This is a genomic window from Terriglobia bacterium, from assembly GCA_020073085.1.
Lineage (GTDB): Bacteria > Acidobacteriota > Terriglobia > JAIQFV01 > JAIQFV01 > JAIQFV01.
Genome location: JAIQFV010000022.1, coordinates 1 through 55,476, shown reverse-complemented (window position 1 = coordinate 55,476; position 55,476 = coordinate 1). Strand labels below are relative to the sequence as shown.

The window sequence follows — 55,476 nt, the reverse complement described above, 5'->3', positions numbered from 1 at the left end:
AAATCTCGCGCAGCGATTGCGCTCGTCCCAACTGGCAAAAGAGCATGGCCACGAACTGGCCCCAACAGGTAAATCCCCGAGCATGCCGCTCGGCCCGGCTTTCTTGTACCCGGCGTTGAAACTCCCAACGCGGAAAAAGTTCGCCGTGGCGAATTGACTGAAAATGCTGCAAAATGTGTTCACGGTTGAGCCTCCGAATGTGAATTTGCAATCTTCCGGACTGCGAATCCATCACACGTGATGGCTCAACCCCTTTCATTTTAAAAAGCTAATTTGGACAAGAGTGAGTCGAAGGCAAAGCGCCCCACAACCCTCAGGTCCACAAACCATGATCGGAAAACCGCTCCCTGAGGCGCACTTGGTCGACTTGCAGGGAGTCAGACTTGAGAATCGAGCATTCCGAAGCGGAAAGGTGATTCTCGTCTTTGTCACTCCAAACTGCAACGCATGCAAAACAGAAGCACGGTTCCTAAACCCTCTTGTTAAGAAGCGTAACAACATTGATTTCATCGGAGTCATCTCCTTTGGAGACAAGAAGTCTTCGCTTGAAGCCGCCCAAGCGCTGTTTCCTTTCAAAGTCTTTTATGATGATGATTTTCGCCTGGCCTTGAAACTTGGAATCACAAGAGTTCCAATCAAAATCTTCCTGGAAGATGGCATCATGAAGAAAGCATGGGGAGGTGCGACTACCGAGGAAGGTTCAAAGGAGGAGTTCCTTCGATGGTTGGACGCAATATAGATAAGGATCGTCGCAAGGCGCTGTAAATTTTTTTACCGCCCATTCGATGCTTGTCTGCACCGCGAATGTTGTTTACTGGATCTGTGAGAGTAATGGCATGGGGGGGCTCTAACCTCTTCTTTTGCCAGGGTCTGAATCTCTCCCTCCAATGAAATATGGCGATCCTTGTGATATAGGCTCACTGTCAGTTATCGGACGTGCTGTGGCCCGGGAAGAGGTCTTTGACCGCAATTGCTTTCTCGCTTCTAGCCAGTCCGTCTCAAATCACGCGATAGCAGTCAGAGATGGTTCGTGGTTCAGGTTCCATTCTCATATTGGAATGAAGGAGGCAGTAATGAAACAAGTCGCTCCATCGGTTCTCATCTCGGCTCTCCTTCTCCTGCCTGCGGGAGCAACCAATACTGGAGCCCAAATCAGACCTAATCCGCAATGCAAACTTGCCGAATCCCGGCTGGACGCCCAAACGAAGGCGCCGCCTCAACCCGCCGAAAACACAATGACCGAGGAGATACGACAGGAGGTAATAGCAAGAATCATTGGTATCCTGCGGGTGACCGCTGACGGCTCGAAGGACTGGCAAGACACCCTTGCCGCAGTGCGTGTTCAGGCTCAGACTGCCGACCTCTCTTGGGAATCTGATACGGAAGGTGCTCGCAGGTATTTGGTGCAAGCATGGCAAACTGCTAACACAGTAAGAGACTCGCAGACTTCTGCAAAGATCAGAAATGAGTCACCAAAAAACGAAGCCCGGCGTGAGGTGCTGCTTGTGGCCAGAAGAAGAGCCCCTGAACTGGCAAAGAGGTGGTTGGAAGAAATGTCTCAAGAGGCTGATTCCGACGAGAAAGACCGAAAACGGGGCGCGTTCGACGACAGGACGCGGCGCAGTGCGGTCCTTCTCGACATGGCCGCGGCCAGCGTCACTAACAATCCACAGGTCACAGCAGAATTGGCCATCGACAGCCTTCAAGATGGTATTTCTTTCGGATTGCAGTATGTGCTCCTGAATCTTCATGAGAAGGACTTCGACCTGGCCCAAGGCGTCTTCCGGGCAGCTCTCCGTCGTCTGCGAAGCTCGGGCCTGCTCGATCCGAACGAACTCCTTGTCCTTTACTCCTATGTTTTCACCCCTGGCCGCGTCTTTGCGGCAAACACGGAAGATGATCCGGGACGCAGGCAGCTGGGGGTAACCCGGAACCCCATTCGGATCACCGCCGCGGGGGATCTGAACCCGGCACTGGGGATTGATTTCCTGAACTTGGCGGCTGATCTGCTCATTAATGCGCCATTGCCAGCTAAGGGGGAAGACCTCCAATTGGCTGCGCGACAACAAATCAGCACCATTGGCGTGCTATCTCCTCGAATGTCTGAGATCCTTCCGGCGCGAGCTGCCGAACTCGATACGCGTGCCCAGAAGCTCGAAGCCATAGCCAATTTTTCAACGTCGCCCGCACCACCTCTTTCCGATATTCCAACTGTCTATCCACATAAGGGAGAGAGCAAGGAGGACCTTGCCGCGCGGCAAGTCGATGCACTGGTGGAGAAGGCCGAAAAGGAGACGGATGTCCTGGCGCAGAACATCCTTTACGCCCGAGCCGCTATTGCCACAATGCCTGGCACATACTCGCGGGGGTGGGCCTTGGCGGGGAAGATCAGTGACAAAAGGCTGAAGGAGGATGTAACAAACTATCTTAGCTACCGCGCGGCTGTCCATTTTGCTATCGCCGGACAGTTCGCGAAGGCCCACGAGTTGTGCCTTACGAACAACGATCCGGCGCAGCGAGCTGTCTCCTTGATCGTCACCGCCCAAATACTGACAAAGGCGAAAAACACTGCGTTGGCGAGCCAGTACTTGCAGGAGGCTCGATCACTTGTGACTGGCGCTGAACCCAACGAGGAGTGGACTCACATTGCCTTGGGACTTGTGTCAAGCTACGCGGAATTCGATAACGCCGCTGCCCTGGTGACACTGGCCGACGTTGTGAAGCTGCTCAATCGATTCCCGGTATCTGCTTCGGTAGACGAGCGGGCACCGCGACTCATGCGTTTTTCCGGATTCACGCTCCCTGATTTCACTTATGGAACCTCTGGGTTCGGCCTGAGAGCGATGGCCTCCGGGTTTAACCTCGCCCATTTCTGGACAGCCCTCGGAATTGTCAACACGGTCAAAAGCCCGGAAATTCGTGGCATCGTTACGGTCACAATGTGCCAACGACAACTGCAGGAGTTGAGAAAACGAAACTTGTAGTCCTGGAGGCGACTTCGGGTTCCCGACCCCACGACCCATACGGGCCTCATTCCCTCTCGAAAATCAATAAATGCCTCCTGATCCCGCTGAACTCGAACCGATGAATGAGGCTGCAGAATTTCTATTCTTGTTGAGGCGCCGCTGAATCGGCGAGATGACTTGAATCACGGCCTGTCGAAAGGACTCGGCGTTTGAGAATGAAATCCTACGATTTGATAACCTTTCATCTCCTCGAGCAAGTCAAAAGCAATTGCAGAAAGCTCTCTCAATCAAAAAGTTGACACCTGAAATTTCAATGTGGTTGAATGGTCGAATGCCCATAACTCTTTCTCCTTCAATAAAAAAGAGGACCTCGACGCGATCGGCCGGAACTGCGGCGTCTCTCCTGCGGAGGATTCCGGCGATCGACCAGTTGCTGCTCGCCCCTGAGCTCCGCGACCATTCACACAGGTTCCCGCATGAAGCCGTAGTGGAAGAGTTGCGCCGGGAGGTACAAACCCTTCGCAATCGCATTCGAGCCGGACGGTTGCCCGAACCCGATTTTACTCCAGCGCTGGCTGAGATCTCTCCCCGGGTACTTTCCACGCTGGAGCGCCGGTTTTCGCCCTCACTGCGGAGAGTGATCAACGCCACCGGCGTGGTGCTCCACACGAATCTTGGCCGCTCACCGCTGTCGCCTGCGGCCCTGGAGCGTATCCGGGAAGTGGCTTCCGGATACTCCAACCTGGAATTCGATTTAGAAAGGAACACGCGTGGAAATCGCGATGTGCACGCCGAGCGTTTGTTGACAGTGCTGCTCCGATGTGAAGCCGGATTGGTGGTGAACAATTGTGCCGCCGCTGTTCTGTTAGTGCTCAATTCACTGGCGGAGGGAGGCGAGGTCATTGTTTCGCGGGGAGAGCTAGTGGAAATCGGGGGTTCGTTTCGAATCCCTGAAATCATGGGGAAAAGCGGCGCCGTGTTGCGTGAAGTGGGAACCACCAATCGCACCCGGGTCAGCGATTACACCCGGGCCATCAACGCCCAAACGAGAGTCATCCTCAGGGTCCATCGCAGTAACTTCAAGATGGTCGGCTTTTCGGAACAGCCGCCACTCGAAGAATTGGTCCGGCTTGCACACCGCCGGCGCCTGCTCCTGGTGGAGGACCTCGGCAGCGGATGCCTTGTTGATTTGAGCGGGACTGGAATCACCGGCGAACCCACCGTCGCTGACAGCCTGAAGGCGGGCGTGGACGTGATCACCTTCAGCGGCGATAAACTCCTCGGTGGACCCCAGGCGGGCATCCTGGTGGGCCGCAAGAAAATCCTCGCGCAGCTTCGGACGAATCCGCTTTACCGGGCCCTTCGGGTCGACAAGCTGACGATGGCCGCCCTTGAGGCCACGATCCTTCCCTACCTCCGACACGAAGAGCGCACTCAAGTGCCGACGGTCATGATGATCTTTGAATCACAAGACCACATTGAAACTCGCGCGAAACAATTGATTCAACGTGTTGAAGAATCGGCGAAACCGCAAGGAAGCCTGACCCTCCGGGTTCTGCCGGGCACTTCCGTGATTGGTGGAGGGTCAACCCCCGGCCAGGAGATTCATACCCTGCTGATAGCCATCACCGGCACGCGACACTCTGCCCGGGCGGTCGAAAGCCACCTCCGCCGTTGGCGGATTCCGATCCTGGCGCGAGTCGAAGGGAATCAGGCGCTTCTGGATTTGAGAACCGTGAGCGCCGGCGAAGAAGAGGAAATCGCTCGGGCTCTGGTGGGATTGGCCAAGGGAGAGATGGAGTACTCGGATGTCTCCGGGCTTGCGGGCAGAGAGTCAAAACCTCTTGCCTAAAAACTTGCCTGTTCAAAAACCTGACTTATTCCGTTCCATCCTGCTCATCCTATGAATCCCTGTTCGCCACAGGATTCCCATTGATCCCAACTGCCTTATCGCACCCGCTCCAGGTACTTTCCCTCTTCCGTGTCAACGCGGATCACCTCACCCGCATCGATGAACGCGGGAACCTGAACGGTAAGCCCGGTTTCAAGTTTGGCGGGCTTCCCGACATTCGAGACGGTGGCGGACTTCAACCCGGGCTCCACTTCCACCACCTTGAGGTCCACCGTCGCGGGCAACTCGATGCCAATAGGTCGCCCCTCAAAGACCATGATCTGGACCTTCAGGTTGGGGGTCAAGTAGTTCGCGTCTTCCCCGAGCATGTCCTCGGAAATGTTGGTCTGCTCGTAGGTCTTCGTGTCCATGAAGAAGTAATTCGTCCCATCCTTGTACAAGTATTCCATCTCCGACTCATCCACGTTGACCTTCTCGACGGAATCCTGTGAGCGGAATCGGTGTTCGAACATGGCGCCGGTTCGCACATTGCGGATTTTGGCCTGTACAAAAGCCCGAAGGTTCCCGGGAGTGCGATGTTCCACGCTGAACACCTTGTGCAGTTCATTATTATGCCGGATCAGCATCCCACGCCGTAAATCGTTACCCATGACAAACATATTTTAAAAATCCTCCCTTGAATTGAATCTTGTCCTGAACTCCCGGCGACACATCCCGGCGCGCTGAGATCGCCGTCCCTAACGGCCTTTCGGGCTCGAGCCTGACATCAATCGTTCAATTTCCTGGATCGAGCTGGGGAGCCGCGACGAAAGCTTGACGACCTTTCCTTCCTCCGTGACCATGTAATCATCTTCGATGCGGACCCCCAGGTTCTCTTCCGGAATATAGAGTCCGGGTTCGATGGTAAAGATCATGTTCTTGTCAATCGGCCGGTTGTAGTCGCCCACGTCGTGGACCGCCAGGCCCAGCCAGTGTCCGGTCCCGTGAATGAAGTAATGATCCAGCGTATCGCCCTCGCCCTTCGGCCCCCGCAAGGGACTCTTCCTGAAATAATCTTTCACGACCGGGGTCAAACCGCGCAACAGGGTTTTGCCCGGGACGATGGCATGGACGGCCTCCTCCTGGGCCCCCAGCACCAGTTCGTAAATCTGCTTTTGGCGTTCCGTAAATTTTCCGCTGGCCGGGTACGTCCGGGTAATGTCGGCGGCATATCCGCTGAATTCACCGGCGGCGTCAACAACCACCGTTTGATCGCTCTTGATGGCCTGGTCGTCCTGATTGTAGTGCAGCACCGTGGAGTCGAATCCCGAACCGACGATGGGCGCATAGGCGGCGCGCTCGCAACCCTCATTTTCCCACGTGTACTTGAGCAGCGCTGCCACCTGGTATTCGAAAACCCCCGGTTTGATCGCTTTCATGGCCGCCAGATGGGCATCCACGGACGCGTCAACAGCCTTCTGCAGAAGGGTAACTTCCGATTTGCTCTTGACCTGCCGGAGACTGTCGATGGCGTTTCGAGCGTCACGAATCTCGGCAAAGGGCGCCAGGGTTTTCAATTGTTCCACCTTTTCCTGCTCCCGGGAAAGTCGCAGGTTCGCCGTCGCCGGTGGAAAGATCGTGTAGACAACCTGGCCCGTGCTCAGGGCACTGCTCATCTCGGTGGGAAAGCGATCGAGCGGCAGCACCAGCGGGAATCCCGTCCACGTGGGCGCCTGCTTGTCCATCGGCCCCAGCTTCGGCCCGGTCCACCGTTCCCGCGCGAGATCCCGGTTGGCGAGGAAAAGGATTTCCCGGTGGGTCTGCTCGCCCGGAAACATGGCCGTGGCGATGTTCTGGCGCCCTTTGGGGAGCAGCATCAGAATGGCCCCGGGTTCATCCCATCCCGAAAGGTAATAGAAGTAGTCATCCTGCCGGAACCGGGTCAAATCCGCATCGGACTGCTCCGATTCCTTCAATCCAAAGACGACAATGACTCCGTCCTTCAGTTTATCCATGACTGCCGCGCGCCGGGCCCGGTAGACCTCCATGGGCTCTTTTTCCACTCCCCAGCTCAGCGCCGACGGCACGGCCAAGAAAAGGGAAAATCCGGCCATCCACGCACAAGCCCACCGCGCCTTAGAGTTGAGTTGCATTCCTGGACTCCCCCATATGTTCTCGAGTGAATTGTTCAAGCAAAAGCGCAATAAAAAACCCAGCGCAGCTAATCGCATGGCTGGGAGGATCCTTCACACACTTCGAGGCACGACACGGACAGAGATCGGGATCGGACCGCTCCGTCCGGTCGCCCTGGGTCGATGTCCCGCGGTGGTTCTCGAGTCAGCGTGCACGCTTGAGCACCTCTTCAGTCCTCCCGGATGTGTTCATCCGACCTTTGCGGTGTGCTTGGGGAACAAGGCCGCAAACTGTTCCACAAGAGCCTGCCTCATGGCGCGCAAATTCTCCACGTAGGTCTGCAGCAGCGACATGAATCCGGTATAAAGGTATCCAATCACGAAAAGGATCAAGAAGGGCGTCACCGCGTAATCTTCGTTCATAATCAGGTAATACACCGTCAACGCAAAATAGATCCCCAGGAGCAGTTCAATGTAAGGCGTATACCCGCTCCGGCGCCGGTATTTCTTTACCGTCCATCTGTCACGCTGGCTCTCAATGCGGTATTTCGGGGTCCGCTTGAAGCTGGTTTGGATCCCCAGCAAGGCCTCCACGACAGCCCGGGAATTCGACACCGACAGCCCGATGCCTGTCGCCATCAGAAAGGGAAGATACTTGATTTTTCGCCACCATGAATCAGGGAACAACTCGCGCTGCGAGACAAGATAAAAGGAGGAAACGGAGAAGGTGGAAGCCAGAAACAAAGGAAGGTCAATCCACAGCATCTGTGTCCACCCCTGGTAAAACCGGACAATGGTCGCGGGAAGCAGCACCAGGGAGAGAACGACCATGAGGGGGTAGGCGATGTTCGCGGTGAGGTGGAAGAAGGCCTCAATCTTCACCCGCAACGGCAGTTTGGCCCTCAGGATCATGGGCAGGTCCTTCTTCGCGCATTGAATCAGCCCCTTGGCCCACCGGAACTGCTGCACTTTGAAGGAAGTCATTTCCACGGGCAGTTCGGCATCGCACACCACTTCCGGAACATACACGAACTTCCAGCCGCGCATTTGGGCGCGGTAGCTGAGATCGGTGTCTTCGGTGAGCGTGTCGTGCTCCCAACCCCCCGAGGTCTCGATCGCTTTGCGACGCCAGATGCCTGCCGTCCCGTTGAAGTTGAAGAAGCGCTCCGCGACGTAACGAGCGCCATGCTCGATCACAAAATGGCCGTCCAGCAGAATCGACTCCACCTGGGTGAGGAAAGAATAGTTCCGGTTGATGTGTCCCCACCGGGTCTGCACCATGCCCACTTCCGTGCTGGTGAAATAGTGAATCGTCTGATTGAGAAACTCGGGGGGCGGCATAAAATCCGCGTCGAAAATGGCGATGAATTCGCCGCTGGCCAACTTCAGCCCCGCCTCAAGCGCCCCGGCCTTGAATCCTGCCCGATTTTCACGGTGGTGATAAGAGATATTCAATCCGGTCTTGCGGTAGCGCTCCACCACGTCGGCTGCGATCTGCTGCGTTTCGTCGGTGGAGTCATCCAGGACCTGGATCTCCAACAACTCCACCGGATAGTTCATGCCGCTCGTGGCCTCCACGAGGCGCTCCACGACGTACCGCTCGTTAAAGATCGGCAGTTGAATCGTCACACGCGGGAGCTCGATGAAATGCTCCTTGATCTTCGCCCGGTTGGCACGATGCTTGAAGTAGAGGAACACAAGGTGATAGCGGTGAAGGCCATACATCGCCAGAATAACCAGCACCGTGAAATAGGGGATGAGGAACGCCAGATCAAACCAGTTGGTCTGATACAACCCCACAAAGCGATCGCGGGGGAAGAACTGACGCAACGTCTTCTGCCACGGGGTCAAAGGTGCCGTTGCCAGAAGCAACCAGAGCTGGAACCACATGAGGACAATCCTTGCTGAATTCGCTGGATCCTGAGTTACGAGCCCAGGGAGTCGCCTTCCCGCATCGCTCGTTTTAAGTATTGCGAAGGAGAACTATCGGCCTTCAAGCACGCTCATCCATCCACAGTAATGATACGGCAGGCCTGCAAAAGGAGATTGACTTCTTCTCCTCCTTAGTCTTCGGATGAGCTGATTGCATTGTGCCCCGGATGGCCGAAAACCCTTTGATTATATTGAATCCCGTCAAATTGTCAATCGAACTGACTGGAACGAAACGCCTCTGAAGTGACATCTCAGCACGTTTGCAGTTTGACCAGCCAATGGTGCCGGAAAACGCAATCTTCCCGTCAACTGGAGGGCTGATTTTCACCGGAATTCGTCAGGTCGTTTTCAGGGCCAATTCAGGACCAAGGCCGCCCCAGCATTCGTCTGTGATTGTCAGTGTCCAACACCAGAGAGCACGTACAAGATTGTCTCTCCGCAAGTTCAGACGAACACCGTCGTGTCTCCTGGCCAAAGTCCACCAAACCCCTAAAAAATAAGTACAAGAATGACAACCCAGGACTTATAATTTACATCTAGGCGAGTAGGGCAGGACAAGAGCCCGAGGGGGTGGCCAGAGATGAAACGGCTCACATTCAAAGTAATTACCAACAGCGCCTTAATACTTGCATTTTTGCTTTTCGCAACCGGTTTTTCCTGGACTCAGGATCTTTCGTATCCACCGAATGAGCAAAGTGGCCAGAATGGGGATGAGGGTTATCAGGGCCGCGTTTTGCGCCTCAGCCTGGTGGAAGGCGACGTTTCACTCCAGCATGGACCCAATGACGAATGGCTGGATGCCACCATCAACGCCCCCCTTTTGGTGGGGGACCGTTTGTGGGTGGGCGCTCAAGGCCGGGCAGAGATCGAATTTGACGACGGGTCCTATGTGCGCCTGGCCTCCAACAGTGTTTTCGAAGTCCAGCAGCTCGACCAGTCTTCGAACGGTCGATACACCCAAGTCTTCCTGAGCCAAGGGCTCGCCTACTTCAATGTCCGTCAGAGTTACAACGACACCTTTCGAGTGACAACCCCCGCGCTGGCGGCTGACAGCTATAACGGAGGCGCCCGTTTCCGTCTGGAAGTCGACGACCGGGATGATTTGACGGTCTTTCGAGGGGAGGTCCAAGTCAACAGCAACGCCGGCAATGCAACGGTGCGCGCCAACGAGCTTTTCTCGCTTCCGAATGGCGACAACGCCCAATATTACCTGGGACGGGCCGCCGGTCGCGATGACTGGGATCGCTGGAACTCCGATCGGGATGATTACCTTGCTCGTTCCAGCAGCTATCATTACCTGCCGTCCTCAGTCAACTACGGGGCCTACGATCTCGATCACTATGGACACTGGGTATACCAGAACGGCTACGGGTACGTGTGGTTTCCATATAACGTCGATGATGGCTGGGTACCTTACAGCTACGGCCGTTGGGCGTGGTATCCAAGCCTGGGCTATTCCTGGGTCTCTTATGAACCCTGGGGTTGGCTCCCCTACCACTATGGCGGCTGGGAGTGGTTTTCGGGCTTCGGTTGGGCATGGTGCCCCGGGACTTCGTTCGGGTTCTTTAGTCCCCACCGGGCGTTCTTTTTCAACTTTGGAACTTTTGTAGGATGGTGCCCGTTTTCACCCTTTGACCGCTTCTTCTTTGGGAGTGCGTTCTTCAACATCCACACCTTCCGCCCTCGCAACTTTTTCAACGACCGGATCGTTGTGGTGAACAATAACGTGTTCAACCATAACGTCATCACGCGACAGAGTATGGTGCGAAATCGTGAGGTTATCTCGCAGGTCACCTCCAACAACAACCTGCAGTTAGGCTTGCGTCCACGCGTAGAACGGGTTTCAGGCTCGGAAGTGTTGAGGCCGTCCTCTTTTGCAAACAGCTCGGCAACTCGAATCGCCTCCGACACGAAGGGGTGGACCCGTCAGGATGGCATTCGCGGAACTGGCGCACGACCGGGTGACGCCCTGCGATCGGGTCCACCTTTTGGAGGCGCGGGAACCGCGGTGGGGGCGAATCGGAATGCGATCGGCGCAGGATCGAGAGGCAATGGCGCCGTCATCAATAATCGAGAGAACATGGGACGTCGGGGTGAAGTGATTAATCCTGCCGGGACCGCGGCGGGGGCCTCTTCGGGCGTGCGGGGCGAAGGAGTCAACCGCGGGGCGACTCAAGCGCCGGCGATCCGGACTCCTTATTCTGGAGGCAGCGGTGGGGCCAACGGACGCTCTGAAATTCGGAACCAGGGGGTTCCAGTTCCATCGTCGGTCACCGGAGGCCGGAGTGAGGGAGCCCGACCGCAAGCTCCTGCAGTCCAGGCGCCTCGAAGCAACGACTCTCGCGGGACAGCGCCTCGACAGGAAGTGGTTCGTCCGGAATCGAGGCCGAGTACTCCATCCTCACCGTCTCGAAGTGAGGATAAGACGACGAGGACCGATAAACCGAAGACCAGCTCTTCACTGCGCAACGAGCCAGGGTCGCAGTGGAGGAATTATGCGGAACAGAATCCGGGAGCGCGCAACAGTGCGCGCTCTTCCTTTGACAGCAACCGCCCCAGCTACAATCCCGAGGGAACAGGACGAATCGAGCGGGTGGGGCCCAACTCCTATAAGTCATCCTACAATCCGCCCCCTGTCAACCGGAATGATATGCGTCCGAGTTATACCCCCCCGGCAGGAAGAACCAGTTACTCCGCTCCTTCGCCGAGATACGAAGCGCCTCGCTATTCTGCGCCTTCGCCCGTCGCGCCCCGGTATGCGGCGCCCAGTCCGAGTTACTCAGCGCCACGTCAGACCTACTCAGCACCCTCTATGCCGCGGCAGGAATTTTCAAGACCAAATTACTCCGCACCTCATTATTCGGCCCCTTCCCCCTCGTTCCGTAGCGCTCCCGCCCCTCGGGGCGAATCCCGTTCGAGTGGCGGCGGTGGGGGACGCGCGTCCGGCTCTCCAAGATCAGGCCGACGGTAGCTCAGCCGATATCGTTCTTTACACCCTCAAATTCCAGAAACAGCAACCGCTCCGGAATCCCGGAGTGATTTGTTCTTATCCGGGAGATCCTGGTTGGCGAGGGTCTCTAGCGGCGAAGCGCCTCTTCTGTGCCTAATCATGTTTGAGTTGGAGAAACGCCTTCGACTGAAATTGATACTCGGGGGCGAGTCCCGGGTGAATCATCACGGCCAGCATCTCGAGGCTGTCGACGATGCGCGGTCCCGGGCGGCTGAAGTACTGGTTCCCGTCGGCAATGAAGACGCGCTCGTTGAGAACGGCCGGAAGTCGGTGCCACTCGTCGACCTCCTTCAACGGCGCAATTTCGCGCAACGTCCGGTCAATCGAGAATCCGCAGCAACTGATCACAACGATTTCAGGGGCAAAATCGAGGATCTCTTTCCACTCCACCCGACGCGAGGGGTGACCCGCCTTCGCGATTCCATCCACTCCACCAGCAATCGTGACTAATTCACCATTCCAATGACCCCCGGAGAACGGGGGATGAAGCCATTCCATCAGGAAGGTCCGCGGGCGCCTGTCAATCCGCGAGACCAGCGATTTCACCCGGTCGACACGGCGCTCAAGCGAGCTGATGACTGCTTCGCCTCGTTCGGAACACCCGGTCAATCGGGCTACGGTTCGGATATTTTCAAGAATATCCTGCAAGCCCAGGGGCTCCAGATTGACCACCTGCGGCGAATGGACCAAACCCTTGACCGCGTCTTTCACAGAGTCGTACGAGACAGCGCACACACTGCACAGTTGTTGAGTCAGGACCAGATCCGGCTGCAGGCGCTCGAGGAGTTCGAAATCCAAATCATATAGTGTGCCGGCCTCATGCAGCTTTTCCTTGACCTCGCGGTCGATCGTTTCACATGGCTGGTCTGAGTCCACCAGGGCGCGGGTAATCCGGGGCTTGACCCGGGCCGAGGGCGGAAAGTCGCACTCATGGGACACGGCGACCAGGTCATCGCCCAAACCGAGGGCGTATACAATTTCGGTGGCGCTGGGAAGCAGGGAAACGATTTTCATGGCTTGGGGCAAGCCCCATTCTAATCACGAACCGGAATCGGCGATATTCTTTTTTTTCGGGCTGTGGAAAGCGATTTCAGTCCAAACATGGCGCCGATCACGCCGAGTGAAATCAAAATTCAACGCGGCCATCATTTTTGGTATCCTCACGATTCATCAAGGAAGATGTATCCCAAAAATGGGGGACATCGGGGCAGAATGGCCATCACAGTCAGCAGTATTTTTTATCATCCCGTGAAGTCCGTGAAGAGCAAGCCGCTCACCCGCGCCGAGATTGGCGTGCGGGGGATTCCATATGACCGCGAATGGATGGTGGTGGACGAACGGGGAATGTTTGTGGCACAGCGTCAATCGTCGGATGCTGGTGTCGAAGTCCGGACAATGTGCCTGGTAGACGCCGCCATGCGGGACGGGCACCTGGTCCTCACCGCTCCCGGCCTGAGCTCAATCTCGGTTCCCCTCGATGGCCCCGATACGCCGGAAGATGAGGTGCAGGTCTGGGAGCATCATGCTCGCGGCGTCGATCAAGGCGAAGAGGTTTCCCGTTGGCTGAGTGAATTGCTTGGAAGGGAGAGACCCGGGAAGTATCGCCTCATGCGAATGTCAAGCCAACACGTCCGGCGGGCCAAAATGGGAGATTCGCAGCTGGCCTTTGCCGATGGCTATCCGTTTCTCATCATCTCTCAAGCTTCACTGGATGATCTTAACAGACGTCTTTCCGAGGCCCTCCCGATGAACCGGTTTCGGCCCAACATCGTCCTTGAGGGATGCTCGCCATATCAGGAGGATCAAATGGCCTTGATCCGGGTCGGCAACGTCCTTCTCGAGGGCCAGGGGCTGTGCGCACGCTGTCCAACCACCGCGACTAATCAGGAGACCGCCGAGCGGGGCAAGGAACCGCTCCGCACCCTGGCCACCTACCGTCGGCACCCGGGCGGCGCGGACGGTGTCGTGTTCGGGCGCAATTTCAATCATTTGAATCTCGGGACGATTTCGATAGGGGATTCTGTCGAAATTCTGGCCACTGATTGATTCACATAGCCTCAAATACGGGTCTACCGAAAATGAATTGGCGCCGTAGAATTCAGTACCGCGGTTAACCGCAAAGACCGCAATGGAGGCGCAAAGATCGCAAGAACCCCTGGGCCGTATCGCGCCGGCATTCTTTTTGCGTGCTTGGCGTCTCCTCAGCGAACTCTGCGGTTCGTTCTTATTCCGCACTCCGAAATTCGCACTTCGCAATTGATGACCCGCATTCATCTCTTCAGATGAAGTCCACTTTCTCCACCCAGGTTCACCCGCACCCCGGAGACAAAATTCAAGCGATAAGCGGGGAATCCCAGTACCTCTTCATATCTCTGGTTCAAGAAATTGTTGACGCGCGCATACCAGGTGACCCCGCTGGCGAATTCGTATGATCCCCCGACGTTGGCAACAACAAAGCCGGGGTTCTTGAGAATGCACGGCAGCCCCAAATCGCAGGCAAATGTTCCCAGGTTCGGATCCGTGTCGGTCGTTCTACCCCGCATCATCGCATCGAGAGAAAGGACAAGACGCCGATGGGTCCACGTGGCAAAGAGAGAGCCTGAGTGAGCCGGGCGGCGGATCAGCGGATCGCCGACTTTGAAGATCGATTGGGCGCGGCCGGGATCGCCGTTCAGCGAGAGGATTTCGGAATTCAAATAGGTGTACTGGCCGCCCAAACGGATCTTTGAACTGGGCCGCACGCTCACTGTAACCTCCATGCCCTGCGCGCGTGCGTTGCCCAGGTTGTCGGAGCTGAAGGTGGAGAGCTGGCGCAGATCCCCCGTCAGGGTAACGATCTGGTCCTCGAATCGGTTGTAGAAGTAGGTGACATCAAAGAGTCCCCGCGAGTTCCACAAGGACACCTCGGCGCCCGCGTCAAAACTCAAGGAGCGTTCGGGACGCAGCCGGGGATTGCTGGTGAATGCCAGCTCAAATCCATTCGGAGCACGGATGCCGGTCCCCGCTGAACCGTGCAGCTTGGCATAGCTGAACGCGTGATCCATCGACCCGGGCCGAATAAAATAGGATGCCGACACCCTTGGGTTGGTGGAGACCAGGGAGGATGCCGGGAAATTCTGGTCGTGCGAAAACGGGACGGCAAGGATTTCGTCGGTCCTGAAATTTTCGATTCGCACGCCGGCCGTCAGGAAGAACCGTTGCTGCCAGTTCCACTGGTTTTCGACGAAGTATCCAAGATTGTTCCGGTGTAGAGCGAAGACCTGACCCGTCGGATCGGTCACAAAATTATTCAAAAACCGCTCCCGCTGGTATTCAAACCCGAAGGCGAGGGTGTCACCGGGGAAAAGGAGGACATCACTTTCGCTGCGAAGGGACGCACGAAAGTTGTCGCTGAACGAATCTCCCAGCGAAGGGCTCAGAAATCGAAAATTACGCGAGAGGAAATCTCCCTCCAGGCGTTGTCTGAACCTTGAAGAGAATTCATGCTCGATGTCTGCCCCATAAACATAGTCATTGTTCTTGTCGCGGGACTGCTGATCGAGGCCGAAGAAGGTGCCGTTGGGATCGCTGCCGTAGGCCCCCGGAGCGCCCGCGTCGTTGGCATTGAGATTGAAATGGAACGCGGCGTGGGTCCGGGGCGACAATTCGAGGCCGATTCGCCCGGACGCATTCTGGTCGCGGTAGTTGTCGTTAAAGTTGGCCCCGTCGGAGTCCATGCGCGACAGGTTCAGGGCCCAGTTCACGCCTCGCGTCAGACCATTCGCGCCCGTGCTCCAGCGCCGCAGCAAGTAGCTGCCGCCTTCGGCTTGAAACGAGTACCGGGGCGTCCCCTCCCCGCGCTCGGTGATGACATTGATGGTCGCCCCAACCGCCTCCGATCCGTAGAGCGCGCTCTGCGGACCGCGCACGACTTCAATGCGTTCCACATCATCCGCCACCAGATGCGCGAAATCGAAGCCCAGCCCTCCCCCAAAGTCGTTGAGCTTCACGCCGTCCAGCAGCACCAGGTCGTAATTCGCGTTTCCTCCCCGCGCGAAAATCGAGGTCGTGCCCCCGCGGCGGCCAGCCGAACTCACCGCGAGCCCCGGGACCTCCCGCAACGCATCCTGGACCAGCGGAGTGGCAGAGTTTTTCAAGTCCTCCCCGGTAATGACGCTGACGGAATTTCCCACCTGCCCCATCGGCTGGTCGATCAACGACGCGCTGACCAGGACGGTATCCGTTCGGGCGCTCAGTTGAAGGTTTATCTCGACAGACCGGGTCTGACCGGGCTTCAGTGGATCGACGGTCACCATCCCTGAAGCAAATCCGGTCTGACTGACGATCAGCTGGTACTCCGTCCCTGCCGAAACCTCGAACCGGAACCGCCCCTGGCCGTCGGTCCAGTGGAATAGCGTGGTCCCCAGGGCATCGATGCAACTGACTTGAGCGCCTCGAATAACCGCCCCGGAGGGATCTTTGATTTGACCCTCAATCACGCTGGCCTGGGCGAGGAGGGGAACCTGTAAAACAATCCATAAAAAGCAGAAGACAGCGATGTGCAACGGGTGGCTGAAAACGCGATGGTTTCTATTCATCATTCCCTCCAAATCTCAAAACATCCCTCTGACGAAAGACGGGTGAAGGTGCATGGGTAATTCAAACATCCATTTTCATTCAACGCCGAGACGCAGAAGGCGCGGAGTTGTCCTGGACAGCTTTTCTCTGTGTCCGCCGCGTCTCTGCGGTGACATCGTCTTACTCCTTAATCTCTGATCTTCTCCCCCTCAGAAGGGTCACCCGCGCCACGCCGGAGACGGGGTTCCGGTCGACCAGGAGATCGGAATCAAAAACCTCCCGAAGCCGCTCCTCGGTCAACACCTCACCCGGCGATCCAAATGCGAGGGGAATACCCCCATTCAGGAGCAGAATGCGGTTCGCAAATTCGGCGGCGAGGTTGAGTTCGTGGGTAACCATGAGGACGGCCATGCCGTGCTCCCGCGCCAGCCGTTCGACCAACTTCAGAAGCCCCATCTGAAACGCGACATCGAGGTTGAGGGTCGGCTCATCCAGCAGGAGCAGTCCTGGGGTTTGAGCCAGGGCGCGGGCCAAAATGACCCGCTGGCGTTCACCGCCCGAAAGTTCGTTCATCCATCGCCGCTCGAAGACCGCGGCCTTAGTCATATCGAGAGACCGTCGCACAATGGCCAGGTCTTCGCTTGATGCCAGTTGCAATCCATCGAGAAAGGGATGGCGTGCCAGCAGACAGTATTCCAAAACGGTCATGGGAAAATGCAACGCGCTTTCCTGGGCCACTACCGCAATCTGTCTCGCCCGCTCACGATGCCCCATTCGATGAATGTCCACCCCGTTCCATCGGGCCCATCCCGAGGCGGGCCGGAGCGTCCCGCTCACCAGTTTGACCAAGGTCGATTTTCCCGAGCCGTTCGGCCCCACAATCGCCGTTACTTCGGAATTACTCATGGCGAAGGAAACGGGATGAAGCTGAAAGTTGCCCACTTTCACACCCAATTGGTGAACCTCAAGAGAGCTGCCGCCGGCGAGTGGATGCACATCCATCCGGGGTTGTGAATGGGAAGAGATCACCGTCAATCCTCCGTCCGATCGCGTCTCAGCAGGTAGATGAACACCGGGGCCCCAGCCAGCGCCGTAATGGCCCCGACGGGAAGTTCCGTGGGTGCGACGATGGTTCGTGCGATCAGATCAGCCAGCAAAGTCAACATGGCCCCCAGGATGGCCGTCGACGGCAGCAGCAGGCGATAGTCATTGCCGAAGAGCATTCGAGCGATGTGCGGAACGATCAACCCCACAAACCCGATGGAGCCGCTCAGCGAAACTGCCAGGCCGGTCAGCAGGGCCGCCAGGACAAAGATCGCCCGCTTCACCCATTCAACCGGCACCCCCAAGTGGGCGGCTTCCTGCTCGCCAATGAGCATGACATTGAGATCGCCTGCAAAGCGGTAGATCAAGACCATCGTGGCGAGTGTTACCAGTGAAACCCATTTCATGGAGGGTACTTGGACGCTGCTGAAGTTCCCCGTGAGCCAGAACGTCGTCTCGCGTAACTGGCCTCCGCTGAGAAAGGGTTGAATGAAAATGATGACGGAGGAAAAGAATGACGCCACGATGATCCCTGCGAGAATCAAGGTGTGCGCGGAGACCCTTCCCTTCCGGCTTCCCAGGGTGTAAACCAGCACGATGGTGATCAACCCCCCGACAAAAGCAGCGACAGGCGTAGGGATTCCCCAGCGACCCGCAAAAGCAATCGATAGAATGGCTGCCAGCGCGGCACCACTGGAAACACCCAGAATATGGGGATCGGCCAGAGGGTTTCTCAAGAGCGCTTGAAAACTGGCGCCCGCCACCGCCAACGCCATCCCGACCAGCATGGCGAGATAGATCCTCGGCATCCGCAGGCTGAAGAGTATCGTGGAAGTCTCCGAGGTTGAGTGCGCGCGAGGATGGACCAGCTGTGCCGAAACAGTCTTGAATACTGTGACAAGAGGGATGTGCGTGCTGCCGATGGACAAGGCGACCCCCATCATCCCTGCCAGCAGCAGGAGCAGCAGGAGCAGGCGCACCGCCATTTTCTTTCGAGTCAGCATTTTCGAAGTCTTGTTCACCGCAGAGACGCCGGGAGTTCCGGACACATTAGGGACAGACACCTCACTCTCACATACCTCCAATACCCTTCACAGCCGGTGTCTGTCCCTTCGTGTTTGATCTTCATCCCCTTCGGTGCGATCTCGGAGCATAAGAGACCGTAGCAAACAACCTTGATCTTTTACTTGGCTGCGGGATGGAAAAACTCTGCAAACTGTTCCAGGGCGTCCAAAAGCCGCGGACCCGGGCGGCTGGCATTGTCCTCAACTTCGAAGACCCGGTTTGTTCGAACAGCCGTCGTGCGGCTCCAGCCCGGCCACGATCTCAATTGATCGATCGCGGGAGAATTTCCGTTGTTTCTCGGAAGAAGGATGATTTCCGGGTCGCGTTGCACTATTTCTTCCAGCGACAATTGCGCCCAATCCTGTTTAAGATCGCCGCTGATCGAATCCCCCCCCGCGAGCGAAATAAGATCTGTGATATAGGCCCCGCGTCCCGGCACGCTGATCGGGTTGTACCAAACCAGGTAGAGCACCCGGGGCCGGGGCAGTCCTGCCACCTGCTTCACGACCGCGTCCCGGCGTTCCCGAAGTGAATGAACGAGGACGTCGGCCTGGGCCTGGTTCCCGGCCAACGTCCCTACATCCTCCAGGGCGCGGAAGACATCCTTGAGAGAGGTCGTGTGCACCCCGTAAAGAGGAATCCCAAAACGCGCCAACTCGTCCGCCACAGCAATCTTGTTTATCTCAGGCGTTCCGATCACCAGGTCCGGATGCAGGGAGACGATGACCTCGATGTTGGGATCGATCAATCCCCCCACGCTGGGCTTCTGCCGGACCTCGGGAGGGAAATCGCAATAATCGCTCCGGCCCACCACTCTCTGGTCCAAACCAAGGGCGTAAAGGATTTCAGTGACACTCGGGGCGATGGAAATGATGCGCCGGGGACGTTCGGGAACCATCACCGTGCGGCCGGTTTCGTCGATGACTGGGTGTGTGGCAGCGGTGGTGATCTGGGGAAAAACGATAAGAAGCCAGAGGCAGGAAGCCAGAAGCCAGAAAGAAGAAACCAGTTGCCAGTTGCGAGTTGCCAGTTGTCCAAGGGCGGTTCTCAGTTGCCAGTTCGCAGTTGCCAGTTCCCAGTTGTCAGTTGGAGCATCCATCAATTCGGAAGGTTTGGGCCTGACAACCAACACATCCCCACTCCTGGAAGCCTGGGGACCGCGAGGCAGGGAGAGTAGTGAGTCAATCGACAAAAAATGACGAAGCCCTTTGATCATTGACATTGCATTCTGACCTGTGACGTCTCGCCTTTCACTGGCAACTGGGAACTGAGAACTGCCTTCTGACAACTGAGACCTGGCAACTGACAACTAATAAAAAAATACCCCGTGCATCTTCGTAGGAAAACGCACGGGGCAATAAACTTTGTCCACGGGCCCTTTGACGCGAAGAGCACAACTTTGGAGTCGTGAACCTGAAGGAGAGAAGCTTTGGGGCATCGCTCGGGATGCCGAGCCCCTGGCTTCAGTTCCTAGGTTTCGCTGGTTCCAGGCAGGTCTCCTGACTTGGCCACTCTCGGTTGCGTTCTCACCTTCCCATCCCGTCCCGCTCAGTGCGTGAGGAACAGTGGTTTTGAACCCGGAAGCGTGGTCTCACAGTGGCGCGACCGTCGCCGACTTTCACGGCGTTCCCTTTTTGACTCCGACCTTTCGGAGTACCTGAAACCGCTGAGAAAGATCACAATGCCTTTTCAAGGTAGCAAAAGTCGGCAGCGAGTGTCAAATACTTTTGAACCGACTCCCCGAAGACGGGTGATCTTGACAAGGTATGTAACATTCGTTAATCTATGTAACGATCGTTACGCCATCACAAATTGACTATGCGCTGGCTCTTTCTTGTGCATCAGATTCCCCCGCAACCGTCGCAGGCGCGCGTCAGGATCTGGCGCGCCCTGAAGAAGATGGGGGCGGTGCTGCATCGCAACTCGGTCTACGTCCTTCCTTATTCCAGAGACCAGCATGAAGACTTCGAGTGGCTCTCGCAGCAGATTCGCGACGCCGGCGGCGAGGCGTCGGTTTTTCTTTCGAAAGCCTTGAGGCCACAGGAAGACCAGGAACTCAGGAAGCGGTTCCAGGCGTCCCGGGACGCTGACTACACGGATCTATTGCAGCAGTCGGGAACCCTGGGGCGGAAACTGGACGCGATCCTCGACCGGACGCCCCTCTCCCCGCAACGGACGAAGAAACTGCTTTCGGACTGGGAAGATTTGAAGTCGTCGCTCGAGCGGATCCGGCGCGTGGATTTCTTTCGCTCAAACCGGGCCCGCGCCGTGGAGAAGCAAGTGGCCCGCCTCGGACGGCGATTGCAAACACTGCGCAGCTCGAGCCCTGAGACCTCCCCCACTTCCCCCTCAAGCGAACGTTGCACCCCGAATCAGTTCCAGGGCAAGACCTGGGTGACGCGCCGTGACCTGCATATTGACCGCCTGGCGTCGGCCTGGCTGATCCGCCGTTTTATCGATCCGAAGGCTAAAATGATCTTTGCAGCAGAAGGCCGGATCCCCCGCGGCCCGGTCCCCTTCGATTGCTTTGGTGCGGAATTCAGTCATCACGGGGACGATTGCACTTTTGAGACCTTCGTCAAGCGATTTCAGTTGCACTCCGATTCGGCTCTCACGGAGATCGCTGAAATCGTCCACGACGTCGATCTCAAAGACGAGAAGTTTGGTCGAGCCGAAGCCGCAGGATTCAACCTCGTCATCCAGTCGCTTTGTGCGGCAATCAAAGAGGATTCCAAGCGGCTGGAAGCGGGGCTCCAGCTATTCAACCGACTTTACGGATACTTGAAACAAAAGCACAATTCTAAAGGGGGACACCCCCCGGGACGAGTGAAACCTCCGTCATCCGGAAGAGTGCCGAAGTGAACCCGGTGAATTCCCTGAGCCTGCGGAAATCGTCTTCCATTGAACGCAACGTCATCATCCTGTCAGTCGCCGTTTTTCTGGTCGCTTTTGGGGAAGAGCTTTGGAACAGTTTTCTCCCGAAGTACCTGGAAGCCCTGGGCGGCTCCATCGCCCTGATTGCCGTCTTTGGCACCTTCAAGGATTTCCTCGACGCGGTTTATCAATACCCCGGAGGAGTCCTGTCTGATCGACTGGGCGAACGGCAGGCTTTGACCCTATTCGCCGGGATGGCGGCTTGTGGCTATGTCATCTACTTGCTCAGCTCGCGACCGTGGATGCTTTTCATCGGAGTTTTATTTGTCATGAGCTGGTCGTCCCTGGGGTCCCCTGCCATCTTCGCCGCGATCGGAGCCTCCCTGTCCAGCGAGCGAAGGACGCTGGGGTTTTCGTGGCAATCGTTGCTGAAACGACTGCCCATCGTCATTGCCCCCGTCCTGGGGGGACTGCTGATCGCTCGTGAGGGGATGGTTCGCGGAGTCCGGACGGGGCTGGCCGTCGCCGTCCTGATGGCTCTGTTCGCCATGATCCTTCAACAGAGGTTCTATCTTCAAACTCCATCCTCGCTTTCCCGTCCCGCCGGCGGGATGGTCCTGCTCTTCCGGAGTTTTTCGCCCGTCCTCAAGCAGCTCCTGTTTTCCGACATTCTCGCGAGACTCGCGGAGGGGATCGCCGAGATCTTTATCGTGATTTACGCCATCAACATCATTGGCCTGAACCCGAAACAATTTGGACTGCTGGTCGGCGTCCAAATGACCACCGCCATCGCGGGGTATCTCCCGGCGGCTGCTTTGGCCTCCCGCGTCGGACGGAAGCCGCTCGTATTTTTCACATTCATCTGCTTCGCCCTTTTCCCCCTGATGGTGGCGCATGCCCGGAGCTTCCCGCAAATGTTCGGCGCCTTTGTGGTCGGAGGCCTCCGCGAGTTCGGGGAACCAGCGCGGAAGGCGATGATTGTGAACTTTGCGGATGAACAATGCCGGGGACGTCATGTCGGGCTTTACTACTTTATCCGGAACATTTCGGTGACCCCGGCGGCCGCGGTCGGAGGATGGCTCTGGCACATCCTTTCACCCAACGCCACATTCCACGCTGCCTTTCTCTGCGGGGTAGCGGGAGCCCTCTTCTTTCTCGTTTCTGTTCATGATAAGACCCAGGAGGTGAATGCATGAAATGGATTACTCGAGAAAATGTAAAGGTCGATCGGGTGGCCTGCCCTTGGCTGATCAAACGCTTTATCGATCCGAGCGCGGAATTCATCTTTGTCCAGGAGGCGGTGATCCTGGAGCGGTCCCGGGACCTCGAGGCAACGCCCTTTGACGTCCCAAAAAATCCGGGTGTTAAGTTGAATCATCGCGATGGATACTGTTCGTTTGAAACCATCCTCGAAGAATTCCATTTAAAGGGGAATCCAGCCCTGGCACGACTCGCTCTCATCGTGCATGGCGCGGACATCCCCCGTGAAATGCATGCCGCGCCTGAAAGCGCGGGACTCTACGCCATCGCCAATGGGTTTTCCAAGACCTGCACCTCCGATGAAGAGCGCCTGGAAAAACAATTTCCGGTTTATGATGCGTTGTATGAATTCTGCAAGCAGTGAAGAACAGTTGCCAGTAACCAGTTGTCAGAGGTTAGTTGTCGGTTGCCAGTTGTCAGTTGAAAAACTGTTCAGCTCTATGGTCTTCCAATCTGACTGCGTACGAGATTCGGATCCAGTTTGGCGGACATCGAAAGAGAGGAATTGAGTGGTCGGTTGTGATTGAGGTCCCCCTCCTTATCTCTGCCGTCTGGCGTCACTGTCAAACCGCTCAAGTCTCGCTCTTCACTGACAACTGAGAACTGACAACTGATCTTAAACAAGGAGTCCACAATGAACTCGATGAATAGATTTTCGACATGGTTCCGTATTCTTTGTATCGTCTCAATGGCCACGCTCTTGGTCCTCCCGCCGGCCCTTTCTTTGGCAGAAGGTGAAGCGACTTCCTGGAAGAAGGTCGAAGCGGTATTGGGAAGGACAGGAACTTACAGTGGGGGGACTGTAAAGTTCGGATTTCCCCGCACTGACCTGAAGGTGACGCTGGGGGGAGTGACGCTAAAGCCGGGATTGGCCCTGGGTTCCTGGGTGGCGTTCACAGGGACTGAAGACTCTGCCACCATGATGGGTGACCTTGTGCTCCTGCAGGGTGAAATCGAAGGGGTGGTGGACCGGCTTGAAGCCGGCGGCGTCATGATCTCCGCCCTCCACAACCACCTGCTCGGCGAGACCCCCCACGTGATGTACATGCATTACATGGCGCACGGCAACGCCGAAACCCTTGCAAAAACCTTGAAGGCTGCGCTCGCGACGACGGCTACTCCGCTGGCACTGGGCCCGCACTCAGATGCCGTGAAGAAGTCCACCGCTCAAGCCATCAAATTCGACGGCAAGAAAATCGAGGAAATCCTGGGGAGGAAGGGCTCTGAGAGTGCTGGAGTGCTCTCTTTCGGTTTTCCGCGGGCTGAAACCATCCGTGCGCACGGAGAGGAGATTCCCCCGCTGATGGGGACCGCCAATTTCATTAACATTCAGGATGCCCCCGAAGGGGTCGCGACCACGGGCGACTTTGTGCTCATCGCCAGCGAAGTCAACCCTGTGATCCAGGCCCTTCGATCTGCGGGAATTTCCGTGACCGCCCTTCACAATCACATGTTGGACGAGGACCCGCGCCTGTTCTTCCTGCATTTCTGGGGAGAAGGACCGGCGGTAAGGATCGCCGCCGGGATCCGGAGCGCACTGGACCACGTTAATCTGAAACATTGATGAGGAGTCGGAGTAAAATTCCAATTTCAAATTCCAAATTCCAAATAAAAACCAAATTCCAAACATGCCAAACAAAGGCGGAGGCAAAACAACAGGAGCTGACGCTCCATTTGCACATGATCATTAAGTTTTTCCTGTAATTTGGACTCTGTTTGGAATTTGGTTTTTGGATTTTACTTGGAATTTGGCTATTGGTATTTGGAATTTAGATTCTAAACTGCAACGGACAGGGACCTTCTGACGTCCTTATTGAGGAGTCCGATCGAGAGGTTGCGACAATGCAGTGGCTGAGAATCAATATCTTTACCGCATGGAAAGCGCTGGGGCGCCACAAACTGCGGGCGACCCTTACCCTGCTGGGCATTTCGATCGGCATTGCGGCGGTCATCGCGATGGTCTCCATTGGAGATGGCGCCAACCGGGCAGTGATTCAAAAGTTGGAAAGCATGGGCACGAACATGCTGTTCGTGGAGGCCGGCAATCGGCAGATCCAGGGCGTCCGAACGGCGTTCAACACCATGATGTTCGAAGACGTGGTGGCAGTGCGGAACCAGTGTCCCTCCGTGGCGCTGGCTTCTCCCAATGTGGATTTTCGCGCCCAGGTGGGTTTTGAAGACCACAACTGGAATACCCAGGTCAACGGCGTTGACCTGGATTATCGGCTCATCCGCCATTGGAATGTGGTCAAGGGGGATTATTTTTCTGAATCCGACATCTCGTCAGCTGAAAAGGTCGCCGTGTTGGGCCAAACGATCGTCGACCAGCTCTTCCCCGAGGGCAAGAATCCGGTCGGGGAAACCATCCGGATTCGCGGCAATCCTTACAAGGTCGTGGGCGTGTTGGAAACCAAAGGAAGCAGCGTGACGGGATCCGACCAGGATGACAACATTATCATTCCGTGGACCACGGCCCAGCGCAAGATGCTGGGCATCCGCTACATCAAGGACATGTACATCTCAGTGGTGAGTCGCGAACAAATCGGGATGGCCAAGGACCAGATCACCTCCCTGATGCGTCAGCGCCATCATCTTCGCTCCGACCAACCCGACGATTTCTCGATCCGGGATTACACCGAGATTGCGGAGATGGTGAATGAGACCAACCGGATCATGACCCTGCTGCTGGCCACCGTGGCCTCGTTGGCGCTGTTCATCGGCGGCATCAACACGATGAATATCATGCTGGTCACCGTCACCGAGCGCACCCGCGAGATCGGCCTGCGGATGGCTGTGGGCGCTCACCAGAGTGATGTCCGCCTCCAGTTTCTGATTGAGGCGGTGACCCTGACCGTGGTGGGAGGGGTGATCGGAGTGGGCCTGGGGATCGCCTCCTCTGCCGTTATCAGCAACGTCCTCGAATGGCCAACGGTGATTTCATTGATCGCTATCCTTGTGGGGCTCAGCGTCTCGGCCTTCGTGGGAATGGTGTTTGGCTATTACCCCGCCCACAAGGCCGCCACCCTGGATCCGATTGACGCCTTGCGCTACGAATAACCCCTGTCTTTAAAACTCTTCCAGATCTTCGACGGATCGAAAAAAGCCGCTTTTGCCTCCATCCCCGTGGCTTGTTTGTATGCCCGCGGCAGTTGACGATCTCTCCCCACCTCGATAAGATGTGATGATTAGAGAGAACAAGCGTTGACGTGTGCGAGTGGGAAACACCGCGTTTGCCCCCACGCACGCTTTCGGAGGGGATTGTGATCAGGTTCGAATACTCGATTGTACAAACCATCATCCTGGTGGGTACGATCCTCTTGCTGGTCAGATTGATGGTTCCCCGCATTCCGATGGGAGAGATCTTCCGGCAGATTCGTGAACGCCTGCCGCAGACCGGTTACGTTCTTTGTCTGCTGGCTGCATTGGTCGTTTCACTCATTGACTACGTCGAAGCACACTTCGACGCCCGGGTCACCCAGGCCATCCAGAAAGATTACACTCCCTTCGTATCCCGTTTTGGAACCACTTGGGTGGAGCATATTCAGCGGCACCGCAGTGTGGTGGCGACTTATCTGTTTACCTACACGTATATCTGGATCTTTCCGGCAATCATGTTCGCGGTGTTTTTTGTGCTGGTTTACGATAACCGGGAAGAGGTGGCACAATTCCTCGTGGCTGCCTACTTTACCAATTTGCTGTTTGTACTTCCCTTTTATCTGTTTTTTCCGGTGAATGAGGTCTGGGTCAGCGATCCGCATGTCCGGCTCCTGATCGACCGTATCAGCCCTCTCGTCATGGAACATTTCCGGTCGATCAGCGCCCTGGACAATTGTTTCCCGAGTTTTCATACCTCGCTGGCATTGCTGATTGCGATGGCCGCCTGGCGATCCGGAAGGAGCAGGGTGGCGCTGCTGGCAACTCTCGCATCATTGATGGTGATCGTCTCGACCCTGTACCTGGGCATTCATTGGCCGCTCGACCTCCTGTCGGGCGGTGTCGCTGCCATCCTCTGCGGCTCGCTTTCATTCAGCTATGCCCCTTCAATGTTCTCGCGAGCCGCTCTGCGTTTTGAGCAACTGAGGCAGTTCGCCACCGACAAGATTTCCGCTTAAGGTGGAAGACTACACCGCCGAGAGCGCGGACGGCACCCGAATTTGAAGTCAGTACTCCACGGTCACAGACGACCGTCCCGCCATGTCCACACACCCTGCAAAGAGGATCCTGTTGCTCGCCGCGTCCCTCGGTTCAGGCCATTTGCGCGCTGCCGAGGCCGTCGCTGAAGCTTTGCACAAACTGGAGCCATCGTGTCAAACCGAGGTGTTGGACATCAAACAACTCGTTTCCCCCCTGTTCCGCGTGATTCAGTTTCAGGGTTATGAGTTCCTCATTGAACGCGCCCCTTGGATGTGGCGTTTCCTGTATCAGAACTCCCTATTTGAGGGAAGGAAGTTTGCGGCCCCCCGGGTCCTGCTCGAGCACGGGAACCCTCGGCTCGTGGAGCGGATGAGACAGTTTGCGCCCGAGACCATCGTTTCAACTCAGATTAATTGCCATGAGTTGGCCTACCTGCTTTCGCGGCGCAGCTCTGCGAAAACCCGGATCATTTCCGTTATCACGGACTACGACGTTCATCCCATCTGGTCGAAGACCCCGGCCGATCTGCTGGTAGTGGCCCACCGCGAGTTATTCGAAAGGCTCATTGGCCTCGGTGTGGATCGCGCGGGGGTTCTGGCCAGCGGAATTCCCATCGCCTCCCAGTTTCAGACACCCCGGGACCGGTCAACTCTCTGCGCTCGATTCGGCTTACGACCGGATGTCGCGACCTTGTTGGTGATGGGCGGCAGCGTGGGCTTTGGGGAATTGGACCAGGTGGTTGCCGACCTGATGCGCAGCGAGCGGACCTATCAAATCCTCGCCGTGGCAGGGCACAACGAGGGAGTCCGCCATCAGCTCGAGCGGCTCACAGAGAGCCGGGATGCCCGCGGCAGCGAGAATCGGGGGGACAATCGAAGTTCCCTCCAAATCTTTGGCTTTGTTGATTTCATCCCGGAATTGATGACAGTGGCGGATTGCTTCATTTCCAAGCCGGGCGGATTGGCCACCACGGAGGCGCTGGCGATAGGTCTTCCCATGGTTTTTGTCAATCCCATCCCCGGGCACGAGGAAAAGAACGCCGAGTTTCTGGCCCGGCATGGGGCTGCCCGGGCGGTCCAATCGATATCCCAGCTGAGGCCCGCACTCGATTCGCTCTTCGAGAACTCAAAGGCAAACCTAAATGAGATGCAAATCGCCACCCGCGCCCTCGCAAAACCCGATGCCGCCGCGCGATTGGCGGAGGTGATCCTGAAGAAAAACCCGGCATCCTATGTCCCCACACCCTCCTCAGTCTCATCTGAACAGGCCATTCATCACACCGAGCGACAGGAACCTGGGAATGCAGGGCGACCAGGCCGATCACACGCCTCGACGAATATCACTCTCCCCTCTGAATGAACTGAATGATCCCCTGATTGACCGCCTCCGGTTTTTCCTCCATCAGGGCGTGGCCGGCCCCCTCGATGACTTTGACTGTTGAATTCTTGATCTGGCGATGCAGGAAATCGCGGACGCTGGGATCGATGAAGGAATCCTCCGCTCCCCACAGGATCAGAGTGGGTGCCTGGATCCGGGCGAAAAGCGCATTCTCATTGGGATTGGAGGTGGTCAGAAAGAGGCGCAATGCTTCGGCGGAGTTTTTTATGGTGAAAGGAAAGTAGTAGCCTTCGACATCGGCGTCCGAGACTTTGGATTTGTCTGCGTACGACTTGAGCAGCAGCTTGCGAACCCGCTGCCGATCGGGTCCCGCCAGTTGATAGGCCAGGCTGCTAAACATCCGGCCATGCAGGAGCCGGGTCACGAAAGGGCGCGTGATGTAGAGCGTGGCGCTGTCGATGAGCACGAGGCGATCGATCCGCTGCGGGTAGACCGCGGCCACTCGGGCGGCAATCGTCCCTCCCAGCGAGTGGCCCACCAGCGTGGCACGTGGAATTTTCAGTCTGTCCAGAAGGGCCACCACAATGTCGGATTCGGCCTTAAATGAGAAATCCCGGTTGGAATACTCCTTCGAAAAACCAAATCCTTTCAAATCGAGCGCGATCACACGGGCGTGTTTTGAGAGTTCTGTAATGTTCCGCCGAAAACTGAAGGTGGAGGCGCCCAGCCCGTGGATCAGGATCACCGGTGAAACCGCTTGGGTTCCAACTCCCGGCTCATCAGGGGCAACCAAGGCACCGGGCCGGGTATCCAAATAGAAGATCTGCGCGCCCTCCACAGCAGCGAACTGCCCCTCGACCGGTCCGGAGCGAACCCGGACGGCCTCCTGGGGCGAAAGCGTCTCGTTTTCCCCCGGCGAGGCACACGCAGTGAATAACATCGTGGCGGACAGCATGACGAGAATCGCAATCGCCCTTAAATGGATCGTCGGGGGCGGGCTGAAGCTTTTAGAGTGGCGTTCGAAGGTCATTTTGGATAACATACTCCGCTTAAGAAATGTGCTCGTTCCACAAGGATTGTCCTCTGTCCGAGACTCACCGGGTCAATCGGTGTCCGCTTTGAAAGAGATTCGAAGGTCGCGGCCTCCGGTCAGGTCCCAAGCGGAGCAGCCATTCCCAACACTAAAGAAACTGACCATTGACTCACGAACACCCGGAATCGCTCTTCCGAACTGATGCCGGAAATGAGAAAACACCCTGGTCATGGATTGTAGTCGCGAACTTCTATTATTCTGACACGACGCGCTGCTTTGGTCAAAGAACAGCGCGAAAACATAAAACCTATTTGAGATCCGGCCCGGGTAGCGCTTTTCGCCGGTGAGGAGGTCAGTTGTGAATTTCACCGTGAAACCTGCCTATTCGATCCGAACGTCCGATGTGCTCTGGCCCAAGTGGGAGTCCCTGAAGAAAGTTCCCTCTTTTCTGCTCCTTCCTTTCGCTATTTTTGTACTTCTTTGGGTTAGTTCAACCGGCTCACTCTTGTGGGCCAAGAAGGCGACTGAGCTGCGGCGACAACAGCACCCCGGGAAGACGGGCTTTGAGCGATCCAAGCTGGCCGCCCAGGATATCCCGGAAACATCTCAAAGCCGCGTCGAAGCGGGAACACTGAACCAACAGGTCCAGGAGGATTATGCCAACAGCCCGGCCATGATGGGATTCAAGCGCAAGTTCGGCTTGCAATGGCAGGTGCTGGTGGATGAGCGCAGCATGGTGCCCAGGAGTTTCATGGGCGAGGGCGTGCCCTTTACGGCGCGGAGCCAGTCGGCGTCCAAGTTGGGTCCATCCTGGCAATCCAAACTCGCCTCCACAGAAACGATTGATGGTCTTGAGAGAACAGCCCGCCAGTTTCTGGCCGACAATCAGGATCTTCTCAAGGTTGATCCCGCGGCCCTCACCCTCGACCCTGCGGCGAGCGGCATGCTGGAAGACGCAACGGGCAAGTTCCGCCTCGTCTTCCAGAACAACTATCGCGGGGTCCCCATCCTGAATTCCTCTGTTTCAATGTTCATCAGCCACGGCAACATGATCCTCTATGACGCTGAGCGCATCGCCAACATCAACATTTCCGTGATACCCGGGCTCTCGCCGATGGCGGCGGTGGGCCGTCTGAAGCAATCACTTGGACTGAGTGACACCGATATACTTCTCGATCACGCCGCAGAATTGTTCATCACCTTGGTGGAATCACCGGCTGCCAAGTCCGCTCGTGCCAGGAGTGCCACGGTGGAGGGAGGCCCGACGGGTCTCTATAACGGGCCAGCGGGGCAGGGCTATACAGCAGAGCTGGTGTATCGGATTCAGTTTCATGTTCCGGACGATGTGCGGTCGCTGGTGGCCCTGGTCGATGCGAACACCGGCGAGAGGATTGACCTGTTCGATCAGAACCGTTATCAGAAAGGCAAGGTCTTAGGCGCGATTTACACCCGCGGGCCGGTTAGCACCCCGGGGTTTGTGAACAGCGGAGGACAGCAGGCCCCCGAGTACCTGGTCCCGTTCGACCGTTTTACTGTGGTGAACGGAAGCACCAGTGTCAATACGAATCCGGGTGGAATTTTTGATCCGGCCGGACTCAGTCTTGCAGGATTTTCCGGAGCGCTCTCCGGAGCCCAGACCAATGTGAGGGAGTTTGGCACTCCCTTGTGCAATTCTCCGCAGGGCCCCGCCGATAGCTCGGGGAGTGTTGTTTTTGCTGCACACTTTGACGATGGCCGGTGCTCGACCAGTCCGGGTTCTCCGGCACCTGGAAACGGGCTGGCAACGCATGGGGCTCGAAACGGGTGGTTTCACGACAACTTTACTATCACCCACGCCCAGAAATTCCTCAAGGGATTCAGCCCCGCCATGGATTCCTTCTTCAATGAAAACTTCAATGTCCTGGTGAATGACGGCTGCAATGCATTCTGGGATTCTGGTTGTCCCAACGCAGGGGGACAAGAATGCATGGACTTGGGTTCTTGTAGCATCCCAGACGGAGAGAACAATCAAGCATCCGAACCGGATACCATGTCGCATGAATACGGTCATGCCCTGGATTTTCATACCAAGACCAACGGAAACACCGGCGATTTGGGCAAAGGGGAAGGGCTGGCCGATGTCGATGCCTGGCTGAACACCCACCGTTCCTGCCTGAGTCCGGGTGACAGCTTCCCCCCGCTTCCGCCCGGAACGTCTTTCCACGGCTTCCCACAAGGCGATGCCTGCAACACTGCCGGCTTCCCGGCGGAGCCTCAAATCCTGCAGCAAACCGGTATTCGGGATTTCAACATCTTCATCTGCAACGATAATGGGTCGGGTGCCTGTCCTGCGGGAACGACGGGTCGACTGCAAAGCAACGATCAAGTGAATGCCTGTGGTACCCTCAGGACATCGGACGCTTGCAAGGGGAGGCTCGGTTTTGAATGTCATTGCGAAGGCCATCTCTCCTCGGGTTCGGTGCTTGACCTGTTCAAGGCTCTGGTCACCCGCTATGGGACGAACCAGGCCTGGTTCATGATTGAACGGCTTTATTATCTCGGGCTCCCCGGCATCACGAGCGCCCTGGGAAGTGACGGCGCAGGCAGCATCTATACCAATTTCCTTGCCGTGGACGACGACGATGGAAACCTGGCGAACGGCACACCCAATGGCGACTTGATCTTTCAGGCATTCCGGGCGCATGGGATCGAAGGCTCCCAGGCGGTCAGGTTTCAAGCGGGTTGCTCGACAGCACCCGGAGGTCCCGGTTCACCGTCCGCCCCCACGAGCTTTACAGCCACCGCTCAAGCTTCCGGCGGCATTATGCTTCAATGGAATGCTGTGGCGGGCGCGACCGGATATCGGCTGTATCGCACAGCGGCCTCACAGCCGGGTCACAATTTCGAGACTGATCCGATACCGTCGTCCTACTATGGCCGCAACGGTGTTTTCTTCAAGCTGATCAACCCGGCGACTCGGAGTTCGAATCCCACGTCTGGAGATAATTTATTTACTGGGGTAACCTCCTTTCTCGACCAGGAAGTGGCGTCAGGGTATGAATACTTTTATCAAATCCAGGCGATCACGGGCTCTGGCGTAGGCGAATGCCGTTCCACCCTGTCTCCGAATCTAGTGGATCTGGTGGCAAACGCCACCGCCAGCGGTTCATCACAGGTGAATCTTTCGGTTTCCAGCGGAGGTGTCGCCACCGCTACCACCATCGGTGGCAGCGGCTCAGTGCAGGCCGGCTACGGCGTGGTGACGACGAATTCGGGCAATGGGCCTTACGGGACAGCGGTTTTTACCTTCAGCCAGAACAATGTGGTGGTGAGCGAAGCCGGGGTCCCTTCCTCCCCAGCGACCACTCATGCCAAGCTGTTTGTGGACTCCCGGACCGGGGTCCCCGCTCCTACTCCGCAGTTCCCGGCGGGCACGATCACGGTGGACACCGGGGTGGCAATCGTGAACCGGGGCGGCGCCACGGCGACGATCACCTTCAGTCTCCGCGACGTCACTGGAACCACGTTGCTGGCCACGGGACAAGCTTCCATGGCGCCCGGGAGCCATGTGGCCAAGTTCGTCACTCAGCTGCAGGACCTCGCGCCGGGGTTTGCGCTGCCGGCCAATTTCACCACCGTGACGCAGTTTGGGACGCTGGAGATTAGCAGCACCCAGCCGCTGTCCATCCTGGGCTTGCGGCAAACCACCAACCAGCGCAACAACAGCCTGTTCACGAGCACCCCCATTGCGGATCTGACGCGGGCGGCACCGACCGGAAAGGTGTTCTTCCCCCAGTTTGCCGATGGCAACGGGAACAAGACCCTGCTGATCCTGTTGAACACCTCTGCGGCGACCGAGACCGGGCAGGTGAAGTTCTTCACCGACACGGGAGCGGCGCTGGTCGTCCATCAGGTCAACGGGCCGTCGCAATCGAGCTTCGATTACTCGATCCCCCCGGGGGGGGTGTTCACGCTGCAAAGCGACGGGTCCCCGACGGTGGCCAATGCCGGGTCGGTGCAGGTGGAACCCAACGGGAGTAACCCCAACGCGCCGGTCGGGGCGGGGGTGTTGAGCTTTACGCAGGGCGGGGCGCTGGTGACGGAGTCGGGGATTCCTTCGGCCACCCCGACGACCCGGGCGCGGATCTTTGTTGATTTGACGGGGGGACACAACACCGGGTTGGCGATCGCCAGTCCCGGCGGCTCCAGTCTGCAGCTGACCCTGACGGCGTTTCAAAACGATGGGAGCACCTTCGCCGGCAGCAACGTGACCACGCTCAACGGCAACGGCCATACGGCGGCGTTTGCGGGACAATTCATCCCCGGGCTGCCGGGCAGTTTCACGACGGGGGTTCTGGAGATCAGCGCAGCCTCTCCCTTTGTGGCGCTCACGCTGCGCTCGCTCAACAATGCGCGGAATGACTTCCTGATCACCACGTTTCCACTGGCCGATTCAAATCAACTCGCTCCGCAGCCCCTGATCTTCCCGCAGATTGCGGATGGCGGTGGATTCAGGACCCAGTTCATACTCCTGGGAGTCAATGGCGCCTCGACTACAACGACGAACCTGTTTGGCGACAATGGAGCGCCGGTCTTACTTTTGCCTTGATAGGGTGTCCGGGCCCGACCGAGAGCGCGCCCCTGCGGGGGGTGAAAGAGCTTTGGATCCGCGCCGGTGCAAGGGCCTGCTCATGCCCCGAAGGCATAAGGTTTTCATGTGCTTGACATTTGGGTGACCCCATCTTAATTTCTGGGAGTGGCGTGGGTGGGATACCCCTGGCGCCGTGGAGGAATGAAAAAATGAGTAAAACGATCGGAATCGACCTGGGAACTACCAACAGCGTGGTGGCTGTCATGGAGGGTGGCGAGCCTGTGGTCATTGCCAACTCCGAAGGGAGCCGGACGACCCCCTCCGTGGTTGCCTTCACCAAGTCGGGAGAGCGACTTGTTGGCCAGGTGGCCAAGCGTCAGGCCATCACCAACCCGGAGAACACTGTTTTCTCGATTAAGCGTTTTATGGGTCGACGCTACAATGAAGTCAACGAAGAGATGAAGATGGTGCCGTACAAAGTGGTTCAGGCCGGCGGCGGGGATGCCCATGTCTCAATCACAGGCAAGGACTATTCCCCTCCTGAAATCTCCGCCATGATTCTGCAGAAGATGAAGCAGAGCGCTGAAGACTATCTTGGACAAAAAGTGGAGAAGGCCGTGATCACCGTTCCGGCGTATTTTAACGATTCCCAGCGGCAAGCCACTAAAGACGCAGGCCGAATCGCGGGATTGGATGTCGTTAGAATCGTCAACGAACCCACCGCCGCCGCCTTGGCCTATGGCTTGGACAAAAAGAAAGATGAAACCATTGCCGTGTATGACTTTGGAGGCGGGACTTTTGACATCTCGATCCTCGAAGTGGGAGAAGGGGTTGTCGAGGTAAAATCCACGAATGGAGACACCCACCTCGGAGGCGACAACATCGACCATCGCCTCATTGAATGGATCACGGAAGAATTTCGCCGGGACCAGGGGATTGACCTGTCCAAGGACCGCATGGCTCTGCAGCGTTTGAAAGAGGCGGCCGAAAAAGCCAAATGCGAGCTCTCGACGGCCATGGAGACGGAAATCAATCTCCCCTTTGTTACAGCGGACGCCAGTGGACCCAAGCACCTGTTGATGAAGCTGACACGCTCCAAGTTTGAGCAGCTCTGCGAGGACATTCTGCAACGCTCGGTGGGACCGTGCCAGCGGGCCCTCGCGGACGCCGGTTTGAAGTCGAGCGACATCGATGAAGTCGTGCTGGTGGGAGGCTCTACCCGTATTCCCCGCGTCCAACAGATTGTGAAGGACCTTTTCGGAAAGGAACCCCACAAGGGCGTGAATCCGGATGAGGTCGTGGGCGTAGGCGCGGCGATTCAAGCGGGTGTTCTGGCCGGCGACGTGAAGGATCTGTTGCTCCTGGACGTGACGCCCCTGTCGCTCGGGATCGAAACGCTCGGGGGCGTGGATACGGTGCTGATTCCCCGGAACACGACCATCCCGACCCGGAAGAGTGAGATCTTCTCGACCGCAGCCGACAGCCAGACTTCTGTTGAGGTGCACGTGCTCCAGGGAGAGCGATCCATGGCGGCTGACAACCGGACGCTCGGGAAATTCCATTTGATCGGACTCCCGCCCGCCCCGCGCGGCATCCCGCAAATCGAGGTAACCTTCGATATTGATGCCAATGGGATAGTGAATGTCCAGGCGAAAGACCTGGGCACCGGCAAGGAACAGAAGATCACGATCACCGCCTCCAGCGGTTTGAAGAAGGATGAGATTTCTCAAATGCAGAAGGACGCCGATGCCCACGCTGAAGAGGACAAACGGCGTCGGGAGGAAATCGAGGCCAAGAACCGCGCCGATTCCATGGTGTACAACACGGAAAAACTCTTGAAGGAGAATCGCGAGAAGGTCTCCGAGGCCGATGCCAAGAACATCGAGGCAGCGATTACCGACACGAAGAAGGCCATGGAAGAAGGCGGCCTGGAGCGCATCAATCAAGCCGTCGAGGCCCTTACGGCGGCCACCCACAAGCTCGCCGAAGCCATGTACAAGCAGGCCGGGGCAACGGCGGGGCAGGCCGCTCCTCCGCCCGGCGCACCGGCAGGTGAAGCGGGCGGGGCGACGGCGCCTCCCCCGGAAGGTAAACAAGGGGACGTCATCGATGCCGAGTATGTGGATGTGGACGAGAAAAAATAATCCGGAATTCAGGTGAACCGTTGGGCGCTCGGATCAGTCCGAGCGCCCCTTCCTTCTATTGACTCCTTATGCCGACTCCCTCTGATTTGCTCAAGGATCTGATGCTGATTCAGAAAAGATTGAACTCGCTCTTCGACGAATCGCAGCCCGTCTTCGACACGTCCCTGATGCCGACCAGTTCGGCCGGGTATTGGACGCCCGTGGTGGACTGCTACGAGACCGACGATAAGTACGCCATTACGGCCGAGTTGCCGGGGGTATCGCGAGAGGACATTGACTTGCAAGTCCGGGGTCGAAAGATTATCCTTTCCGGGGAACGGAAGCTCAGCCAGGGGATCCCCAAGGAGAACTATCACCGGGTCGAGTGTGCCTCGGGAAAGTTCCAGCGCGCTCTTGAGTTTTCATCGGAGATTGATGAAACACGCGTCGACGCCCAGCTGACGGACGGGGTCCTCCGTATCACGCTACCCAAACGAACCGCTTCTTCCCGCATCATTCCCATCGAAAGACGGGAATAAACTTTGGCAGACCCTGCAGATTGTTTTGCCGGGTTTTTTTTGCCGTCTGACAAAGCCCCCGCCGCGGGAACGCGGCGAGGTGACCACACCCATTCGACCGCAGGATTCCTGCTCGCGGATAAAGAGTTGCAGCCCTGTTTTCCCGATGACCACAAGCTGAGACACCTTCCTTTTAACCGGGGTCGATGAGTGGAGGCGAAAGACTCGATATGGCGCAAGAAGACTTTTACGAGCGGCTGGGCATAAAGCGAACGGCCACACCGGACGAGATCAAGAAGGCCTACCGACGACTCGCCCGCAAGCATCATCCCGATGTGAATCCGGGAAACAAGGCGGCTGAAGAGAAATTCAAGAAGATCTCCGAGGCCTACGAAGTTCTCAGCGATCCAAAAAAGCGGGAGATGTATGATCAATTCGGGACTGCGGACCCGCGTTTCGCAGACGGCTCATGGCAGCAGGCGCGTCCCGGCGCGGGCGGGTTTGACTTCTCCAATTTCGATTTTTCCAATTTTGATTTCTCGGGGGGCGGGCAAGGCCCCTTCAGACCCGGTGCGGGCCGGTCTCCAAAGCCCGATTTGAGAGACCTGTTCTCCCAACTTTTCAGAGAAGGCGCTGTCGGGCGGGAGCCGATGCCCTCGGAGCCCATGCGGGGAAGGGACATTGAAACCCCGGTCCGACTGGACTTTTGGGATTCAATCCGGGGCACCGAGATCCGCATGAATGTCCTCCGCGAGGAAAAGTGTCCGAGTTGTGGCGGCACAGGCAAAGGCCGGAGCAAAACCGCAGGACCCTGCGCCGAATGCGGGGGCACCGGCACCATCAACGTGATGCGAGGCCGCTCAAGGGCTTCATCAATCTGTCCCCACTGCGGGGGGACTGGAAAATTGCCCTCAGTGTGCGGGAGCTGTCACGGATTGGGGCGCATCGAGAAATCCGTTCCCATCAAGGTGAGAATTCCGCCCGGGGTGCACACCGGGACCCGCCTCCGCGTGGCCGGCAAGGGGGAATCCGGACTTGAGGGAATTCCCCCCGGAGATCTCTATCTGGTCATTCAGGTCTCGGAACACCCTTTCTTCAAACGGGACGGGGACAACATTCATTCGGTGGTTCCCATTTCGGTGAGTGAGGCGGCGCTGGGGGCGCGGATTGAGGTGCCCACTCTCGACGGCCGCGCTATTCTGAAGATCCCTGCAGGAACGGAGAGCGGCCAGAAATTCCGACTGGCGGGAAAAGGGGTCAGATCCTCGAAGGGATCCACCCGCGGCGATCAAGTCGTCGAGGTGCAAGTCGTTACGCCGTCGGCAAGCGACGAGCGGACCAAAGAGCTCCTGCGGGAATTGGAACGCCTTCAACCTGGAGATCCTCGCGCCAAGTTATTCGACCAAAAATAGCGCGGTGGTGGCCTGCTCAATTTACGCTTCCCCTGGCACACGACCTGCATTAAACTGGGCAGCGATCGGGAAAGAACTCACCGGCGCGCAGCCCTTGGATTTGACCGGATTGCGCTTGAATTCCGGAATTCACGTTGATCCTTTTCTCAGCGGAGGTCTGATGCAATACTCCATTGTGGGCGATGTCATGCAGGCCGTCAAACTTCACTTTGCTCCGGGCGACCGTGCCCAGGCTGAGCCGGGGGCGATGCTGTACATGAAGGGGGACGTCGACATGGACGTTTCCATGAAAGGGGGGCTGCTCTCGGGTCTGGCCCGCAAACTTCTGATGGGCGAGAAGCTGTTCATGGCAACCTTCGAGTGCCGTGGGCGGGGCGGAGAAGTGGGTTTCGCCGTCCCTTATCCAGGCAGAGTTCAGGCCGTCAATTTGAACAATAGCGCCATCATCGCCCAAAAGCGCAGCTATCTGTGCGCCTTTGGAGACGTCAACCTCAGTGTCGCCTTCACCAAACGCCTGGGGGCGGGGTTCTTTGGCGGCGAAGGGTTCATCCTGGAGCAGATCGCCGGGACCGGAGTCGCCTTTATCCATGCAGGTGGTAATTTTGTGGAGTTCGATTTAGCCCCCGGCGAGCAGTTGCGCGTGGACACCGGTTGCCTGGTGGCCATGGATCCGACGATTGATTATGATATCCAGTTCATCGGCGGCTTTACGCGTTCGCTGTTCGGGGGCGAAGGGCTTTTCTATGCTCTGCTCACCGGACCCGGCCATGTCCTCCTTCAAACACTGCCCTTCTCGCGCATGGCAGAAGAGGTCCTGAGTGCCGCGCATGGGCGGGTGGATGAACAGAAGGGGATCGCCGGGATCGGGGGAAGTATTCTGGGAGATATTCTCAGCGGAGACAGTTAAGAAAAAATTCCAAATTCCAAAATCCAAATTCCAAACAAAACCCAAATTCCAATGAATCAAACGGAAGCCGAGAAAAATTCCGAACAACCTATAAACCCTTCCGATACAGGCATCATTTTTTGAAATTTTACTTTTGGAATTTGGATTTTGGAATTTATCTGGATTTTGGATTTTGTGATTTGGATTTTCGCTATACTCATGATCTTCTTGTTTCCATCCCCGGTAAAATGAGATGACCACAGAAGCCAAAGTCTGTCCCATCTGCAACGGCACCGGCTGGGCGCCAGTGGTCAGCGATGGTTCCCAGGCGGCGGGCGAAGCCGGCAGCCCGGGGGTCCGTCGATGCGACTGCATGCTCGACACGCGCGTCCAGCGCCTTCTCAAAAGCGCGCGAATCCCCCGCCGTTATGAACATTGCTCCTTTGAGAGTTATACCTTCACATCGAGGACGTACCCGGGAACCGATTCCCAGAAATTTGCCAAGGAATTTGCGAGGAAGTTCTCGGAGGAGTATCCCCTGGTCGATGTGGGATTGCTGTTTATCGGTCCCTGTGGCGTCGGGAAAACGCATCTCGCGGTCTCCATTCTCCGGTCCCTTCTCATCAACAAGCACATCGAGTGCCGGTTCTATGATTTTCGTGAACTGCTCAAAGAGATCCAGAACAGCTATAACCCGATCTCCCAGAGCAGTGAGATGGCGATTCTCGAGCCGGTGCTCAGCGTCGATGTCCTGCTGCTCGACGATCTGGGGGCCATCAAGCCGTCGTTGTGGGTCCAGGATACCGTGGCCTATATCTTGAACGCCCGTTACAACGACAAGAGGACCACCCTCCTCACGACCAATTTTCTCGACACCGAACCCCGGGGCCCGGCCCCGGAGGACGACATGCGGCGCGGCAAGAAAGACCGGGCCGCCCAGAACTATCCTGTGGAAGAGTCCCTCACCGATCGCATTGGGGTGCGCATGCGGTCGCGGCTGTTCGAAATGTGCAAGGCCATCGATATGACTGGAGAAGACTTCCGTCAGGTGGTGAAACAAGCACACCACAGGTTCTGAAAAACAAAATCCAAATTCCAAACATCAAAATCCAAATAGACTCCAATACCCAAATTCCAAACAGCCAAGTGGCGGTCCGTGTCTTCTATCGGACTCAATGCAGCCTTTAAGCAGGAGGTTGAGGCGGCTTTGGTTCTTGGAGCTTGTCTATTGGAGTTTATTTGGATTTTGGTGCTTGTGATTTGGAATTTGCTCCACTCGCGTGCCGAAGATCCGCTTTTCAGGTATAATTCATTTTTCTAAATCACATATGAGAATCATCTATGAATGATGCGGAGTTCGCAGAGCGGGCCGAACAAGCCCTGGCTGACCTGGAGGAGCGATTGAACCAGGCTTCGGCCGACATGGACATGGAGGTGGAAGCCGGGGAGGGGACGATCAAGCTGCATTTTGATGACCCTCATCCGGGCACGTTCGTCCTGAGCGCCAACCCCCCCGCCAAGCAACTCTGGCTGTCGGCGCGGACGACCAGCTTTAAATTCAATTGGTCCGACCCGGTCAATGGATTTGTGCACGAAAAATCGGGCGAGCCCATTGACCAGGCTCTGGGACGGCTCATCAGCGAGCAGATGGGTCTCGGCGAGGCGGTCGCGATCTAAGATGGCAACGATCCAAAGGCGACAGACGAGCAATGTGTCCATCGGCCAATCCGTCGTGGGTTCGTGTCATCCCATCGTCGTCCAATCGATGACCAACACCGACACCGCCGATGTCACGGCGACCGTGGACCAGTGCGCGGCCCTGGCCCGCGCCGGCAGCGAGTGGGTCCGTATCACCGTAAACGTGGATGAGGCCGCCCGGGCCGTGCCGGAGATCCGTCGTCGCCTGGATGATCTCGGAGTGGAGGCCCCGCTCATCGGCGATTTTCATTACAACGGCCACTTGCTTCTCACCCGTTACAAGGAATGTGCCCGGGCGCTGGCCAAATACCGCATTAACCCGGGGAACGTGGGGGTCGGCAGGAAGCATGACGAGAATTTCAAGACCATGATTGAGGTGGCACGGGACGAGGGCCGGCCCGTCCGCATAGGAGTCAACTGGGGATCGCTGGACCCGTCGCTGTTGACTCAGATGATGGATGAAAATGCCCGGTTGGCGGAGCCCCTTGCCGCGCGCGAGGTCACCCTCGGCGCGATCGTGGAAAGCGCGTTGCGCTCCGCGGAAATGGCAGAAAGCTACGGCCTGGCCCATGACAAGATCATCTTGAGTGCGAAAGTCTCGGGAGTCCAGGATCTCATTGATGTCTACCGTCGCCTGGCCGTCCGCTGCGACCTGCCGCTGCATCTCGGCCTGACGGAAGCCGGCATGGGGGCGAAGGGCATCGTGGCTTCGACCGCGGCGATGAGCGTGCTTCTCCAGGAAGGGATTGGCGATACGATCCGGGTGTCGCTGACGCCCGCCCCCCAGGGCGACCGGACGGAAGAAGTGCACGTCGCTCAACAGATTTTGCAGTCCCTGGGAATTCGCAGTTTCTCCCCGCAGGTTACCGCCTGTCCGGGATGCGGCCGCACCACGTCGACATTCTTCCAGGAGCTGGCCGACCGGATTCAAACCTACCTCCGCGAGCAAATGCCGGTGTGGCGTGAGAAGTATTCCGGTGTCGAAGAGTTGCGGGTCGCGGTGATGGGTTGCGTGGTGAACGGGCCCGGTGAGTCGAAGCACGCGCACATCGGGATCTCGCTTCCGGGAAGCGGCGAGGAGCCGAAGGCTCCCGTCTACGTCGACGGGAAGCTGTTCGTCACCTTAAAGGGTGAAACCATCGCCCAGGACTTTAACCGCATTCTGAACCAGTACTTGGAGTCCCACTTTGGTGTTCATGCTGCAAACCTGCAAGGGCGTTGAGGATTCGTTCCCTCATCCCCTTCGCACTAACGCGAAAAAAGAAGGGACAGACGCCTGCCTTGCTGCCATTCCTGCAAAGTTGCTTACGAAATGGTGTCTGTCCCTGTTCCGCTCGCCCCTTTTGTGCACCCCATGATTTCCTTCAAATCCTAAGGAGATATCGATGAAGAATAAATGCCTCATTGCCCTGACTGCATTCCTGTTCTTAATCCTTGCCGCAACCGCCGCGGAAAAAGAGAAAATGAGCCCTCAGGTAAGGGCCCTGCGCAGCATTAATGGACCCGAAATCTCGGGGGTCATCAAAACGCTCTCATCGGACGAGTATGAGGGCCGCGCCCCGGCCTCGAAAGGCGAAGAACTCTCAATCCATTACATCGTCGATCAATTCAAGAAGGTCGGACTTAAGCCCGGCAACACCGACGGCACTTATTTCCAGAAAGTCCCGATGGTGGGTGAGACCATTGAAAATACCGATGCCAAACTGGTTTTCACGAGCGGCGAAAAGAAGGAAGAGCTGGGTTACGGGAACGATTACATGGCTTTTACCGAGCGGCAGGCCCCCGAGGTGTCCATTAACGCCCCCGTGGTGTTTGTCGGTTATGGTGTGGTGGCGCCGGAGTACAAATGGAACGACTTCAAGGGCGTTGATGTGAAGGGAAAGGTGATTGTGGTGCTGATCAACGATCCCCCGGTATCGGATCCCAAGGATCCCACCAAGCTCGATCCGAAAACGTTCGGGGGCAAGGCCATGACCTATTATGGCCGGTGGACTTACAAGTATGAGGAGGCGGCTCGCAAAGGCGCCGCGGGTTGCATCATCGTTCACGAGACGGAGCCGGCCGCGTATCCCTGGGAGGTCGTGAAGGGCAGCTGGAGCGGCGAGCAGTTTACCCTCGTCTCCAAGGACAAGGGGATGTCCAAGGTCGCCATCGAAGCCTGGATCACCCACGACCGCGCTGTCCAGTTGTTCAACATGGCGGGAAAAGATTTTGAGGAGATGAAGAAGGCGGCGGTCTCCCGCGATTTCAAGCCTGTGGACCTCGGCGTCAAGGCACAGCTCAGCTTGAAAGTTAAGGACCGCGTGATTAACTCCAACAATGTGGTGGGAAAGATCGAAGGCAGCGACCCTGAGGGGAAGAAGGAGTGGGTCATCTACACCGCTCATTGGGATCATCTCGGGATGCGCGAGACCCCGGAGGGGAAGGAAATCTTTCATGGGGCGCGGGACAACGCTTCCGGGGTCGCCGGGCTGGTCGAAATTGCGAAGGCCTATTCCCTGCTCCCCACACCCCCGCGACGCTCGATCCTCTTTCTCTCAGTCACCGCGGAAGAGAAGGGACTGCTGGGCTCGCTTTATTATGCCAGGCACCCCATTTATCCTCTCAACAAGACGGCCGCCAATATCAACATGGATGGGTTGAATGTGCTCGGCAAGACCAAGGACATTACCGTCATCGGCTACGGCCAATCGAACCTCGATGACATCGTCAAGAAATACGCGACGGAGTCCGGCCTCGTTGTCAAACCGGACGCGGAACCGGAAAAAGGCGGGTACTTCCGGTCCGATCACTTCAGCTTTGCCCAGGTCGGGGTGCCCTCGCTTGATCCCAGTTCGGGCGTCGATTTCGTCGGGCGACCCGAAGGCTGGGGGATCGAGCAGCGCCGGGACTACACCACCAAGCGCTATCATAAGCCCGCCGACATGTTTGACCCCAGTTGGGACCTCAGTGGCGCCGTTCAATATCTGCAATTATTGTTTGAAGTCGGTGAAGATGTCGCCAATGCCTCGACCTGGCCCGAATGGAGCGCCCACAGCGAATTCCGGGCACGACGCGTGGCGATGATGAAGTGAAATTGAATGAACAGCGGCATCGATCAAATCCCTTGCCCTGAAAGGGCTAAATTCATCAGCCCAGGGCAATCCGTCCCGCGAAGGCGGGGCGGAACCGCCCTGGGTACAGTCGCGCAAAGGGGTTTCCAGAACAATTAATTTGCAACGGTGGTCTACAGTAGGAACCTTCCAAAATCGACGCTTTATGGGACAATTGTCATATTTGATTTCATATGGTCGCCGCCGAAATAACCACGTGAATTTCCTTCCCTGAAGGTTTATACTTATTGGCCTAAAACACAGGAAGATGGTAGGGATAGCAGATCCCGCAGAAAGATCCCGGTCGAATTCTCCGAAAGGGTCGGAAGACTTTCTTCATTCCAAGGGAGCAATAAGCGCCATGGCAAAACCGCAACGATATCTGGTGTCAAATCCTCCCGAAGAATCCGCCAGCTTCATGGAATTTGCAGGGAGGCTTGCGGAGATAGGGCGTGGCTTTTATCACCGAGGTTGGGTCCTGGGAACCAGCGGCAACTTTAGCGCCGTCCTGTACCGAAATCCTTTGCGACTGGCCATTACCTCGAGCGGGGTCGACAAGGGCGTGCTGAGTCCCGAGCATATTCTGCAAGTCGACGCCCATGGGAATGTCCTTCACGGCCGCGGACAGCCTTCCGCCGAGACGCACCTTCACCTGACCCTGGTACGATTGCGCGAGGCGAGGGCGGTCCTGCATACCCATTCGATCTGGAGCACGGTCCTCTCCGAACGGTTCGCGGATGAAGGCGGGGTGCGGATCGAAGGGTACGAGATGCTGAAAGGCCTGGAAGGGGTTCGCACCCACGAGCATCGCGAGTGGCTGCCCGTCGTAGAAAATTTCCAGAGCATGCAGGAGCTGGCATTCTCCCTGGAGGAACAGTTGATCCAGCACCCCACCTGCCACGGATTTCTCATCCGGCGACATGGACTGTATACCTGGGGACGAAGCCTCGAAGAGGCGAAGCGTCACGTCGAGATCCTCGAGTTCTTGCTGGAGGCAGTCGGAAGGACGGGACGGTCCTGAACCCTGTTTGGAAGAGGGTTGAGGCAGGAGATTTGAGATCTGAGATGCGTGTACGAGTGCCCCTCATCTTCTTAAACGAGCGTTAGACCACATTCAGCAGCTTTTCTTTGCTAGAGGTTGATTTATGTCGATTGTCACCCCATCCGGGAAAGGGCGGGTCCTGATTGATCCCGATGCTATCAGGAAATATTTGGCCGGCGTGGGGATTGAGTATGATAACTGGATCCCCTCGCACCCCATTGCGCCGGACGCCCCTGCGGATGAGATTCTCACCGCTTACCAGGAGGAAATCAGGACCCTGATGGCTCGTGGCCGTTACGTCACGGCCGATGTCATCGATGTGAACCCCCAGACCCCCGATCTCGACGCCATGCTGGAAAAATTCCGGCGCGAGCACTGGCACGACGAAGATGAGGTCCGTTTCGTCATCCACGGCCGGGGGGTCTTTAGTATCCGGCCGCGGCTAGGGCCCGTGGTGACGATCGAAGTCCACGCCGGCGATTTGATCCGGGTTCCTCGCGGGACCTGGCACTGGTTCAATCTTTGCGCAGACCGTGAAATCCGTGCCATCCGGCTCTTCCAGGATCCGGCAGGCTGGACGCCCCAATACACCAACAGCGGCATGGACGAGCGCTATCAGCCCGTGTGCCTGGGCTCCTCGTATCTCCCCGCCCGGCAAATGTCCGCCTCGTGACCACACCCCCCCCTCGCGTCATGCCGGTCCACGCAGTTCTGCTGGACATAGAGGGCACAACGACACCGATCAACTTCGTCTACCAGGTCCTGTTTCCCTACGCGCGCAAGCACGTTCAAAATTTTCTTGCCGCCCATTTCTCAGCAGAAGAAGTTCAATCGGATGTTTCTCTCCTGCTCAAGGAACATGCGGAAGACAAGCTTCGCGGACTCCAGCCGCCAGACTTGCCCGGCTCCCCGGAGGCACCCCGCCTGGAATCCGTCCTAGCTTACTTTCTCTGGCTGATGGACCAGGACCGGAAATCAACCGGTCTGAAGTCGCTTCAGGGAAAGATCTGGCAGGACGGCTATCGGGCAGGGGCGCTGCGAAGCCAGGTTTTTCCGGATGTCCCTCCCGCCCTGGCCGCCTGGCATGCCCGGTCGATCGACATTTGCATCTATTCCTCCGGCAGCGTTCTCGCCCAGAAGCTTTTGTTTGCCCATACCGAAGCGGGAGACTTGACGAAATTCATTAAAGGATATTTCGACACGACCACGGGGACAAAAACAGACCCACAAAGTTATCGGCGCATCGCAATCGCGCTCGAATGCCCGGTTTCCGCAATCTTTTTCATTTCGGACGTCACTTCAGAACTCAGTGCGGCGTTGACGTCGGGTATGCGCACCGCGCTGTGTCAGCGCCCGGGAAACCGTGAACAGTCTGAAGCGTCGAAACACCCGGTCATTCGGAGCTTCGCGGAATTGAATCTCTGAGGTCCCCCGTCCTTGAAAGAATTCTTCCCACCTGTGTCCTTTGGTCATTCCCAGCGTGTGATCCATCCTAAGAAAATTCAGGAGCACCCCGATGAATCGGGGTGCTGACGAGTCTACAGAAGGCAATAGAAACCGTTTCCAACGGTTTTGCAGGAACTCCACGAGACATGGAAAGGAAGGCTCGTTGGAGTGTTCGTGACGGGTCGCATTCGCCCGAATCAAAACCGATGAATCGGTTGAATGGAGGAAAGAGCAGAGGACGGAGAACACCCCGATGAATCGGGGTGCTGTCGGCAAAAAATACGCTTCCTCACAGCATCCTCCTTCTTGTGGTGGGCTCCTCCCGCAACCTTGGCGCACGCATGGTTCGCTTCTCTCCCTCAACAAATCCAGAAGGGACATTGATCGGGGGGGTAATGGAAAGGGATAAGTAAAATGCAGAAACTACGGATAGGCCGGGAGAAGGTGGTCCTCTCGTGGATTCGGATCAAACATCCGGGCGTTTATTCCGGCCCGCGGACAGGGGCCGTCCTCAGAGGTTTGACAAAACGTCTCAGGCTGCGGCAACGGCCAGCTCGTATCCCCGCCGAAACGCTTGCAGGTTCAACTCCGCGAAGCGAGCCGGGACAGAAGACTGGATGGCCTGTTCCATGGCCTCGCGGCTCACCACATCGGTTTTTCCGGCGAAGAAGCCCAGCATGATGATATTCGCCACGACTTTCTTGCCCATCTCCTCCGCAAGCCGCATTGCGGGTACGGCAAAAAGTTTATCCTGACCCGCCCCGGGCTTGACCAGGTCCTCATCGATCAGGATGGTGCACCCGGGGGCGAGATCCTTTGTGAAGGTTGTGAAGGCTTCCTGGGACATGGCGACCACCACGTTCGGGGTGCTGACTTCCGGATCGTTGATCTCTTCTTCCGAGATCACCACCTGGGCGGAGCAGGCGCCTCCGCGGGATTCCGGACCATATGCCTGTGTCATGGTGGCGTTCTTCTTGTCGAAGATCGCGGCCGCCTTGCCGATGATGTAACCGGAGAGGATGATGCCCTGTCCGCCAAATCCTGAAACTCGAACTTCTGTCCGTGCCATAGGTCAATTCTCCAGTAAACGATTTTTCTTACTCGGCCTCGACGATCCGGCTTTCTTCCAGCCCGAGGTCGCCCCACATCTCCGAGAGCCGGTCCTGGAAGGAGGGGCGCTCGTTATCCACGAACTTGCCGACCTTGATCTTCCCGCCCAACTCGATATCCACATCCCGCGGGTCGGCGCCCGCCACGGTGAGCGAGTTGGCTTTGAAGTATTTCATCATGTCGAGCCCGGTGGGGAAACCATTGCGGCTGCCAAACACGGTCGGACATGGCGAGATAATCTCGATGAAACTGAAACCGCGCTTTGCGAACGCCTCTTCCACGCTGCGTTTAATCTGGCGGACGTGAAAAGTAGTCCATCGTGCCACGTACACTGCGCCGGCGGCCGCCGCGAGGAAGCACAGGTTGAAAGGCGGCTCGTAATTGCCGTAGGGGGAGGTCGAGGTCTTCGAATGAGTCGGGGTCGTGCAGCCCACCTGGCCGCCCGTCATGCCGTAAATAAAGTTATTCACGCAGATGACCTTCAAGTCCATGTTGCGCCGCGCCGCATGAATCAGATGGTTTCCACCGATGGCAAACAGGTCTCCATCCCCGCTGAAGACAAAGACCTTCAGCTTGGGATTCGCCAGCTTTAGTCCCGTGGCAAAGGGGATGGAGCGTCCGTGCGTGGTGTGGAAGGAATCCAGTTTCAAATAGCCCGCGACGCGCGCCGTACAACCGATGCCCGAGACCACGGCAAAATCCTCCTGCGGGACGTCCATGTCCGCCAAAGCCTCGATGGTGGAGCGCAGGGCAGTTCCAATGCCGCAGCCGGGACACCAAATGTGGGGCAGACGGTCCATTCTCAAGAACCGTTCCACCATGGTTTCATTGTCAATCACTGCATCTTCAATGAGAGCGCCCATAATCTATTCTCCCTGTCTTTTTTCGCCAAATTTTTTATCAAGCGGGACAGATCAGCGAAGTACGAGGGTTTCTTCGACAAGCCCGCTGCCGGACTTCACCCGGATGGCCTCTTCGATCACCGACAGAACCTTCTCCGGATGATGAATGGCGCCGCCCGCGTGGGTGACCGCAATGGTCCGGGCCCGCCCCCCGGCACACCGTTCGACTTCCCGCGCGATCTGTCCAAAATTGATTTCCGGAACGACAAAGGCGGACACCTTGCGCGCCAGTTCCCGGATCATTTTTTCCGGGAAAGGCCAAACCGTAATGAGCCGCAGGAATCCCACCCGGTAGCCCTTGGCCCGGGCCATAGCGACTGCACTCTTGGCGGTTCTCGCCGAGATCCCGTAAGAAATCACGATGACGTCGGCGTCGGAGAGGTTTTCTTCCTGGACCCGGATAATGCGGTCCGCGTTGAGCCGGATCTTATCCACCAGGCGGTGAACCAGTCGCTCTTGAGCTTCCGCGGTCACGACCGGATACCCTTTTTCATTGTGAGTCAGTCCCGTCACATGCACATAGTAGCCTTCTCCCGCGGTGCACATTTCCGGCACCAGGTCTTCCCGCGGCTGAAAGGCCTTGAACTCGTCCCGCGGCACTGAAGGTTTGCGGCGGGACACAAGGCGAATATCTTCCGGCTTCGGCACCACCACCTTCTCCGTCATGTGACCCACCACCTCATCGCTCATCACCAGCACCGGAATGCGGAAGCTTTCGGAGAGGTTGAACGCTTCAATGGTGAGGTCAAAACATTCTTGAGGGGACTGAGGCGCCAGAGCGATGACTTCGTAATCACCGTGTGAGCCCCAGCGCGCCTGCATCATGTCGGCCTGGCCGACCAGGGTCGGCAGACCGGTGGAAGGGCCGCCTCGCTGCACGTTGACCAGCACACAGGGGGTCTCGGTCATGATCCCCAATCCAAAATTCTCCATCATCAGGCTGAACCCAGGACCCGAGGTGGAGGTCATCGATTTCGCGCCCCCCCAGGAGGCTCCCAGGATGGCGTTCATGGAAGCAATCTCGTCCTCCATCTGGATAAACACCCCTCCCACTTCCGGAAGGCGCTTCGACATTCGCTCCGCAATCTCAGTCGCCGGCGTGATGGGATAACCGGCAAAAAACTTGCACCCTGCCGCCAACCCGCCCTCGGCACAAGCCCAGTCTCCGTTGACAAAGTGTTCACCCGTCAAAACCGACCGCTGGTCACTCATGGCGCACCTCCTTCGCTGTCACCGTCGTTTTCTGTTTGGGTTTCTTCTTTTCACTTCCAGCAGGCGTATAAATGGCAAACTCAGGACAATAGTATTCGCAGAGCTTGCAGTTGCTGCAGGACATCGCCTCTTTGACGACGGGCGGATGGTAGCCCTTTTTATTAAAATCCTTGGAAATCGCCAGCACATGCTTGGGACAGAATTCGATACAGAAGGAGCATCCCTTGCAGAGATCCTTCACAATGGCCAGCTTCCCTTCCAGGATTTCTATCTCAGCATCCGGAGAAAGTTCAGAGTAGGGGATCATTAGAATTTTCCTCTCAGTTTCTTGTCGCGGAACACCGCAGTCAGGTGCTCCCATCAATCAGAATTGTTCAATTTTTCACAAAAAGGGCATCTGCCACGCTCGACTTGCATTTGCCGATCGACCCCCGCGATGCGGGGTGGATGAGGGGAGGTTCAGGAATTTATACCGAAAAGGTCTAATTTATCTAAAGGAGGGAGAACCGCTTGAAACCAGAACAGACAACAGAGGTTGTCAGAAAATACGATTAAAGGACGAAATTTTAATGGATAAGCCGGTCTGTTGAATCAGCGGGCTCCAAATTCAGATGAAATTTGATCCTATTGCCTCCTGTTCACCATTGATGCGCCCTCCAGTTCTCAGGCGCACTGCGTTCTAAACATTACAATGCTATCACGGCAATTGTGCCATAATGCAAGCAAAAAATTCAGGGAAAAATGGACTCATGAGGAATTCACATCAGAGTAATTCTGGTGGCGAATTTGCAAACATCATTCAAGAAGGAGATTCTCTATGGCTCGCAAGGTGATTCATGAAGCGCAAGGCCCCATCCAGGTGGGCGAACAATGGGTTTGCCGTTGTGGGCTTTCGACGAACTGGCAGGGCCCGGATCCTCAGCCGTGGTGTGACGGCTCACATAAAAGAACCCGGGATGAAGAAGCAGGAAAGATCTACGAATACAAGCCGGATGGAACCCGGATCGAAGTGAGTTAGGGGATTCTTGGTTTATTCAGACGCTCCGCCGGAGGGCCTCTCCTGATGGCCTGCAAGGCGGCCTTGCGAAAACCCATCGCATGGAAGCTAAGTTTGTGAGAAAATCCATTTGCCTCTCGAAAAGCGGACCGATCGAGAGGTTCCCCAGGGTTATTTCATAAACGAGGAGAGGTGCTTCATGTTGCTATCATTCAAGGACAGCATGTTGGATCTGATTATCAGGACATCCAGCGATCTTCCTGCGGACGTCCGCGAGGCGATGGCGCGTACGATGGCTGAAGAAATTCCAGCAAGCCAGTCCTCCCAGGCGCTCAACGTGATCGGGACAAACATCGACATGGCGGAATCCTGTGAAGGACCCATCTGTCAGGACACCGGTTGGCCGACGTTTGAAATACGCACCCCGGTCGGGGCCAATCAGATGGAAATGAAGAAGGACATTGCGGCGGCGCTTGAGGATGCCACACGGCGAGGGAAGCTGCGCCCCAATTCGGTGGACTCCATCACGGGCAAGAACTCCGGAAACAACCTCGGCCCGGGCACTCCCACCGTTCATTTCGAGCAGTGGGAGAATGAGGAAGAGATTGAAGTCAAGCTGCTGTTGAAAGGCGGCGGATGCGAAAACAAGAACATTCAATACTCCGTGCCGTGCGAGCTGCCTCACCTGGGCCGCACGGATCGAAGCCTCGAGGGGGTTCGCAAGTGTCTCCTCCATGCGGTCTGGCAGGCGCAAGGGCACGGTTGCAGCGCCGGGGCGATCGGAGTTTGCATCGGGGGCGATCGGATGCAGGGGTACACCATGGCGAAGCAGCAGCTGTTCCGGACGCTCGATGATGTCAACCCCAACCCGGAGTTAGCAAGACTCGAAGATTACATTCTGAAGACGTCCAATCTCTTAGGCATCGGTACGATGGGATTTGGGGGCAACGCCACACTGATCGGCTGTAAAATCGCTGCGGTCAATCGTCTGCCCGCCTGTTTCTTCGTGACGGTGGCTTATGATTGCTGGGCCTTCCGCCGGCTGGGCGTTGTGTTGGACGCCAGGACGGGTGTCATCAAGCGGTGGCTCTATCGGGACGCCACTCAACCACCCCGGAAGATGTCGGTGGGAGAGGGGTTCACCAGCACGGGCAAGGAAGTGCGCCTGGAGGCGCCGATCAACGAGGAGAGGATTCGTTCCCTCCGAGTGGGTGATGTCGTCATGATCAGCGGTGAAATGTTCACCGGGCGGGATGCGGTGCACTCTTATCTCATGAAGCATGAGCCGCCCGCCAGCCTTCAAGGACACATCATTTACCACTGCGGGCCCGTCATGCTGAAGAACAATGGGACCTGGAAAGTGGTCGCAGCCGGTCCGACGACCTCCATCCGTGAGGAACCCTACCAAGCCGAGATCATCAAGCGCTATGGCATCCGCGCCGTAATTGGCAAGGGCGGCATGGGAGCGAAGACTTTGACGGGACTGAAAGAGGCGGGCGCCGTCTATTTGAACGCCATTGGGGGGGCGGCCCAATACTATGCCCGATGCGTGGATGAGGTCCTCGGGGTCGATCTTCTGGATTTCGGGATTCCGGAGGCCATGTGGCATCTGCGTGTTCACGATTTTCCGGCCATCGTGACGATGGATGCCCACGGAAATTCGCTCCACGCGGATGTGGAAAAGGCCTCTGCGGCGGTCCTCGAAAAATTCGCAGCGCCGGTGTTTTGAGGTTTTTGAGGTTGTAGGGGCGCACAGCCGTGCGCCCTGCCCATGACGCCCTTCCTGCGCAGGGCGTCCACCGCGGAGCGCTGTGCGCCACCGCGTCGGTTTTCGAAATTTCCCAATAAGGAGACGTGGCCATGAAATTGAGCATGAAGTGGATGTTTTCAGCGGTTGTGTTGGTTCTGGCTTTAACGGCTTCAATGGTGCTCGCCTTAGACGTCGTGAATTACAAGAGCCTGGCCGGTGTGGTGTGGCATCAGCAGGACCTCTACGTGACGATTAACAGTTTTACAGACCAGTGGAAGAATGTTGTCGGCAAGAACTGGTTTATGACGATGACGGTGCAAAACCGGGGAGAAGATCCGGCCACCTTTGATGCCTCCAAGATCGAGATTGACGACAGCAAAGGCACGAGCTTTCGGGCCCAGCCGGTTCCCGGGACGCCGCAAAGCGAGTTAAAACAGACCATTCCTCCCGGCGGCACCGCTCAATTCAAAGTGATGTTAGACGGCCACATTTACTTCGACCGGCGCACTCCCGCCCATTTGAAATATACACTCGACACGAAGGTTGACATCATCAAATGACGTCTCAACGATTCAGTTCAATCCGGAGATCTGATTTAAAGCTCGGAAACGAGCCCGCAAGAGAAATCAAGCCGCGAAGCGGCTCCCAAGGCGTGGGGGGAAGGGGTAAAGCGCCCGGCGTGAAAACATCGTATAAGTTGTGTTCCTCCCGGCATTTTCTTTTTTTGTTGCTGGCAGCGATGCTCCTCCCCGCTCATTTCGTGGCGCAGCAGGCCCCCGCGCCTTGTCCCTCCCAGCCCGATATCGACCGGGCCACTGCCCTCCTGAAGCAGGAGAAGGTGGACGATGCGGCCAAGATTCTGAAGGGGGCCGTAGACAATGATCCCAAGTGTCCGGGGGCGCACCTTCAATATGGAAACCTGCTCTACAAGCGGGGCCGCGTGGGCGACGCGTTGCTGGAATTCCAACAGGCCGTGAAACTGGATCCCAAGTTGGAGGAAGCCAGCCATCGTCTCGGTAACACCTATGCACGCCTGAACCGGTTCGATGATGCCATCAAGGCCTTCAAGGCGGCACTCGCCCTGAATCCCAACGCGGCTGATGTCGAGGTGGATCTGGGAAATGTCTATGCCGTCCGGGGTGTCGCGGCGGAGGGCAAGGCCCACTACCTGGCGGCATTAAAGATCAATCCCAACCTGGCAGTGGCGCGCAATAACCTGGGACTGCTGCTTAAAGATGAGAAGAACTACGAAGAGGCGATCAAGGAATTTGAGAAGGCAGCCTCCATCGATCCTGCCTATGCGGATCCTCATGAAGGTTTGGGGGACGTTTATACCCTTCAGAAGAAATACAATGACGCGGTCCGGGAGTACGAATTGTACCTGAAGCTGGCCCCCAATGCGGATGATGCCAACGTGGTCCGGCGAGCCATCTCCGCAGCGAAATCCATGGCCGCCAGGCCTCAAAGCAAGTCCCAATAGGCCTCGGGGCCGCGGGTTTATTCAATAAGAAACCCGAGGGCAAGATCCCTCGGGCGTGGAAGTAATCTTGCATGGGATATTGAATACGTGGTTCTGATCCCTAGAATCCTCCTAACTTCAAAGTCCCCGCCAACAATAGAATCCTCAAAAGCACTCAATCGCCATCCCCAGAAAAGAGCGAAAGTCTCACTCTCGGATGAATTGCACCACTGCCTTTTGAATCTTTGCATAGCAGGCTTGCTAGTCGCTGAAATGCTAGTGCAGCCATGCAGGTGCTGACTGAGATTCTCCCCCAATCAAGATGTCTAGATGCTAGGGATTCCATCCCACTTTCCTGCTCACTGTCCGCATCCAGTCCAGGGTGCCCACAGTAACAGAGGTGCTCCGCCATGAAACCGAATGGATGTCCCATTTAGGACAGACAGATGTCAGCCGCAGAATTAGTATCCTCATTGACGGTGGAGGCTGTAACTCTCGTGAACGCGGCAACAGAGAGGGGCCTAAGCAACTTTGCTAGCCCCCTACCCACAATCTTGAGGCTGTCCCTTGATACACGACAAGGACGTTAATAGTATGTGTGATCAACGGCGCCCGGCTTCCGAGTCGGTCTCTTTAGTTTCTTTTTAACGTTGTGGTCATTGTTGGAATTACCCCCATTAGACTTCAAACCGGATGTTAATTGATAATCCAAACTTTTCAATAACAAAGGAGTCAAACATGAGAACACTTATCGTCGGAATAATGGCTGCCATTCTTCTTGCCTCGTGCATATCTCCCGCTTATGGCGGGACCAGACATGGAGTTTTTTGGCAGGGCGCGAATCAGACTGATTGGACGACCGCCGAAATTCAAAACCAGGCTCAGAAACTCCAAGGAACGGGGGTCAATTGGGTAGTTCTTGAGGTTTTATGGACGTGGTCGGAGCCGAACGGTTCAACCCCGACTCCGCAAGGGCCCCAGAGTTACTTTGGTCCAACGGTTCAGGCATGGCACAACTACAACTTTGTCGTTCTAGATCAGGTAGTAAACGAGATGCGCGCAAGAAACATTTAGATTGTGATCAGACTCGACCGTCACCCCACCTGGGCGGGAGGTAATCCTTGTGATGGTTTTGAAGCCCCGTGTGGAATCATCTACACTAATCACAAACAGATATTCAAGGACAACTGGTATGACTTCGCTTACAACATCGCAACTCGCTATCCCGACGTTACAAACTGGATCCTCTGGAACGAACCGAATCTGGCCGAGAATTTCAGCCCCCAGAGCCCTCTTAATCCAACGGGCCTCGTCAGTGAATACATGGATCTCATTCAGTTTCCAGGCCACAACGCGATCACGACAGCCATCCCAAGTGCGAGAATGATTGGTCCTGATATTTTTACCCCTTCTGGAGGAAATGAAGGGTACACGTGCGATTATTGGAATCACTGTATGAATTGGTTATCGGGGTGGACCGATTCGTTACTGCGGTATTTTCCCTCTTTCTTTGAGACGTTTTCGATTCACAATTACAGCATTGATGAAAGAGCTCAGGTAAGCGCCGTTTCGAAAGTGTGGAATAAGATGGTGGGCCTAGGCGTCCAAAGACGGATCTGGCTGACTGAATTTAACTATCGGAACGGAACATGCTCGGAGCCAGAGTGGTCGATAGCGAATTGGACCCAATCTCTTTACCAGAAAATGACCTGGGAGCGATCGTTCTATTTTGTCCTTCAGGACCCAGAAGGCCAAGGTTGCGGTTTCGGCTTGCTATATGGTCGACAATTAGAGTTTTTGGAAAAAACCCCCCTCTATTCCCGTTTTCAGCAGATCGTTGCGGCAATCCCTTAACGTCAGGCGCACAGTTATCCAATAGAAGGCAAGTCGTATCCGAAATCAGGGGCAGTCGCCGTGTTCTTCGAACATCCTTGAGAATGGCGGCTGTCCCGAATGGCACTAAGTTAAGGGTTTTTTCGGTACTGATTGCGGTGACGGATTTCTTTATACAGTTTTCGGGGTGCGGTTAACAGCGGAAAGTTCTTGGGGCGGCGTTTGCGGGCGCGAGGCTCAACCCGATAGG

Annotated in this window: 44 protein-coding genes and 1 riboswitch; of the genes, 30 read left to right on the top strand and 14 right to left on the bottom strand. The window is 56.8% G+C overall.

Annotated features, from left to right (window positions below; translation table 11 throughout):
- A partial coding sequence (locus LAO21_18435) for a DUF4372 domain-containing protein (protein MBZ5554700.1) occupies positions 1–211 on the bottom strand: 211 nt, incomplete at its 3' end.
- Between the two features lie 117 nt (positions 212–328).
- Between LAO21_18435 and LAO21_18430 the strand changes: the two genes are divergently transcribed.
- From LAO21_18430 to selA, 3 genes are all read left to right on the top strand, one after another.
- Positions 329–739, top strand: coding sequence for a redoxin family protein (locus LAO21_18430; protein ID MBZ5554699.1), 411 nt, complete (start codon positions 329–331; stop codon positions 737–739).
- Positions 740–1,553: 814 nt separating this feature from the next.
- Positions 1,554–2,984 (top strand): hypothetical protein, encoded by a 1,431-nt coding sequence (locus tag LAO21_18425; protein MBZ5554698.1) that lies wholly within the window; start codon positions 1,554–1,556, stop codon positions 2,982–2,984.
- Between the two features lie 313 nt (positions 2,985–3,297).
- Entirely contained in the window at positions 3,298–4,818 is a 1,521-nt protein-coding gene (gene selA / locus LAO21_18420; protein MBZ5554697.1) for an L-seryl-tRNA(Sec) selenium transferase, read from the top strand.
- Between the two features lie 95 nt (positions 4,819–4,913).
- On the opposite strand, the gene efp is transcribed toward selA, so the two are convergent.
- From efp to LAO21_18405, 3 genes are all read right to left on the bottom strand, one after another.
- Positions 4,914–5,477, bottom strand: coding sequence for an elongation factor P (gene efp / locus LAO21_18415; protein MBZ5554696.1), 564 nt, complete (start codon positions 5,475–5,477; stop codon positions 4,914–4,916).
- 78 nt (positions 5,478–5,555) lie between these two features.
- Complete coding sequence (locus LAO21_18410; protein MBZ5554695.1) at positions 5,556–6,950, bottom strand: aminopeptidase P N-terminal domain-containing protein; 1,395 nt, start codon at positions 6,948–6,950, stop codon at positions 5,556–5,558.
- Between the two features lie 228 nt (positions 6,951–7,178).
- Positions 7,179–8,819, bottom strand: coding sequence for a glycosyltransferase family 2 protein (locus tag LAO21_18405; GenBank protein ID MBZ5554694.1), 1,641 nt, complete (start codon positions 8,817–8,819; stop codon positions 7,179–7,181).
- Between the two features lie 622 nt (positions 8,820–9,441).
- On the opposite strand from LAO21_18405, the gene LAO21_18400 reads away from it, so the two are divergent.
- Positions 9,442–11,832: a FecR domain-containing protein gene (locus tag LAO21_18400; GenBank protein ID MBZ5554693.1), complete on the top strand. Its 2,391-nt coding sequence runs from the start codon at positions 9,442–9,444 to the stop codon at positions 11,830–11,832.
- 132 nt (positions 11,833–11,964) lie between these two features.
- Here the strand turns inward: LAO21_18400 and LAO21_18395 are convergent, their stop codons facing one another.
- On the bottom strand, positions 11,965–12,885 hold the full coding sequence (locus tag LAO21_18395) for a cobalamin-binding protein (protein ID MBZ5554692.1): 921 nt from the start codon (positions 12,883–12,885) through the stop codon (positions 11,965–11,967).
- A gap of 198 nt (positions 12,886–13,083) precedes the next feature.
- Between LAO21_18395 and LAO21_18390 the strand changes: the two genes are divergently transcribed.
- The gene (locus LAO21_18390; protein MBZ5554691.1) at positions 13,084–13,917 is read left to right on the top strand and encodes an MOSC domain-containing protein; all 834 of its coding nucleotides are present in this window, start codon (positions 13,084–13,086) and stop codon (positions 13,915–13,917) included.
- A 224-nt stretch (positions 13,918–14,141) separates the two neighbouring features.
- Here the strand turns inward: LAO21_18390 and LAO21_18385 are convergent, their stop codons facing one another.
- The 4 genes from LAO21_18385 to LAO21_18370 form a co-directional block, all read right to left on the bottom strand.
- Positions 14,142–16,448 carry a TonB-dependent receptor gene (locus tag LAO21_18385; protein ID MBZ5554690.1) on the bottom strand — a complete coding sequence of 769 codons (2,307 nt, stop codon included), beginning with the start codon at positions 16,446–16,448 and terminating at the stop codon, positions 14,142–14,144.
- 160 nt (positions 16,449–16,608) lie between these two features.
- Entirely contained in the window at positions 16,609–17,457 is an 849-nt protein-coding gene (locus LAO21_18380) for an ABC transporter ATP-binding protein (protein MBZ5554689.1), read from the bottom strand.
- Between the two features lie 2 nt (positions 17,458–17,459).
- Complete coding sequence (locus LAO21_18375) at positions 17,460–18,536, bottom strand: iron ABC transporter permease (protein MBZ5554688.1); 1,077 nt, start codon at positions 18,534–18,536, stop codon at positions 17,460–17,462.
- A gap of 119 nt (positions 18,537–18,655) precedes the next feature.
- Positions 18,656–19,636 (bottom strand): cobalamin-binding protein, encoded by a 981-nt coding sequence (locus LAO21_18370; protein MBZ5554687.1) that lies wholly within the window; start codon positions 19,634–19,636, stop codon positions 18,656–18,658.
- 372 nt (positions 19,637–20,008) lie between these two features.
- Positions 20,009–20,213: riboswitch (cobalamin riboswitch) on the bottom strand.
- A 142-nt stretch (positions 20,214–20,355) separates the two neighbouring features.
- Between LAO21_18370 and LAO21_18365 the strand changes: the two genes are divergently transcribed.
- The 7 genes from LAO21_18365 to LAO21_18335 all read left to right on the top strand — a co-directional run bounded on the left by LAO21_18365 (position 20,356) and on the right by LAO21_18335 (position 28,164).
- Positions 20,356–21,399: a chromate resistance protein gene (locus LAO21_18365; protein MBZ5554686.1), complete on the top strand. Its 1,044-nt coding sequence runs from the start codon at positions 20,356–20,358 to the stop codon at positions 21,397–21,399.
- Complete coding sequence (locus LAO21_18360) at positions 21,396–22,607, top strand: MFS transporter (GenBank protein ID MBZ5554685.1); 1,212 nt, start codon at positions 21,396–21,398, stop codon at positions 22,605–22,607. The genes LAO21_18365 and LAO21_18360 overlap by 4 nt, the downstream gene beginning before the upstream one ends.
- A complete protein-coding gene (locus LAO21_18355; protein ID MBZ5554684.1) occupies positions 22,604–23,035 on the top strand; it encodes a chromate resistance protein in 432 nt (143 codons plus the stop codon). Before LAO21_18360 ends, LAO21_18355 begins: the two co-directional genes overlap by 4 nt.
- 324 nt (positions 23,036–23,359) lie before the next feature.
- Positions 23,360–24,235 carry a DUF1259 domain-containing protein gene (locus LAO21_18350; protein ID MBZ5554683.1) on the top strand — a complete coding sequence of 292 codons (876 nt, stop codon included), beginning with the start codon at positions 23,360–23,362 and terminating at the stop codon, positions 24,233–24,235.
- A gap of 278 nt (positions 24,236–24,513) precedes the next feature.
- A complete protein-coding gene (locus LAO21_18345) occupies positions 24,514–25,728 on the top strand; it encodes an ABC transporter permease (GenBank protein ID MBZ5554682.1) in 1,215 nt (404 codons plus the stop codon).
- A 203-nt stretch (positions 25,729–25,931) separates the two neighbouring features.
- On the top strand, positions 25,932–26,783 hold the full coding sequence (locus LAO21_18340) for a phosphatase PAP2 family protein (GenBank protein MBZ5554681.1): 852 nt from the start codon (positions 25,932–25,934) through the stop codon (positions 26,781–26,783).
- Positions 26,784–26,865: 82 nt separating this feature from the next.
- Entirely contained in the window at positions 26,866–28,164 is a 1,299-nt protein-coding gene (locus tag LAO21_18335; protein MBZ5554680.1) for a hypothetical protein, read from the top strand.
- Here LAO21_18335 and LAO21_18330 read toward each other — a convergent pair.
- A complete protein-coding gene (locus LAO21_18330; GenBank protein MBZ5554679.1) occupies positions 28,145–29,173 on the bottom strand; it encodes an alpha/beta hydrolase in 1,029 nt (342 codons plus the stop codon). The two genes, LAO21_18335 and LAO21_18330, sit on opposite strands and share 20 nt — an antisense overlap.
- A 361-nt stretch (positions 29,174–29,534) precedes the next feature.
- Between LAO21_18330 and LAO21_18325 the strand changes: the two genes are divergently transcribed.
- The 12 genes from LAO21_18325 (at position 29,535) to mtnC (ending at position 45,942) form a co-directional block, all read left to right on the top strand.
- Positions 29,535–33,764 (top strand): hypothetical protein, encoded by a 4,230-nt coding sequence (locus LAO21_18325; protein MBZ5554678.1) that lies wholly within the window; start codon positions 29,535–29,537, stop codon positions 33,762–33,764.
- Between the two features lie 191 nt (positions 33,765–33,955).
- Positions 33,956–35,890, top strand: a complete 1,935-nt coding sequence (gene dnaK, locus LAO21_18320; GenBank protein MBZ5554677.1) for a molecular chaperone DnaK — start codon at positions 33,956–33,958, stop codon at positions 35,888–35,890.
- 68 nt (positions 35,891–35,958) lie between these two features.
- Positions 35,959–36,408 (top strand): Hsp20/alpha crystallin family protein, encoded by a 450-nt coding sequence (locus LAO21_18315; GenBank protein MBZ5554676.1) that lies wholly within the window; start codon positions 35,959–35,961, stop codon positions 36,406–36,408.
- Between the two features lie 209 nt (positions 36,409–36,617).
- A complete protein-coding gene (gene dnaJ / locus LAO21_18310; GenBank protein MBZ5554675.1) occupies positions 36,618–37,799 on the top strand; it encodes a molecular chaperone DnaJ in 1,182 nt (393 codons plus the stop codon).
- A gap of 160 nt (positions 37,800–37,959) precedes the next feature.
- Positions 37,960–38,706: a TIGR00266 family protein gene (locus LAO21_18305; GenBank protein MBZ5554674.1), complete on the top strand. Its 747-nt coding sequence runs from the start codon at positions 37,960–37,962 to the stop codon at positions 38,704–38,706.
- A 232-nt stretch (positions 38,707–38,938) separates the two neighbouring features.
- Positions 38,939–39,763, top strand: coding sequence for an ATP-binding protein (locus tag LAO21_18300; GenBank protein ID MBZ5554673.1), 825 nt, complete (start codon positions 38,939–38,941; stop codon positions 39,761–39,763).
- Between the two features lie 263 nt (positions 39,764–40,026).
- Positions 40,027–40,362: an iron donor protein CyaY gene (cyaY, locus tag LAO21_18295; protein ID MBZ5554672.1), complete on the top strand. Its 336-nt coding sequence runs from the start codon at positions 40,027–40,029 to the stop codon at positions 40,360–40,362.
- 1 nt (position 40,363) lies between these two features.
- Entirely contained in the window at positions 40,364–41,605 is a 1,242-nt protein-coding gene (gene ispG, locus LAO21_18290; GenBank protein ID MBZ5554671.1) for a flavodoxin-dependent (E)-4-hydroxy-3-methylbut-2-enyl-diphosphate synthase, read from the top strand.
- A 163-nt stretch (positions 41,606–41,768) separates the two neighbouring features.
- On the top strand, positions 41,769–43,457 hold the full coding sequence (locus LAO21_18285; GenBank protein MBZ5554670.1) for a M28 family peptidase: 1,689 nt from the start codon (positions 41,769–41,771) through the stop codon (positions 43,455–43,457).
- A gap of 436 nt (positions 43,458–43,893) precedes the next feature.
- Positions 43,894–44,496 carry a methylthioribulose 1-phosphate dehydratase gene (gene mtnB / locus LAO21_18280; GenBank protein MBZ5554669.1) on the top strand — a complete coding sequence of 201 codons (603 nt, stop codon included), beginning with the start codon at positions 43,894–43,896 and terminating at the stop codon, positions 44,494–44,496.
- 124 nt (positions 44,497–44,620) lie between these two features.
- A complete protein-coding gene (locus tag LAO21_18275; protein ID MBZ5554668.1) occupies positions 44,621–45,190 on the top strand; it encodes a cupin domain-containing protein in 570 nt (189 codons plus the stop codon).
- Between the two features lie 20 nt (positions 45,191–45,210).
- Entirely contained in the window at positions 45,211–45,942 is a 732-nt protein-coding gene (gene mtnC, locus LAO21_18270; protein MBZ5554667.1) for an acireductone synthase, read from the top strand.
- Positions 45,943–46,495: 553 nt separating this feature from the next.
- On the opposite strand, the gene LAO21_18265 is transcribed toward mtnC, so the two are convergent.
- From LAO21_18265 to LAO21_18250, 4 genes are read right to left on the bottom strand one after another with little or no spacing between them, the layout of a single operon-like run.
- Positions 46,496–47,032, bottom strand: a complete 537-nt coding sequence (locus LAO21_18265; protein ID MBZ5554666.1) for a 2-oxoacid:acceptor oxidoreductase family protein — start codon at positions 47,030–47,032, stop codon at positions 46,496–46,498.
- A gap of 28 nt (positions 47,033–47,060) precedes the next feature.
- Positions 47,061–47,936, bottom strand: a complete 876-nt coding sequence (locus LAO21_18260) for a 2-oxoacid:ferredoxin oxidoreductase subunit beta (protein MBZ5554665.1) — start codon at positions 47,934–47,936, stop codon at positions 47,061–47,063.
- A 51-nt stretch (positions 47,937–47,987) separates the two neighbouring features.
- On the bottom strand, positions 47,988–49,187 hold the full coding sequence (locus LAO21_18255; GenBank protein MBZ5554664.1) for a 2-oxoacid:acceptor oxidoreductase subunit alpha: 1,200 nt from the start codon (positions 49,185–49,187) through the stop codon (positions 47,988–47,990).
- Positions 49,180–49,494, bottom strand: coding sequence for a ferredoxin family protein (locus LAO21_18250; protein MBZ5554663.1), 315 nt, complete (start codon positions 49,492–49,494; stop codon positions 49,180–49,182). The genes LAO21_18255 and LAO21_18250 overlap by 8 nt, the downstream gene beginning before the upstream one ends.
- A 510-nt stretch (positions 49,495–50,004) precedes the next feature.
- Here LAO21_18250 and LAO21_18245 point away from each other — a divergent pair.
- The 6 genes from LAO21_18245 (at position 50,005) to LAO21_18220 (ending at position 55,247) form a co-directional block, all read left to right on the top strand.
- The gene (locus LAO21_18245; GenBank protein ID MBZ5554662.1) at positions 50,005–50,205 is read left to right on the top strand and encodes a CDGSH iron-sulfur domain-containing protein; all 201 of its coding nucleotides are present in this window, start codon (positions 50,005–50,007) and stop codon (positions 50,203–50,205) included.
- Between the two features lie 181 nt (positions 50,206–50,386).
- The gene (locus tag LAO21_18240) at positions 50,387–51,913 is read left to right on the top strand and encodes a fumarate hydratase (GenBank protein MBZ5554661.1); all 1,527 of its coding nucleotides are present in this window, start codon (positions 50,387–50,389) and stop codon (positions 51,911–51,913) included.
- A gap of 131 nt (positions 51,914–52,044) precedes the next feature.
- On the top strand, positions 52,045–52,494 hold the full coding sequence (locus LAO21_18235; protein ID MBZ5554660.1) for a DUF4352 domain-containing protein: 450 nt from the start codon (positions 52,045–52,047) through the stop codon (positions 52,492–52,494).
- Positions 52,491–53,414 carry a tetratricopeptide repeat protein gene (locus tag LAO21_18230; protein ID MBZ5554659.1) on the top strand — a complete coding sequence of 308 codons (924 nt, stop codon included), beginning with the start codon at positions 52,491–52,493 and terminating at the stop codon, positions 53,412–53,414. The genes LAO21_18235 and LAO21_18230 overlap by 4 nt, the downstream gene beginning before the upstream one ends.
- Before the next feature lie 717 nt (positions 53,415–54,131).
- Complete coding sequence (locus LAO21_18225; GenBank protein ID MBZ5554658.1) at positions 54,132–54,467, top strand: hypothetical protein; 336 nt, start codon at positions 54,132–54,134, stop codon at positions 54,465–54,467.
- A gap of 3 nt (positions 54,468–54,470) precedes the next feature.
- On the top strand, positions 54,471–55,247 hold the full coding sequence (locus tag LAO21_18220; GenBank protein MBZ5554657.1) for a hypothetical protein: 777 nt from the start codon (positions 54,471–54,473) through the stop codon (positions 55,245–55,247).
- The last annotated feature ends 229 nt before the right edge of the window (positions 55,248–55,476 follow it).

What these genes read in the sequence shown, in the direction of transcription:
- LAO21_18275 (MBZ5554668.1), top strand. Translation starts at nt 44,621, where the DNA reads ATGTCGATTGTCACCCCATCCGGGAAAGGGCGGGTCCTGATTGATCCC.
- LAO21_18400 (MBZ5554693.1), top strand. Translation starts at nt 9,442, where the DNA reads ATGAAACGGCTCACATTCAAAGTAATTACCAACAGCGCCTTAATACTT.
- efp (MBZ5554696.1), bottom strand. Translation starts at nt 5,477, where the DNA reads ATGTTTGTCATGGGTAACGATTTACGGCGTGGGATGCTGATCCGGCAT.
- LAO21_18405 (MBZ5554694.1), bottom strand. Translation starts at nt 8,819, where the DNA reads ATGTGGTTCCAGCTCTGGTTGCTTCTGGCAACGGCACCTTTGACCCCG.
- cyaY (MBZ5554672.1), top strand. Translation starts at nt 40,027, where the DNA reads ATGAATGATGCGGAGTTCGCAGAGCGGGCCGAACAAGCCCTGGCTGAC.
- LAO21_18260 (MBZ5554665.1), bottom strand. Translation starts at nt 47,936, where the DNA reads ATGGGCGCTCTCATTGAAGATGCAGTGATTGACAATGAAACCATGGTG.
- LAO21_18350 (MBZ5554683.1), top strand. Translation starts at nt 23,360, where the DNA reads ATGGCCACGCTCTTGGTCCTCCCGCCGGCCCTTTCTTTGGCAGAAGGT.
- selA (MBZ5554697.1), top strand. Translation starts at nt 3,298, where the DNA reads ATGCCCATAACTCTTTCTCCTTCAATAAAAAAGAGGACCTCGACGCGA.
- LAO21_18245 (MBZ5554662.1), top strand. Translation starts at nt 50,005, where the DNA reads ATGGCTCGCAAGGTGATTCATGAAGCGCAAGGCCCCATCCAGGTGGGC.
- mtnC (MBZ5554667.1), top strand. Translation starts at nt 45,211, where the DNA reads ATGCCGGTCCACGCAGTTCTGCTGGACATAGAGGGCACAACGACACCG.
- mtnB (MBZ5554669.1), top strand. Translation starts at nt 43,894, where the DNA reads ATGGAATTTGCAGGGAGGCTTGCGGAGATAGGGCGTGGCTTTTATCAC.
- LAO21_18430 (MBZ5554699.1), top strand. Translation starts at nt 329, where the DNA reads ATGATCGGAAAACCGCTCCCTGAGGCGCACTTGGTCGACTTGCAGGGA.
- dnaK (MBZ5554677.1), top strand. Translation starts at nt 33,956, where the DNA reads ATGAGTAAAACGATCGGAATCGACCTGGGAACTACCAACAGCGTGGTG.
- LAO21_18235 (MBZ5554660.1), top strand. Translation starts at nt 52,045, where the DNA reads ATGAAATTGAGCATGAAGTGGATGTTTTCAGCGGTTGTGTTGGTTCTG.
- ispG (MBZ5554671.1), top strand. Translation starts at nt 40,364, where the DNA reads ATGGCAACGATCCAAAGGCGACAGACGAGCAATGTGTCCATCGGCCAA.
- LAO21_18305 (MBZ5554674.1), top strand. Translation starts at nt 37,960, where the DNA reads ATGCAATACTCCATTGTGGGCGATGTCATGCAGGCCGTCAAACTTCAC.
- LAO21_18230 (MBZ5554659.1), top strand. Translation starts at nt 52,491, where the DNA reads ATGACGTCTCAACGATTCAGTTCAATCCGGAGATCTGATTTAAAGCTC.
- LAO21_18365 (MBZ5554686.1), top strand. Translation starts at nt 20,356, where the DNA reads ATGCGCTGGCTCTTTCTTGTGCATCAGATTCCCCCGCAACCGTCGCAG.
- LAO21_18250 (MBZ5554663.1), bottom strand. Translation starts at nt 49,494, where the DNA reads ATGATCCCCTACTCTGAACTTTCTCCGGATGCTGAGATAGAAATCCTG.
- LAO21_18330 (MBZ5554679.1), bottom strand. Translation starts at nt 29,173, where the DNA reads ATGACCTTCGAACGCCACTCTAAAAGCTTCAGCCCGCCCCCGACGATC.
- LAO21_18370 (MBZ5554687.1), bottom strand. Translation starts at nt 19,636, where the DNA reads ATGGATGCTCCAACTGACAACTGGGAACTGGCAACTGCGAACTGGCAA.
- LAO21_18390 (MBZ5554691.1), top strand. Translation starts at nt 13,084, where the DNA reads ATGGCCATCACAGTCAGCAGTATTTTTTATCATCCCGTGAAGTCCGTG.
- LAO21_18355 (MBZ5554684.1), top strand. Translation starts at nt 22,604, where the DNA reads ATGAAATGGATTACTCGAGAAAATGTAAAGGTCGATCGGGTGGCCTGC.
- LAO21_18265 (MBZ5554666.1), bottom strand. Translation starts at nt 47,032, where the DNA reads ATGGCACGGACAGAAGTTCGAGTTTCAGGATTTGGCGGACAGGGCATC.
- LAO21_18255 (MBZ5554664.1), bottom strand. Translation starts at nt 49,187, where the DNA reads ATGAGTGACCAGCGGTCGGTTTTGACGGGTGAACACTTTGTCAACGGA.
- LAO21_18395 (MBZ5554692.1), bottom strand. Translation starts at nt 12,885, where the DNA reads ATGAAAATCGTTTCCCTGCTTCCCAGCGCCACCGAAATTGTATACGCC.
- LAO21_18300 (MBZ5554673.1), top strand. Translation starts at nt 38,939, where the DNA reads ATGACCACAGAAGCCAAAGTCTGTCCCATCTGCAACGGCACCGGCTGG.
- LAO21_18315 (MBZ5554676.1), top strand. Translation starts at nt 35,959, where the DNA reads ATGCCGACTCCCTCTGATTTGCTCAAGGATCTGATGCTGATTCAGAAA.
- LAO21_18410 (MBZ5554695.1), bottom strand. Translation starts at nt 6,950, where the DNA reads ATGCAACTCAACTCTAAGGCGCGGTGGGCTTGTGCGTGGATGGCCGGA.
- LAO21_18225 (MBZ5554658.1), top strand. Translation starts at nt 54,132, where the DNA reads ATGAGAACACTTATCGTCGGAATAATGGCTGCCATTCTTCTTGCCTCG.
- LAO21_18385 (MBZ5554690.1), bottom strand. Translation starts at nt 16,448, where the DNA reads ATGAATAGAAACCATCGCGTTTTCAGCCACCCGTTGCACATCGCTGTC.
- dnaJ (MBZ5554675.1), top strand. Translation starts at nt 36,618, where the DNA reads ATGGCGCAAGAAGACTTTTACGAGCGGCTGGGCATAAAGCGAACGGCC.
- LAO21_18335 (MBZ5554680.1), top strand. Translation starts at nt 26,866, where the DNA reads ATGTCCACACACCCTGCAAAGAGGATCCTGTTGCTCGCCGCGTCCCTC.
- LAO21_18425 (MBZ5554698.1), top strand. Translation starts at nt 1,554, where the DNA reads ATGTCTCAAGAGGCTGATTCCGACGAGAAAGACCGAAAACGGGGCGCG.
- LAO21_18285 (MBZ5554670.1), top strand. Translation starts at nt 41,769, where the DNA reads ATGAAGAATAAATGCCTCATTGCCCTGACTGCATTCCTGTTCTTAATC.
- LAO21_18345 (MBZ5554682.1), top strand. Translation starts at nt 24,514, where the DNA reads ATGCAGTGGCTGAGAATCAATATCTTTACCGCATGGAAAGCGCTGGGG.